48 protein-coding genes, 2 tRNA genes and 3 rRNA genes (2 of these 53 running past the window's edge) are annotated in these 55,831 nt (G+C 67.7%); 34 read left to right on the top strand and 19 right to left on the bottom strand.

The features are described 5' to 3' along the window. Window positions 1–8, top strand: the end of a protein-coding gene (gene glnE / locus R2APBS1_RS01680) for a bifunctional [glutamate--ammonia ligase]-adenylyl-L-tyrosine phosphorylase/[glutamate--ammonia-ligase] adenylyltransferase (RefSeq protein ID WP_041676651.1). The gene continues 2,836 nt to the left of window position 1, outside the view; 8 of the gene's 2,844 nt are visible here — the last part of the coding sequence; the start codon falls outside the window, past its left edge; the stop codon is at window positions 6–8. A gap of 83 nt (window positions 9–91) precedes the next feature. On the opposite strand, the gene R2APBS1_RS01685 is transcribed toward glnE, so the two are convergent. Further along, window positions 92–1,081, bottom strand: coding sequence for a mitochondrial fission ELM1 family protein (locus R2APBS1_RS01685; RefSeq protein WP_015446619.1), 990 nt, complete (start codon window positions 1,079–1,081; stop codon window positions 92–94). Window positions 1,082–1,215: 134 nt separating this feature from the next. On the opposite strand from R2APBS1_RS01685, the gene R2APBS1_RS01690 reads away from it, so the two are divergent. After that, window positions 1,216–1,809, top strand: coding sequence for a malonic semialdehyde reductase (locus R2APBS1_RS01690; protein ID WP_007514171.1), 594 nt, complete (start codon window positions 1,216–1,218; stop codon window positions 1,807–1,809). Between the two features lie 36 nt (window positions 1,810–1,845). After that, the gene (locus R2APBS1_RS01695) at window positions 1,846–2,439 is read left to right on the top strand and encodes a YceI family protein (RefSeq protein ID WP_007514173.1); all 594 of its coding nucleotides are present in this window, start codon (window positions 1,846–1,848) and stop codon (window positions 2,437–2,439) included. A 68-nt stretch (window positions 2,440–2,507) separates the two neighbouring features. On the opposite strand, the gene R2APBS1_RS01700 is transcribed toward R2APBS1_RS01695, so the two are convergent. Continuing rightward, a complete protein-coding gene (locus tag R2APBS1_RS01700) occupies window positions 2,508–3,773 on the bottom strand; it encodes a Yip1 family protein (protein WP_015446620.1) in 1,266 nt (421 codons plus the stop codon). Window positions 3,774–3,972: 199 nt separating this feature from the next. On the opposite strand from R2APBS1_RS01700, the gene R2APBS1_RS01705 reads away from it, so the two are divergent. The 4 genes from R2APBS1_RS01705 to R2APBS1_RS01720 all read left to right on the top strand — a co-directional run bounded on the left by R2APBS1_RS01705 (window position 3,973) and on the right by R2APBS1_RS01720 (window position 7,522). Next, complete coding sequence (locus tag R2APBS1_RS01705) at window positions 3,973–4,182, top strand: zinc-finger domain-containing protein (RefSeq protein WP_015446621.1); 210 nt, start codon at window positions 3,973–3,975, stop codon at window positions 4,180–4,182. A gap of 78 nt (window positions 4,183–4,260) precedes the next feature. Next, window positions 4,261–5,388, top strand: coding sequence for a glycosyltransferase (locus R2APBS1_RS01710; protein ID WP_041676652.1), 1,128 nt, complete (start codon window positions 4,261–4,263; stop codon window positions 5,386–5,388). A 60-nt stretch (window positions 5,389–5,448) separates the two neighbouring features. Further along, the gene (locus R2APBS1_RS01715) at window positions 5,449–6,780 is read left to right on the top strand and encodes an O-antigen ligase family protein (protein WP_015446623.1); all 1,332 of its coding nucleotides are present in this window, start codon (window positions 5,449–5,451) and stop codon (window positions 6,778–6,780) included. Continuing rightward, on the top strand, window positions 6,770–7,522 hold the full coding sequence (locus tag R2APBS1_RS01720) for a glycosyltransferase family 2 protein (RefSeq protein ID WP_007514183.1): 753 nt from the start codon (window positions 6,770–6,772) through the stop codon (window positions 7,520–7,522). Before R2APBS1_RS01715 ends, R2APBS1_RS01720 begins: the two co-directional genes overlap by 11 nt. A gap of 10 nt (window positions 7,523–7,532) precedes the next feature. On the opposite strand, the gene R2APBS1_RS01725 is transcribed toward R2APBS1_RS01720, so the two are convergent. The 3 genes from R2APBS1_RS01725 to lpxL form a co-directional block, all read right to left on the bottom strand. Continuing rightward, a complete protein-coding gene (locus R2APBS1_RS01725) occupies window positions 7,533–8,609 on the bottom strand; it encodes a glycosyltransferase family 4 protein (protein ID WP_007514185.1) in 1,077 nt (358 codons plus the stop codon). Then, complete coding sequence (locus R2APBS1_RS01730; protein WP_050980856.1) at window positions 8,606–9,307, bottom strand: polysaccharide deacetylase family protein; 702 nt, start codon at window positions 9,305–9,307, stop codon at window positions 8,606–8,608. The genes R2APBS1_RS01725 and R2APBS1_RS01730 overlap by 4 nt, the downstream gene beginning before the upstream one ends. Before the next feature lie 271 nt (window positions 9,308–9,578). Further along, a complete protein-coding gene (gene lpxL, locus R2APBS1_RS01735) occupies window positions 9,579–10,496 on the bottom strand; it encodes an LpxL/LpxP family Kdo(2)-lipid IV(A) lauroyl/palmitoleoyl acyltransferase (RefSeq protein WP_231378309.1) in 918 nt (305 codons plus the stop codon). 115 nt (window positions 10,497–10,611) lie between these two features. Between lpxL and waaA the strand changes: the two genes are divergently transcribed. Then, entirely contained in the window at window positions 10,612–11,877 is a 1,266-nt protein-coding gene (gene waaA / locus R2APBS1_RS01740) for a lipid IV(A) 3-deoxy-D-manno-octulosonic acid transferase (RefSeq protein WP_007514191.1), read from the top strand. Window positions 11,878–11,939: 62 nt separating this feature from the next. Here waaA and R2APBS1_RS01745 read toward each other — a convergent pair whose 3' ends face one another. Both R2APBS1_RS01745 and R2APBS1_RS01750 read right to left on the bottom strand, forming a co-directional pair. Next, a complete protein-coding gene (locus R2APBS1_RS01745; protein WP_007514192.1) occupies window positions 11,940–13,241 on the bottom strand; it encodes a TolC family outer membrane protein in 1,302 nt (433 codons plus the stop codon). A 34-nt stretch (window positions 13,242–13,275) separates the two neighbouring features. Next, window positions 13,276–13,935 carry a protein-L-isoaspartate O-methyltransferase family protein gene (locus R2APBS1_RS01750; protein ID WP_015446625.1) on the bottom strand — a complete coding sequence of 220 codons (660 nt, stop codon included), beginning with the start codon at window positions 13,933–13,935 and terminating at the stop codon, window positions 13,276–13,278. 272 nt (window positions 13,936–14,207) lie between these two features. On the opposite strand from R2APBS1_RS01750, the gene R2APBS1_RS01755 reads away from it, so the two are divergent. After that, complete coding sequence (locus R2APBS1_RS01755; protein WP_015446626.1) at window positions 14,208–14,855, top strand: TetR/AcrR family transcriptional regulator; 648 nt, start codon at window positions 14,208–14,210, stop codon at window positions 14,853–14,855. A gap of 128 nt (window positions 14,856–14,983) precedes the next feature. Further along, window positions 14,984–15,580 carry a ferritin-like domain-containing protein gene (locus tag R2APBS1_RS01760; RefSeq protein ID WP_007514198.1) on the top strand — a complete coding sequence of 199 codons (597 nt, stop codon included), beginning with the start codon at window positions 14,984–14,986 and terminating at the stop codon, window positions 15,578–15,580. 28 nt (window positions 15,581–15,608) lie between these two features. On the opposite strand, the gene R2APBS1_RS01765 is transcribed toward R2APBS1_RS01760, so the two are convergent. Further along, window positions 15,609–16,625, bottom strand: a complete 1,017-nt coding sequence (locus R2APBS1_RS01765; RefSeq protein ID WP_015446627.1) for a zinc-binding alcohol dehydrogenase family protein — start codon at window positions 16,623–16,625, stop codon at window positions 15,609–15,611. A 191-nt stretch (window positions 16,626–16,816) separates the two neighbouring features. Here R2APBS1_RS01765 and R2APBS1_RS01770 point away from each other — a divergent pair, with 191 nt between their 5' ends. Then, on the top strand, window positions 16,817–17,839 hold the full coding sequence (locus R2APBS1_RS01770; protein WP_015446628.1) for a DUF2333 family protein: 1,023 nt from the start codon (window positions 16,817–16,819) through the stop codon (window positions 17,837–17,839). Between the two features lie 62 nt (window positions 17,840–17,901). Here the strand turns inward: R2APBS1_RS01770 and ppa are convergent, their stop codons facing one another. From ppa to gcvA, 6 genes are all read right to left on the bottom strand, one after another. After that, entirely contained in the window at window positions 17,902–18,441 is a 540-nt protein-coding gene (gene ppa, locus R2APBS1_RS01775; protein WP_007514201.1) for an inorganic diphosphatase, read from the bottom strand. A gap of 94 nt (window positions 18,442–18,535) precedes the next feature. After that, window positions 18,536–19,390: a 2OG-Fe(II) oxygenase gene (locus R2APBS1_RS01780; protein ID WP_007514202.1), complete on the bottom strand. Its 855-nt coding sequence runs from the start codon at window positions 19,388–19,390 to the stop codon at window positions 18,536–18,538. A 102-nt stretch (window positions 19,391–19,492) separates the two neighbouring features. After that, a complete protein-coding gene (locus R2APBS1_RS01785) occupies window positions 19,493–21,577 on the bottom strand; it encodes a prolyl oligopeptidase family serine peptidase (RefSeq protein ID WP_236127033.1) in 2,085 nt (694 codons plus the stop codon). A 210-nt stretch (window positions 21,578–21,787) separates the two neighbouring features. Beyond that, window positions 21,788–23,860, bottom strand: coding sequence for a sodium-translocating pyrophosphatase (locus R2APBS1_RS01790; RefSeq protein WP_015446630.1), 2,073 nt, complete (start codon window positions 23,858–23,860; stop codon window positions 21,788–21,790). A gap of 162 nt (window positions 23,861–24,022) precedes the next feature. Beyond that, window positions 24,023–24,439 carry an RcnB family protein gene (locus R2APBS1_RS01795; protein WP_015446631.1) on the bottom strand — a complete coding sequence of 139 codons (417 nt, stop codon included), beginning with the start codon at window positions 24,437–24,439 and terminating at the stop codon, window positions 24,023–24,025. 193 nt (window positions 24,440–24,632) lie between these two features. Continuing rightward, on the bottom strand, window positions 24,633–25,535 hold the full coding sequence (gene gcvA / locus R2APBS1_RS01800; RefSeq protein ID WP_007514206.1) for a transcriptional regulator GcvA: 903 nt from the start codon (window positions 25,533–25,535) through the stop codon (window positions 24,633–24,635). 86 nt (window positions 25,536–25,621) lie between these two features. On the opposite strand from gcvA, the gene R2APBS1_RS01805 reads away from it, so the two are divergent. Then, window positions 25,622–26,326, top strand: a complete 705-nt coding sequence (locus tag R2APBS1_RS01805; RefSeq protein WP_015446632.1) for an FMN-dependent NADH-azoreductase — start codon at window positions 25,622–25,624, stop codon at window positions 26,324–26,326. Here the strand turns inward: R2APBS1_RS01805 and R2APBS1_RS01810 are convergent. Further along, the gene (locus R2APBS1_RS01810) at window positions 26,316–27,593 is read right to left on the bottom strand and encodes a 6-phosphofructokinase (RefSeq protein WP_007514208.1); all 1,278 of its coding nucleotides are present in this window, start codon (window positions 27,591–27,593) and stop codon (window positions 26,316–26,318) included. The genes R2APBS1_RS01805 and R2APBS1_RS01810 overlap by 11 nt on opposite strands. A 188-nt stretch (window positions 27,594–27,781) precedes the next feature. On the opposite strand from R2APBS1_RS01810, the gene R2APBS1_RS01815 reads away from it, so the two are divergent. The 7 genes from R2APBS1_RS01815 to R2APBS1_RS01845 all read left to right on the top strand — a co-directional run bounded on the left by R2APBS1_RS01815 (window position 27,782) and on the right by R2APBS1_RS01845 (window position 35,287). After that, window positions 27,782–28,366 (top strand): adenylate kinase, encoded by a 585-nt coding sequence (locus tag R2APBS1_RS01815; RefSeq protein WP_007514209.1) that lies wholly within the window; start codon window positions 27,782–27,784, stop codon window positions 28,364–28,366. A gap of 36 nt (window positions 28,367–28,402) precedes the next feature. Beyond that, window positions 28,403–29,875 carry a UDP-N-acetylmuramate:L-alanyl-gamma-D-glutamyl-meso-diaminopimelate ligase gene (gene mpl / locus R2APBS1_RS01820; protein ID WP_015446633.1) on the top strand — a complete coding sequence of 491 codons (1,473 nt, stop codon included), beginning with the start codon at window positions 28,403–28,405 and terminating at the stop codon, window positions 29,873–29,875. A gap of 40 nt (window positions 29,876–29,915) precedes the next feature. Then, the gene (locus R2APBS1_RS01825; protein ID WP_007514211.1) at window positions 29,916–30,524 is read left to right on the top strand and encodes an LON peptidase substrate-binding domain-containing protein; all 609 of its coding nucleotides are present in this window, start codon (window positions 29,916–29,918) and stop codon (window positions 30,522–30,524) included. 45 nt (window positions 30,525–30,569) lie between these two features. Beyond that, on the top strand, window positions 30,570–31,388 hold the full coding sequence (locus R2APBS1_RS01830; protein ID WP_015446634.1) for an SDR family oxidoreductase: 819 nt from the start codon (window positions 30,570–30,572) through the stop codon (window positions 31,386–31,388). A gap of 283 nt (window positions 31,389–31,671) precedes the next feature. Beyond that, complete coding sequence (locus tag R2APBS1_RS01835) at window positions 31,672–33,078, top strand: sigma-54 interaction domain-containing protein (protein ID WP_041676653.1); 1,407 nt, start codon at window positions 31,672–31,674, stop codon at window positions 33,076–33,078. A 538-nt stretch (window positions 33,079–33,616) separates the two neighbouring features. Further along, complete coding sequence (locus tag R2APBS1_RS01840) at window positions 33,617–34,843, top strand: acetylornithine/succinylornithine family transaminase (RefSeq protein ID WP_015446636.1); 1,227 nt, start codon at window positions 33,617–33,619, stop codon at window positions 34,841–34,843. Between the two features lie 24 nt (window positions 34,844–34,867). Beyond that, on the top strand, window positions 34,868–35,287 hold the full coding sequence (locus tag R2APBS1_RS01845; protein ID WP_007514215.1) for a VOC family protein: 420 nt from the start codon (window positions 34,868–34,870) through the stop codon (window positions 35,285–35,287). Here the strand turns inward: R2APBS1_RS01845 and hemL are convergent, their stop codons facing one another. Beyond that, window positions 35,288–36,568, bottom strand: a complete 1,281-nt coding sequence (hemL, locus tag R2APBS1_RS01850) for a glutamate-1-semialdehyde 2,1-aminomutase (protein ID WP_007514216.1) — start codon at window positions 36,566–36,568, stop codon at window positions 35,288–35,290. Then, a complete protein-coding gene (thiE, locus tag R2APBS1_RS01855; protein WP_007514217.1) occupies window positions 36,565–37,203 on the bottom strand; it encodes a thiamine phosphate synthase in 639 nt (212 codons plus the stop codon). Before thiE ends, hemL begins: the two co-directional genes overlap by 4 nt. 112 nt (window positions 37,204–37,315) lie before the next feature. Here thiE and R2APBS1_RS01860 point away from each other — a divergent pair, with 112 nt between their 5' ends. After that, on the top strand, window positions 37,316–37,510 hold the full coding sequence (locus R2APBS1_RS01860) for a rubredoxin (protein WP_015446637.1): 195 nt from the start codon (window positions 37,316–37,318) through the stop codon (window positions 37,508–37,510). Window positions 37,511–37,728: 218 nt separating this feature from the next. Here R2APBS1_RS01860 and R2APBS1_RS01865 read toward each other — a convergent pair whose 3' ends face one another. Then, window positions 37,729–38,160: a DUF192 domain-containing protein gene (locus R2APBS1_RS01865; protein WP_015446638.1), complete on the bottom strand. Its 432-nt coding sequence runs from the start codon at window positions 38,158–38,160 to the stop codon at window positions 37,729–37,731. Window positions 38,161–38,635: 475 nt separating this feature from the next. Between R2APBS1_RS01865 and R2APBS1_RS01870 the strand changes: the two genes are divergently transcribed. The 6 genes from R2APBS1_RS01870 (at window position 38,636) to glpK (ending at window position 45,740) form a co-directional block, all read left to right on the top strand. Continuing rightward, window positions 38,636–40,180 (top strand): 16S ribosomal RNA (locus R2APBS1_RS01870). A gap of 221 nt (window positions 40,181–40,401) precedes the next feature. After that, window positions 40,402–40,478 (top strand) — tRNA-Ile (locus R2APBS1_RS01875). Between the two features lies 1 nt (window position 40,479). Further along, a tRNA-Ala gene (locus tag R2APBS1_RS01880) sits at window positions 40,480–40,555 on the top strand. A gap of 203 nt (window positions 40,556–40,758) precedes the next feature. After that, a 23S ribosomal RNA gene (locus tag R2APBS1_RS01885) occupies window positions 40,759–43,638 on the top strand. A 250-nt stretch (window positions 43,639–43,888) separates the two neighbouring features. Further along, a 5S ribosomal RNA gene (gene rrf / locus R2APBS1_RS01890) occupies window positions 43,889–44,002 on the top strand. Together the 16S, 23S and 5S rRNA genes with 2 tRNA genes alongside form the textbook arrangement of a ribosomal RNA operon. A 238-nt stretch (window positions 44,003–44,240) precedes the next feature. After that, a complete protein-coding gene (gene glpK / locus R2APBS1_RS01895; RefSeq protein ID WP_027490027.1) occupies window positions 44,241–45,740 on the top strand; it encodes a glycerol kinase GlpK in 1,500 nt (499 codons plus the stop codon). A gap of 47 nt (window positions 45,741–45,787) precedes the next feature. On the opposite strand, the gene R2APBS1_RS01900 is transcribed toward glpK, so the two are convergent. Then, complete coding sequence (locus R2APBS1_RS01900; protein ID WP_015446640.1) at window positions 45,788–46,723, bottom strand: carbohydrate kinase family protein; 936 nt, start codon at window positions 46,721–46,723, stop codon at window positions 45,788–45,790. Between the two features lie 276 nt (window positions 46,724–46,999). Here R2APBS1_RS01900 and R2APBS1_RS01905 point away from each other — a divergent pair, with 276 nt between their 5' ends. From R2APBS1_RS01905 to R2APBS1_RS01940, 8 genes are all read left to right on the top strand, one after another. Further along, a complete protein-coding gene (locus tag R2APBS1_RS01905) occupies window positions 47,000–48,046 on the top strand; it encodes a rod shape-determining protein (protein ID WP_015446641.1) in 1,047 nt (348 codons plus the stop codon). Window positions 48,047–48,058: 12 nt separating this feature from the next. Next, window positions 48,059–49,009 (top strand): rod shape-determining protein MreC, encoded by a 951-nt coding sequence (mreC, locus tag R2APBS1_RS01910; RefSeq protein WP_015446642.1) that lies wholly within the window; start codon window positions 48,059–48,061, stop codon window positions 49,007–49,009. Further along, entirely contained in the window at window positions 49,006–49,491 is a 486-nt protein-coding gene (mreD, locus tag R2APBS1_RS01915; RefSeq protein ID WP_015446643.1) for a rod shape-determining protein MreD, read from the top strand. The genes mreC and mreD overlap by 4 nt, the downstream gene beginning before the upstream one ends. A gap of 16 nt (window positions 49,492–49,507) precedes the next feature. Beyond that, the gene (gene mrdA / locus R2APBS1_RS01920) at window positions 49,508–51,514 is read left to right on the top strand and encodes a penicillin-binding protein 2 (protein ID WP_015446644.1); all 2,007 of its coding nucleotides are present in this window, start codon (window positions 49,508–49,510) and stop codon (window positions 51,512–51,514) included. Then, window positions 51,511–52,626 carry a rod shape-determining protein RodA gene (rodA, locus tag R2APBS1_RS01925; protein WP_015446645.1) on the top strand — a complete coding sequence of 372 codons (1,116 nt, stop codon included), beginning with the start codon at window positions 51,511–51,513 and terminating at the stop codon, window positions 52,624–52,626. The genes mrdA and rodA overlap by 4 nt, the downstream gene beginning before the upstream one ends. Before the next feature lie 96 nt (window positions 52,627–52,722). Beyond that, window positions 52,723–53,733: a lytic murein transglycosylase B gene (mltB, locus tag R2APBS1_RS01930; RefSeq protein WP_015446646.1), complete on the top strand. Its 1,011-nt coding sequence runs from the start codon at window positions 52,723–52,725 to the stop codon at window positions 53,731–53,733. Beyond that, entirely contained in the window at window positions 53,730–54,635 is a 906-nt protein-coding gene (locus R2APBS1_RS01935) for a septal ring lytic transglycosylase RlpA family protein (RefSeq protein WP_015446647.1), read from the top strand. Before mltB ends, R2APBS1_RS01935 begins: the two co-directional genes overlap by 4 nt. Window positions 54,636–54,705: 70 nt before the next feature. Beyond that, on the top strand, window positions 54,706–55,831 hold the 5' portion of the coding sequence (locus tag R2APBS1_RS01940) for a D-alanyl-D-alanine carboxypeptidase family protein (RefSeq protein ID WP_015446648.1). It continues 125 nt past the right edge of the window; only the first 1,126 of its 1,251 coding nucleotides appear in the window; its start codon is at window positions 54,706–54,708; its stop codon lies beyond the right edge, outside the window.

The following is a 55,831-nucleotide window of genomic DNA, read 5'->3' on the forward strand; positions in this document are numbered from 1 at the left end:
TCGGCTGAATCGCGGACGCGCTTCAGGGATGCCCTGGTTTTGCTCGTCATTCCCGCGAAAGCGGGGATGACGACCGTTGTTCAGGCCGTTCTCAGTCCGCCAGTTGCGCCGCCTGTTGCCGTGCGATTCGCTCGCGCAGCGCGGCGGCGATCGCGGCCGTTTCGCGCAGCGGCGGCACCGGCGGCGCCGACGCGGCATCGCCGAGGTCATGCAGCCGGCCGGCTTCGCGCAGCGATTGGTGGAAGCGCGCGAGCTTCGCCGGCAGCGGTGCGGTGACCAGGGTTTCGACCGGGCAGCCGACGGCGCAGGCTTCGGAGAGCATGTTCACCGAATCGGGCGTGACCACCAGCCGGTCGGCCCAGCCGAGTACGCCGGGGTAGGGATTGCGGCCGTCGTCGGGGCCGGCCCAGAGCAGCCCGGGCACGCCGCGCAGGGCCTGGCGGAACACGTCGACCAGCGCCGGCGAGGTGCGCCGCGAACCCAGCACCAGCAGGCTGCCGCCCTCGCGGTGCTGGCGTTCGAGCAGGCGTGCGGCGAGCCGGTGGGCGTAGTCGGCGTTCAGTGCGATGCCCTGGCGCGGGCCGCCGAGCAGCACGCCCACGCGCGGCTGCGGCGGCTCGGCGAAGCGGGGGCAGGATTCGCGGCCGTCGGCCAGCCACTCGTCGTCCACCGAGTTCAGCGAGCCGAGCGGGCGCAGCACGTTCGGGCCGTCGAGTTGGTCGTGGCGGGGAGCGATCACCGTGTCCCAGCGCGCGGGGTCGATGCGCGGGTTCAGGATCTGCACGGTGTAGCACTGCCCGTCGGACAGCCGGCGCAGCATGCGGGTGAACAGCGCGGCGGCGCGACCGCAGCCGATCGCCACCGCCGGCCACGGCGGCGTGAACAAGCGGCGCTGCTGGATGGGCAGGGCGAGCCGGCCACCCAGTTCCAGCCGTGGCGCCAGCCACGACCACGGCGCCCGCGGCTGCAGCACCAGGTGGCGCAGCGGCAGCTGCAGGTGTTCGGCCAGCGCCAGTGCCTGGCGCTGGTTGCCGGCGGCGTGGTCGGTGATCACCCAGCATTCGCCTTGCAGTTTCAGCATGGGCGCAGGCGTCGCGGCATTGTTTCGCGAATGAACACTGTACGTTCCTCTTATGGGTCAACTGTTCGCATGCGACCACCTATAAACTGGTTGAATGGCGTCATTGACGACGCGTCTTTCCACAGAGGATACCGATGAGCGAGTTGCTTTCCGAGGCCAGTCTGGACCAGTTGTTCCGCCATGCCCGCACCTTCAATGCGTGGCTGCCGAAAGAAGTGAGCGACGAGCAGCTGCAGCAGATCTACGAGCTGGCCAAGTTCGGGCCGACCAGCGCGAACTCCTCGCCGGCGCGGGTGGTATTCGTGAAGTCGCGGGCGGCGAAGGCGAAGCTGGAGCCGTTCCTGTCCGACGGCAACCGCGCCAAGACCATGGAGGCGCCGGTGACCGCGATCGTGGCCACCGACCACGCGTTCTACGAAAAGCTGCCGAAGCTGTTCCCGCACGCCGACGCGAGGAGCTGGTTCGTCGGCAACCAGCCGCTGATCGACACCACTGCGTTCCGCAATGCCACCTTGCAGGGCGCGTACCTGCTGCTGGCGGCGCGGGCGGTCGGGCTGGACTGCGGCCCGATGTCCGGCTTCGACAATGCCGGCGTGGATGCGGCGTTCTTTGCCGGCACCTCGATCAAGTCGAACTTCCTGATCAGCATCGGCTACGGCGACGCCAGCCGCAACCTGTTCGCGCGCAGCCCGCGGCTGGGGTTCGACGAAGCCTGCACGATCGCCTGATTTCCATTTTCCCCATCATCTACAGGAGCCACGTTCATGCGCGCACTGAAGTATCTCGTTTTCGCCGGCCTGCTCGGCGCGGTCGTGGCGGCCCAGGCCGCTCCGGTCACCTACAAGCTCGACCCGGCCCACACCATGGTCCTGTTCAGCTGGAACCACTTCGGCTACTCCAATCCCACCGCCAACCTTGGCTTGGGCGAGGGCACGCTGGTGTTCGACGAGCAGCACCCGGCCAAGTCCAGCGTCGACGTGACCCTGCCGCTGGAGCTCCTCGACACCCACGTGCCGGCGCTGGACGAACACCTGAAGAAGCCGGACTTCCTCGATGCCGGGAAGTATCCGGTGGTGACCTTCAAGAGCACCGCCGTGCAGCCGCTGGGCGGCAACAAGTTCAAGGTCAGCGGCAACCTCACGGTGCACGGCGTGACCCGGCCGGTGGTGCTGGCCGCGACGCTGAACAAGATCGGCCCGCACCCGATGACCAAGGCGCCATCGATCGGCTTCGACGCCACCGCCAGCATCAAGCGCTCGGATTTCGGCGTCGGCGCCTACGTGCCGAACGTCAGCGACGAGCTGGCCATCCGCATCACCACCGAGGCCTCGGTGCCGAAGCAGGCCGCGGCCAAGTAGGTTGCGGTGACCCACAAAAAACCGCGCCATCGTCGGCGCGGTTTTTTTGTGGGCGCAGAAAACCTGCGTCAGTTCGATTTCACGCCGGCGTTCTTCAGCGATTCCAGCTTGGCCAGGTCGACGCTGGCCACCGCCTGCTTCAGCTGGTCGATGCTGTCGACGTTGCCGTTCGCCTTCACCGTGAAGCGCTTGCCGACCACCACGCTGTATTCGCCGTACTTCGACTGGGTGTCCCATTCTTCGTGGACCAGGTTGCCGTCGGCGCTGTAGGTCTTCTCGTAGCCGTGCTCGGTCTGCTTCTCCTCCTCCGGCGCCATCGCGGCGGCCAGCGACATGAAGCCCTTGGCGCCGCCGGTGTCGGAGACTTCCAGCGTGATGTGCTGGCCGTTGTCGGCGGCGTAGCCGGCGCTGGCCTGGGAGATCTGCATGCCCATCGCGCTGTTGCGCTCGGCCGACAGGCTGTTGCGCTTGAGGTTGCCCAGGCTGTCGGGCAGGAACGCCTTGATCTGGTCTGGCGCCAGTGCCTCGACCGTGCCGTCGGCGCCCGACATCGCGCCCATCATCTTGCCCATCGCGGCGGACTGTGCGGCGCTGTCGCCGGATTTCTGCGCCGCGTCCAGTTCCTTGCCGGCCTGCTCGGCGCGCTGGCCGATCGCGGCGAGCTTGCCCAGCGCGCTGTTGCTGTCGACGGTGACGCTGTCGCCGTTGCTGCCGGTGACGTGCATGCCACCCATCGAGGCGCCCGTCATCGCCGCGGTGCCGATCACGCCGACCACGATTGCGCCGACGATCCAGCTCAGCACGATCGCGATGATCACGCTGACCGCGGTGTAGCCGCCGGCCTTCTCCGGCGGGCACTTCATGGTGTGCGGCAGGCCCAGGTACAGCAGGTAGATGGCGTAGATCGCACCGGCGATCGCGATCAGCCAGCCCAGCCACGGCACGATCACCGCGATGCCGGCGATCCAGCTGGCGGTCCACGAGTAGGCCACGGTCTTCAGCGCCTGCACCATGTCCTTCTGGCCGCCGAAGGTGGGCGCCAGCGCGTTGATGACCAGCGCTACCACATAGACGATCGCCAGCACCAGCACGTAGTGCAACACCATGCCGACGATGCCCATGCCGATCGGTGTGCGCACGGTGATGCCGAACGCGCCCGCGCCGATCAGGCTGCCCTTGATGAAGCCGGCGATCACCGGCAGCGCGGCGACGATCGCGATGTAGCCGGCGTACAGGCCCTGCACGCTGGCCGGTTCCGCAGCGGCGACGGGCCACTCGGTCCTGGGCGTGGTCAGGATGGCCTTGATGCGCTCAATGATCTTTCCGAAATCCATGATCAGCTCCTAAACTCATGCGGTAGGCCCGGTGCTTGCGCCGGGTTGAGGTTGGTGTGCTCACTTCATGACGATCGTGGCGGCAACCCGATGGCGCTCTCGCCATGGCTGCTTTCCCGGTGTTCCCCTGCGCTGTCCCCCGGCAGAAGGCTGCAGCCTGCTACCATTTGCGGCCTGATGTCCAGTCCGGAGTCCGCTGATGTCGTCCCCCCTTTCCGCGACGGTGCCGCTGGTGCCGGCAAATGCCGAAAATCGTTACGAAGTGACGCGCGCCGACCTGCCGTTGTCCTGCCCGATGCCCGGCACGGCGTTGTGGAATTCGCATCCCAGGGTGTACCTGCCGATCGTCGATGACGGCGGCGAGACAGTCTGCGCCTACTGTGCCGCGCATTACGTGCTGCGCGACTGATCGTCCCGGCCCGTCCACGCCGCTGGCGGCATTGTTTTTGCTTGTCCCCAGAGGATGAAAGCCTCCAGCCCCGAGCTCATGTCCAGCATGGTCGTGCCCGTCAAGCTGCTGACCGTGGTCCAGTTGATCCCTGCGCTGCATTCCGGCGGCGCGGAGCGTTCGGCGCTGGAGATCGCACGGGCGCTGGTGCAGGCCGGCCACCGCTCGGTGGTGATCTCGGCCGGCGGGCGGTTGGTCGAACAGCTGCAGGCCGAGGGTAGCGAGCACATCACGCTGGACCTGGGCCGCAAGTCGCTGGCTACGCTGGCCCGGCTCGGCGCGTTGCGCCGGGTGCTGCGCGAGCTCAAGCCCGACATCGTGCATGCCCGGTCGCGGTTGCCGGCCTGGCTGGGCTGGTGGGCGCTGAGGGGAATGACGCCGCGGCCGCATTTCGTCACCACCGTGCACGGGCTCAATTCGCCCGGCCGCTACAGCGCGATCCTGCTGCGTGGCGAGCGCGTGATCGCGGTCTCGCAGACCCTGCGCGACTACGTGCTGAGCCATTACCGCTGGCTGGAGCCGGGCCGGGTGCGGGTGATCCCGCGCGGCATCGACCCGGAAGCGTTTCCCTATGGGCATCGTCCCGACGACGCCTGGCAGAAGGCCTTCTTCGCCGAGTTCCCGGCGCTGGCCGGCGCGCCGCTGCTGACCCTGCCCGGGCGCGGTACGCGGCTGAAGGGGCACCACGATGCGGTCGAGCTGCTGGCCGACCTGAAGCGCCGCGGCATCGAGGCCCGACTGCTGCTGCTGGGCGTGATCGAGCCCGGCCGCGAGGCCTACGTGGCCGAACTGCGCGAGCTGATCCGCGTGCGCGGGATGACCTCGCAGGTGGTGCTGACGCCGCCGCGCCACGACGTGCGCGACATCTACGCGATCTCGGCGCTGGTGCTGCAGCTGTCGAACCGGCCCGAATCGTTCGGGCGCACGGTGATCGAGGCGCTGTCGCTGTGTCGCCCGGTGCTGGGCTACGCGCACGGCGGCGTCGGCGAATTGCTGGCGGAGCTGTATCCGGCCGGCCGCGTGCCGCCGGGCGATCGCGAGCGGCTGGTCGAGCGCGCCGCGGAGCTGCTGCGGGTGGCGCCGCCGATCTCGCCGCTGCAAAGCTACCGCCTGGTCGACATGCAGCAGGCCACGCTGGCGCTGTACGACGAGGTGGCCGCCGGTTGAGGCGGCAGCGGGCGCATCCGCTCGCCTACAATGCGTGGTCGTCTTCGCCACGGTGCGCGCATGAACTCCTTCGCTACTTCGCTCAAGGCCGCGTTGCGTTCCCCGCTGCTGCCGTTCTGGCTGGTGATTGCGCTGCTGCCGTTCGGGCGCAGTGCCGAGCTGGGCACCGCGCTGTGCCTGCTCGGGGTGATCCTGCTGTTCGCGCGCGAACCGCAGGCGCTGCGCCAGCACCCCGGCGCACAATTGCTGCTGTGGCTGCTCGCCGCCTACGCGGCGGCGGCGCTGTGCTCCGCCGTCGACGCGATCCGCCCAGGCAAGAGCTGGAGCACGGCGGCCGCCCTGCTGCGCTACGCGCCGCTGGGCCTGTATGCCTGCTTCGCGATCCGCCGCGAGTCCAAGCTGCAGGCGCTGTACGTGGCGGTGGCCTGGGTGCTGGCGCTGTGGTGCGCCGATGCCTGGCTGCAGGCGCTGACCGGCTGGAGCCTGGGCGGGCACGCCGAGGCCGAGCGTATTTCCGGCATCTTCGGCGCGGACAATCTCAAGCTGGGGCCGACGCTCGCGGTGCTGTCGCCGTTCGCGCTGTGGGCGGCGCGACGGCGCTGGGGCCTGCCGGGCCTGCTGTTGGCGTTCGCGCTGGTGCTGGGTCCGGTGCTGCTGGCCGGCTCGCGCGCCGCCTGGCTCTGCTACGCGCTGGTGGCGCTGGGCTTCGCCTGGCGCGAGGCGCGTTCGCCGCTGCGCTTTGCCGGTCTCTGCGCGGTCGCGGCGGTGCTGCTGGTACTGGCCGGCGGCATCGCCTGGAAGGTCTCGACGCGGTTCCACGAGCGCATGGAGCGTACCTTGCTGGTGCTGCATGGCACCGACCAGTCGCTCGATACCGCGCTCAGCGGCCGGCTCGACATCTGGCACGCCAGCCTCGGCATGTTTGCGGCGCACCCGATCAACGGCGTCGGCGTGCGTGGCTTCCGCTACGCGTATCCGCAGTACGCGCCGGCGACCGACCACTTCGTGGCCACCGACGAAGCCTGCGGCGTGGGCGAGGGCGCCTGTCACGCGCACCAGCTGGTACTGGAGATCCTCACCGAGACCGGCACGCTTGGCCTGCTGCTGTGGCTGGCCGGCGTCGCGCTCGCGTGGCGCGCGTGGCGCCGGGTTGGCGCGGCGGCGCGGGCGCGGGCGTTCCCGGCCACGCTGGCACTGGGCGTGATGCTGTTTCCGTTGAACACCCACCTGGCGTTCTATTCGGCGTGGTGGGGCTTGCTGTTCGCCTGGCTGCTCGGGCTGTGGTGTGCCAGTTTATTCGTTGCCGGCATCCCTGCCGGCGAAGAAGAGCCCGGCATCCGTGCCGGACTCCTCAAAGAAGCACGCCCCGTGGAGGCGAGCGATGGGGCGTGAACAGTTGTCGGTGGTGGTGACCACGTTCAACAGCGCCGGCACGCTCGACGCCTGCCTGCGCGGGGTGAGCTGGGCCGACGAGATCGTGGTGCTGGACTCGGGCTCGAGCGACGCCACCACGGCGATCGCCGCGCACTACGGCGCGCGTATCCACGCGCAGCCGTTCGCCGGCTACAGCGCGCAGAAGCAGGCGGCGATCGACCTGGCCAGCCATCGCTGGGTGCTGCTGCTGGATTCGGATGAATCGCTGGATGCGGATGCCGCCGCGTGCCTGCAGCAGGCGCTGTGCGCGCCGGCCCACGCGGCTTACCGGTTGTGGCGGCGCGAGTGGCAGTTCTGGCGCTGGCAGTCGCGGCGCGGCCGGCTCAACCACTACGTGCGCCTGTTCGACCGGCAGCGTGCGCGCATGAGCGACCACGAAGTGCACGAGGAAGTGCAGGTGGACGGTCCGGTGGGCGTGCTCGACGCGGTCATCGATCATCATGGCGAGCCCGACATCGCCGGCCGCGTGGCCAAGGCGAACCGCTACTCCAGCCTGCAACAGGCCGACCTGGCCAAACGCAAGGTCAGCTGGCTGCGGCTGCGCATGGTGGCGTACCCGACGGTGGCGTTCCTGCGCTACTACCTGCTGCGCGGGCACTGGCGTTCCGGCTGGGCCGGCTTCATCGCGGCGCGCATCCACGCGTTCTACGCGTTCCTGAAATACGCCAAGCTGTACGAGCGGCAGCGGCCGCGGGACTGACCCGGCGGGGTCAACCGCCGGTCAGTATCTGCAGAAACCGGGAGGCGATCACCCGCATGCTGAAATGCTGCTCCACGTAGTCGTGCGCGGCCGCACCCATCGATGCCAGCAAGGCCGGATCGCACAGCTTCAGGATCGCCTCGCGCCACGCTGCCACGTCGCCCGGTGGCAGCAGCAGGCCGGTCACGCCCGTTTGCAGCGTCTCGGGAATCCCGCCGAGGTCGCTGCCCAGCACGGGGACGCCGGCGGCCTGCGCCTCGACCGAGACCCGGCCGAAGGTTTCCGTGGCAATCGACGGGAAGGCCAGCATGGAGAGTGCGCTGTAATAGGGATGGATGTCGTTGATCCAGCCCAGGAAGTGGTGCCGGCCCGCGGTTACATCCGCAGCGGCGAGCGCGCGCAGGGCCGGCGCATCCGGGCCGTCGCCCAGCCATAGGCAATGCAGCCGCGGCTGTTCCGCCATCGCCGCGCTGGCCGCTTCGAACAGCGGGAAGATGCCCTTGCCGCGGTGCATGCGGCCGCTGTAGCCGAGCACGATCGCATCCTCGTCCAGGCCGAGCGAGTGCAGAATCGCGCGGCGTTGGCGCGGATCGCGCCGGCACTGCGCGGTGTTGACCGGGTTGTAGAGCACCCGAACCAGGGAGCCCGGGACGCCTCGATCCAGGTAGGCCTGGCGGGCATGCTGCGAGACGGCGAGGAAACGTTGCGCGAGGCGCGGGATCAGCCACGCGGAAATGCGTTTCATCGGCGGCGTGCGGTGCCGGAACAGCGCCACCGGAATGCGCAGCAGCCGTCCGATCAGGATCAGCGGCCAGTATTCCTTGCCGAAATTGCCCACCAGCCAGTCCGGTTTGAGCTGGCGCGCGGCCTTGATGACGGCGACATAGCCACGCAGGTCGAACACGTTGCGGAATCTCGCCCCGTACCGGCGGACTTCGGACTGGGACAAGCCCTGCCAGATCAGGCCATCGGGATAGACCACCGCACCGACCTGGTGCCCGGCCGCGGCCATCGCCTGTGCCAGGGCGACGAAGTGACTGGCGGCCCCGGTGTTCTCGGGGTTGGTGCCGACGAAAAGCAGTTTCACGCGCGGCGGTCCTCGTAGCGCGACAGCACCCGCAGGGCGAACTGCGGCAGCAGGTGGTGGCGTGCCACCTGCACCCGCGGCAGTTGCCACAGGTCCATGCCGGCGCGGGCCCGGCCGCGCCGGGTCGTGGTGGCGGCGGTGAAGCCGGCCTCGCGCGCCACGCCGGCCACGCGATCGTCGGCGTCGCCGTACGGATAGCAGAACTGGGTGACCGCGGCGCCGAGGCGATCCTCCAGCGTGGCCTTGCTGCCGTGGATCTCCTCGCGCAACTGCGCGTCGTCGCATTGCGTCAGGCGCGGGTGGCTGCGGCTGTGCGCGCCGATTTCCATGCCGCCGCGGTGCCAGTCGCGCAGCTGCTCCGCCGACATCAGCGGCTTGCGCACGCCCAGCCGATCGGCGTCCCACTGGTTGTATCGTCCGATGCTGCCGCTGACGACGTAGCAGGTGGCGCTGAAGCCGTAGCGCTGCAGGATCGGCAGCGCGGCGTCCAGGTTGTCGGCGTAGCCGTCGTCCAGCGTGATGACGGCGACGCGGCCAGTACGTTCGCCCCGCAGGTAGGGCATCGCGGCCGACATGGACAGCCCGCTGTAACCGAGCCGGCGCAGCAGCCACATCTGCCGCGCGAACGCGGCCGGGCTGACGAACAGGCTGCGGTACACGCGCAGGTCGCGCGGCGCGCGCGCGATGTTGTGGTACATCAGGATGGGCAGGGCCGGTGTGCCCTGCGCAGCGGCATCGCTCACTCTTGCAACTCCTGTGCCGGTGCGGCGCAAGGGAGCGGCGAACCATCGCGCGGATCCGTGCCGGCCCGCTCGTGCCGCAGGCCCGGAGGGGCTGGCGGTCGCCACGGGTCGGAGCCGTTGCGCAAAAGTCGCCACTCGGCGGCGAGGCGGGTCGCCGGCGTCGACCCGGGTCTCGAAAGTGGCGCCATTTTTGGCGGGCCAGGCTTTCACCCGGCTGTCGGACGGGTCAGTAGATCGCGGCGGCGCCGGGTGGGCGGGTCTTGAAGCGCTTGTGCACCCACAGGTACTGCTCGGGCGCCTCGCGCACCATCTGTTCGATGCAGGCGTTGACGCGGGCGGTGTCGGTGGCCACGTCAGTGCCGGGGAAACCGTCCAGCGGCGCGCCCAGGCGCAGCGCGTAGCCCTCGCCGTCGGGCAGGCGGCGATGGAAGAACGGGATCACCAGCGCGCCGGACATCCGCGCCAGGTGATGGGTGGCGGTGATGGTGGCCGCCGGCACGCCGAAGAACGGCACGAACACGGTGTCCTTGCTGCGCATGTCCTGGTCCGGCGCGTACCACAGCGTGCCGCCGCCGCGCAGGTACTTCACGCTGCCGCGGAGGTCGTCCTTCTCGAACATCGCGTCGGCGTAGTCCAGCCGCGCGCGCAGCACCGCCCACTCGAACACGGCCGAGTCCATCCGGCGGTACATGCCGGCGATGCGGATGCGTTGCGAGACCAGCCGCGCGCACAGCTCCAGGTGCGAGAAGTGCCCGCCGACCAGCAGCACGCCCCTGCCCTGCGCGCGTGCCGCCGCGAGGTGCTGCAGTCCCTCGATGCGGGTCGGTATGGCGGCGATGCGGCGGTCGCTGCCCATCCAGCCCAGCGCGAACTCCACCAGCATCAGGCCGATGTCGCGCAGGTTCGCGTCGACCAGTGCAGCGCGCGCGGCGGCATCGAGTTCGGGAAAGCACAATGCGATGTTCGCCGCGGCGATGCGCCGCCGCTCGGAGGGAAGCCGCCGCACCAGCGCGCCGAGCTGCCGGCCCAGCCACATCAGCGCGCGCTGCGGCAGCCGCGCGATCAGCCAGATCACGCCCGCGCCCAGCCACGCCGGCCAGTGGCGCGGCGCGAGCAGCGAGCGGGTGAAGGTGGGACGGGGCATGCCGGGCATCGTGCCCATTGTAGTGGAGGCGGGGAAGCGGCAACGCACCGCGCCCCGGCCATGATGGCGCGCCTGCTCTCGTATACTGCCGCGCTGGACCGACGGATCCCTATCGTTGCGCTATCTCTATACCCTCGCGATGTACCTGGCGACGCCGCTGCTGGTGCTGCGGCTGCTGGCGCGAGGCGTGCGCTCGCGACCCTATCATTGGCGCTGGCCGGAACGCTTCGGCTTCTTCGACCCGCCCGGTTTCCACGGCAGCCTGTGGGTGCATGCGGTGTCGGTGGGCGAGGTGAATGCGGCCGAGCCGCTGATCAAGGCGCTGCGGCGCGACTATCCGAACGCGCCGCTGGTGATCACCACGGTCACGCCGACCGGCACCGCGCGCGTGCAGCAGCTGTTCGGCGACAGTGTGTTCCACGTCTACCTGCCGTACGACCTGCCGTACTCGGTGGGCCGCTTCCTGAAGAAGATCCGGCCGCGGCTGGCGTTGATCGTGGAAACCGAGATCTGGCCGAACCTGTACTTTGCCTGCCGCCGGCGCGGCATCCCGCTGATGATCGTCAACGCGCGGCTGTCGGAACGCTCGCTGCGCGGCTACAAGCCGCTGCGCGGGTTGCTGCGCTCGGCGCTGCGCTGCGTGCGCCTGATCGCCGCGCAGTCGCGCACCGATGCGGCGCGCTACCGCCTGCTCGGCGCCGACCCGGAGCAGGTGCTGGTCACCGGCAACATGAAGTTCGACATGCCGATCCCGGACGGCGCGGTGGCCGAAGGCGCGGCGATGCGCGGGCACTGGGGGCCGCGGCGGCCGGTGTGGATGGCGGCCAGTACCCACGAGGGCGAGGAGCTGGCGGTGCTGGAGGCCCACCTGCAGGTGTTGAAGCGGCTGCCCGACGCGCTGCTGCTGCTGGCGCCGCGCCATCCCGAGCGCTTCAAGCTGGTCGAGCACGCGGTGCGCAGCCTCGGCTTCACGGTCGCCACGCGCAGCCTCGAAAGCGTGCCGTCGGTCGCGCATCAGGTGTTCGTGATCGATGCGATGGGGCAGTTGATGCCGTTCTTCGCGGCCTCCGACCTGGCCTTCGTCGGCGGCAGCCTGGTCCCGATCGGCGGCCACAACGTGCTGGAGCCGGCCGCCTTGTCGGTGCCGGTGCTGGTCGGCCCGCACACCTTCAACTTCGAGGAGATCACCCGCAGCCTGATCGAGGAAGGCGGTGCCGAGCGCGTGGCCGATGCCGCGGGGCTGGGACCGGCCGCGCTGAAGCTGCTGCTCGATGCGGGCAGGCGCGCGCGCATGGGGCGGGCCGCGCAAGCCGTCTTCGAGCGCGAGCGCGGCGCGGTGCAGCGGGTGATGCGGCTGATCGACACCCTGCTGCAGGAGTGACGGCGCAAAAAAGAGACGGCCGGGCGCGGGCCCGGCCGTCTTCGCGTGCGATGCCTTGCGGCTTACTGCAGCAGCGCGTTGATGGTCTCGATGTCCTTCAGCTCGGCCGTGCCGGCGGTCTGCTTGAGCAGCAGCTTGTTCAGGATGAACTGGTGGCGGGCCTGCGAGTAGCTGCTTTCCGAGGAGGTCAAGGTCTGGATCGCCAGCAGCACGTTGGTCATCGTCTGGGTGCCTACCTCGAAACCGGCGCGGGTCGCTTCCAGCGCCTTGCGGCCCGACTCCACCGAGGCCTTGGCCGATTCCACCTGGGCGATGCCGGCGATCACCGAGCGATAGTAATTGAGCGTGTCGCGCACCACCTGGCGGCGCTGCGCTTCCAGCGCATCGGTGGCGGCGTCGCGCTGGTAGATCGACTGGCGCACGCGCGACTGGGTGAGGCCGCCGGAGAAGATCGGCACGTTCAGGGTCAGCCCGATCGTGGTCGAGGCCGGGTCGCGATAGCGTGCCCCCGCGTTGCTGTCCGACCAGCCGGCGCCCTTGCCGTAGCTGACGCCGGCGGTGATCGTCGGCAGGTGGCCGGCGCGCGCGGCGCTGATGTTGTGCTGCGCGGTCTCCACGTTGTACTTCTGGGTGAGCAGGTTGGGGTTGGTTTCCAGCGCCTGCTTGACCCAGCTGTCCTGGTCGGCCGGCGCCGGCGGCTGCATCGGCAGGTCGTCGCGCAGCTTCTTCAGGTCGCCGGTCGGCTTGCCGGTGATCTGGGTGAGCGCCTCGCGGGCATCGTTGAGCGCGTTCTGCGCGGCGATGGTCTGCGACTTGGCGGCTTCGTAGTAGGCCTTGGCCTGGTAGACGTCGGTGATCGCCGAGAGGCCGACCTTGAAGCGCTGGTCGGACTGCTCGTACTGCTGGCGGAAGGCGTCCTCGTTGGCCTTGGCGTAGGTCAGCTCGTCCTCGCTGGTCAGCACGCCGAAGTAGGCCGCGGCCACGCGCCCGTAGAGCTCCTGCGCGGCGGCCTGGTACAGCTCGTCCTGCGCGTCCGACGCCGAGTGGGCGGCCTTGAGGTTGGCGTACTTGCTGAAGTCGAGCACGGTCTGGCTGAGCGTGCCGTTGATCGAGCGCGAGCGGCTGTGGCCGATCTGGTTGCCGCCGTTGGTCTGGTTGAGGCTCATGCTGGCGCCGATCTGCGGCAGCAGCAGCGCGCGCGCCTGATCCACCCCTTCGGCGGTGGCCAGTCGGGTGGCGTCGGCCCGCGACAGCACCGGGTCGTTGGCGCGCGCATCGCGATAGGCATCGAGCAGATCCTCGCCGTGGCTGGGCAGCGAGATGGCGGCCAGGGCCAGGGCAAGAGTGAGCAGCTTCAAACGCATGGGGTGCCTCATGGGGATCGGTGCGGGGCCAAGGTCAGAACACGAACCGTTGCAGCGGTTCGGCATGGGTCAGGTAGGGCAGGTCGGTCTCGAACAGGGTTTCTTCGCGGTAGCGGCCGGCGCCTTCGTGGGTGAGCAAGGTGGCCTGCTGCACCGGCGACTGGCCGCGGATCACCAGCGCGCGCGCAGCGGGCTTGAGCCAGGTCAGCCAGCGGGGCGGGATCGCATGCACCGCACCGGTCACCACCAGTGCGTCGAACAGGCCGTCGGGCTGCCATTCGTTGACCGCCTCGCCGACGGCCAGGGTGGCATGGGCGATGCCGGCGGCCTGCAGACGCTGCGTGGCGGCCGCGATGAAATCGGCATGGATGTCGACGCTGGTCACCTGGGCGGACAGGCTGGCCAGGCAGGCGGTGAGGAAGCCCGAGCCGGTGCCGATCTCCAGCACGCGGTCGCTGGGCAGCAGTTCCAGCGCCTGCAGCACGCGGCCTTCCACCACCGGCTTCATCATCACCTCGCCGTGACCCAGCGGCAGGCACAGGTCGGCGAACGCCAACTGGCGGTGTTCGGCGGCGACGAAGTCCTCGCGGCGCACGCGGCCGAGCACGTCCAGCACGCGGCCGTCCAGTACTTCCCACGGGCGCACCTGGTTTTCCACCATGTTCAGCCGTGCCTGCTCGATATTCATCGCCATCTGCCGTATTCCGTGGGGATCGAAAAAGACCAAGAAGGATAAGCGCTGGTGCCCGCCTCCACAATGACGCGCCGGGATGCTGGCAAGCCTGACGGCTGCCCGCGGGGTCACGAAGTGCCGGAAGTCATCGCGATACGCTGACCTTCGTCATGGTGTCCGGGGTGCGAGCGACGGACACTGGCGGCGTTGCGGTACCGCTTCTGGAAAATAATTGAACCGTTGCGTATAATAAAGCTTGGCAATTTTTCTTGTGAAGGCGTGAAGGTGGTGGCATGAACAGCGCGCAGGTCAAATCCCAGGGCCCCGGCCGCCCGAAGGACATGGAGAAGCGTGCGGCGATCCTGGCGGCGGCGAAGGCCTTGTTCATCCGCAACGCGTTTGCCGGTACCAGCATGGATGCGATCGCGGCGGATGCGGGCGTGTCCAAGCTCACCGTGTACAGCCACTTCGGCGACAAGGACAACCTGTTCCGCGAAGTGATCCGTTCGCGCATCCAGGACCTGCTGCCGGAGGAGACCTACTTCTTCGACCCGGCCGCCGACGTCCGCGACACCCTGCTGCGGGTGGCGTTGACCCACGCCCACCTCGATTGCAACGCCGAGACCGTGGGCACCTTCCGCGCCATCCTCAGCGATTGCCGCCAGGGCAACCCGCGCTACGGCAAGCTGATCTGGGAAGAGGGCGCGGCGCGGACGCATGGCCTGATGGAACGCCTGCTGCAGCAGGCGGTTGACGCCGGCCAGCTCGACATCGACGACGTGGCGCGCGCCAGCGGGCAGTTCCTCAGCCTGATCAAGGGCAACCTGATGATGCGCCAGATGTTCGGCTGCACCGAATGCCCCGAGAGCTATGCCGAGGAAATCGAGAGCACCGCGCGGGCCGGCGTCGAGATGTTCCTGCGCGCCTACCAGTCGCGTTGACGCGGCACGCCGGAAACGAGCCAGGTGAAGTCCCCTTCACCTGGCTTTTTCATGGGCGTTCCTAGGCTGGCCGGACGTCCGACGATGCACCCGTCGACGCCCCTTCCCCACGCCCACAGGAGCCAGCCATGGCCAAGACCAAGCCGTTCGTCAGCGATATCGAGAACATCCGCAAGCGAGCGCGGCAGGATATCGACAAGGGCGCGATGACCGCCGGCTATCGCGCGGACCGGGCCACCGTGGTCAAGCTGCTCAACCATGCGCTGGCCACCGAGATCGTCTGCGTGCTGCGCTACAAGTACCACTACTACATGGCCTCGGGCATCCACTCGCAGGCGATCAAGGCCGAGTTCCTGCAGCACGCGAACGAGGAGCAGGGCCATGCTGACCTGATCGCCGAGCGCATCACCCAGCTCGACGGCAAGCCGAACCTGTCGCCGGAAGGCCTGCTCGGCCGCAGCCATGCCGACTACGTCGAGGGCGAGGACATCGTCGACATGATCAAGGAAGACCTGGTCGCCGAGCGCATCGCGATCGACAGCTATCGCGAGATGATCGCCTACCTGGGCGCCGACGATCCGACCACCCGCCGCGTGCTGGAAGGCATCCTGGCGATGGAGGAAGAGCACGCCGAGGACATGAACACCCTGCTGGAGCAGCTCGGCAAGCAGGGCGAGCCGGCCAGGTCGTCGCCGGCCAGGAAGGCCGCCGGCAAGCGCGGCTGAGCACGTCGGGGCAAGGCGCGCCGCCGCCTCACCAGCCGGCCAGCACCAGCTTGCCGATCGTGCGGCCCGATTCCAGCCGACGATGGGCCTCGCGCAGGTTCGCCGCATTGATCGGCACCAGCGTCGCGGTACGCGTGCCGCGCAACTCACCCGCATCGATCAAGCTGGCGATCCGTTCGAGGATGCGGCCCTGCTCGGCCATGTCGGGGGTGTTGGAACGCGCGCGGGCGAACATGAACTCCCAGTGGATGCCGATGCACTTGGCCTTGTACGGATCGCCGATCTTCAGCGCGCCGGCGGGTTCCACGATCAGGCCCACGTGGCCCTGCGGCGCCAGCAGCTGGCCGATCGCATCCCAGTAGCGGTCGGTGTCGGCGAGGTTGAGCACGGCGTCGAGCTGGCCGAAGCCCAGCGCCTCCAGCTGCGGCGCCAGCGTGTGGCGATGGTCGATCACGTGGTGGGCGCCCATCGTGCGGCACCAGTCGATGGTCTCGATGCGCGAGGCGGTGGCGATCACCGTGAAGCCAGCGCGTCGCGCCAGCTGGATCGCGATCGAGCCGACTCCGCCGGCGCCGCCGATGACCAGCAGCGACCTGCCGTCGCCGCCGCGCTCGCTGTCGAATGGCATGCGCTGGAACAGCAGCTCCCACGCGGTCAGCGCGGTCAGCGGCAACGCGGCCGCCTCGGCCAGGTCCAGCGACCGCGGCGCGTGGCCGGCCAGACGCGCATCGACCCGCTGGAACTGCGCGTTGCTGCCGGGGCGGGTGACGTCGCCGGCGTAGTACACGCGGTCGCCCGGCCGGAAACCATGGACCGAATCGCCGATCGCCTCGACCACGCCGGCGGCGTCGTAGCCGAGCACCTTCGGTTGCGCCTCGACCTGCGGCTTGGGCGAGCGCAGCTTGGTGTCGACCGGATTCACCGAGACCGCCTCCACACGCACCAGCAAGTCGTGCTCGCCGGGCACCGGCGTGGGGAGTTCGATATCGAGCAGCGCCTGCGGATCGTCGATCGGCAGGTGGCGGGTGAGGGCGACGGCTTTCATGGGCGACTCCATGGGTGGCTCGAAGGCCGGCTTTCCTTCCCTCCGGGAGGAGAGCGCAGCGGGCATGTGCGGTGCCGCCCGATCCTACCCGCACCGGCGTGACGAGGTGGTACTGGCGATGCGGCGAAGGGCGGTCACGCGGCGCCACACCGAGCCTGTAAGCTTCGCCCATTCCCCGCAGGAGCCGAGCGATGCAGACCCAGGACACCTCGAACCCGTCGCGCCACGGCATCCGCCGCGCCATCCTGGCCCTGCTTGCGTTGCTGCTGCTGGGCGTGGCGGCGCTGATGTGGTGGTGGGACACCGAGCCGGCGCTGTTCGATCCGGTGGCGGTGACCCAGGTGCGGATGCAGGAGCTGAAGCGGCCGGTCAGCACCGGCGCGGCCACCACGGTCACCCTGATCACCTCGGTACGGACGCTGCTGGACAAGCGCGGCGGCTACCTCAGCAACGACAAGCTGCCGCCGGGCGTGCTGATGGACAACATTCCCAACTGGGAATTCGGCTCGCTGACCGCCTCTCGCGACCTGGTGCGCGCGCTGCGCAACGACTTCAGCCGCTCGCAGACGCAGTCGACCGAGGACAAGGACCTGGCCGAGGCCGACCCGCTGCTGAACAGCCCGAACGACCGCTGGCTGCTGCCCAGTTCGGAAAGTCAGTACCGCAAGGCGATCAGGCATCTGGACGGCTATCTGGCCAGGCTGGGCGACGCCGACGACAGCAACGCGCACTTCTACGCGCGCGCCGACAACCTGGCCGACTACCTGCAGCTGGCCTCCTCGCGACTCGGTTCGCTGTCGCAGCGGCTGTCGGCCAGCGTGGGGCAGATCCGCGTCGGCGACGTGGCCAGTGCCGACGAGCCGGCCGCCGCCGGCACGGCGGCCGCACCCGGCGGCGGCCGCCTGGTGAAGACGCCATGGACGAAGATCGACGACAACTTCTACGAGGCGCGCGGCTACACCTGGACCTTGCTGGAACAGCTCAAGGCGTTCCAGCGCGACTTCGGCCCGATCCTGCGTTCCAAGCACGCCGACGTCAGCCTGGAGCAGGTGATCCGCGAGCTGGAGGAGGCGCAGCGCCCGCTGCACAGTCCGATGGTACTGAACGGCTCGCCGTTCGGCTTCTTCGCCAACCATTCGCTGGTGATGGCGAACTACGTGTCGCGCGCGAATGCGGCACTGATCGACCTGCGCGAACTGCTCAGGCGCGGCTGATCCGGGCAAACAAGAACCCCGCCGTGGCGGGGTCTGCTTTGCGACAGCCTGCGCTCGGCGATTCAGCCGCTGATGGCGTCCTGGTAGCGCTGGAAGCCGGCCAGGATCTCGGCCTTCGCCTCGTCGGCGCCGACCCAGCCCTCGACCTTCACCCACTTGCCCTTCTCCAGGTCCTTGTAGTGCTCGAAGAAGTGGCCGATGCGTTCCAGCCAGTGCGGCGAGACGCCCTTCATGTCGTTGATGTGCGCGTAGCCCGGGAACACCTTGGGCGACGGGATCACCACCAGCTTCTCGTCGCTGCCAGCCTCGTCGGTCATCCTCAGCATGCCGACCGGATGGCAGCGGATCACCGAGCCGACGGCCAGCGGCAGCGGCAGGATCACCACCGCATCCAACGGGTCACCGTCGCCGCCCAGAGTGCGCGGCACGTAGCCGTAGTTGCACGGGTAGCGCATCGGGGTGGACAGGATGCGGTCCACGAAGATCGCGCCCGACTCCTTCTCCACCTCGTACTTGACCGGCTCGGCGTCCTTGGGGATCTCGATGATGACGTTGATTTCTTCCGGCACGTTGCGGCCGGCGGAGACGAGGTGCAGACCCATGGACTGTCCTTGGCGATGAAGGGGAAAAGAAGGTCCGCAAGGATACGCCAAACGCTGCTGCGATGCAGCAGCGACAGGCTTGCCGCACCGGCGGTCAGGCCTTTTTCGGCCTCTTGTAAGGCCGCTCGCGCAGCCATTTGGTGGCGATCCACTTCTCGCCATCGAGCACCGGCAGGCCGGCGTGCAGCGAACTCGGGTCGCCGCCTTCGTAGGCGAAATAGACGGCCGAACCGCGCCGCGCGGTGACGGTGAGTCCGAGCTCGGGGAACGCCGTGCCGCCGCCTCGCGCGGGCGTGTTCAGATACATCACCACGCTGGCGATGCGCTGCCCGCCCACCGCGGTGATCGCGCCGTAGCCGGGCTGCTCCGGGTCGAACCAGTCGAAGTGCGGCTCGTATTCCTGGCCCGGCAGGTAGTGCAGGATCTGCAGCCCTTCGCCATGGCTCGCCGGCACGCGGAGCAGGGCGGCCAGGCGCTGCTCGATACGGCCGACCAGCGGCACCTCGTTCAGGGTGAAGAACATGCCCTCGCTGGTGCGTCGCCGGTCCACCTGCTGGCGGCCTTCGCTGTCGACGGTGAGCGCGCGCTGCAGGCGCGGCCGCGCCAGCGCGATCAGTTCCTCGCATTCCTGGGTGCTCAGGATGTTCTCCAGCACCCGCAGCGCCGGCGCCTCGACGCTGAGCGAGACGCCGATGGCGTGCCCGTCGACGCGGACTTCGGGCGCTTCGGGGTGTTTCGTACGCAGCCCCTGCGGCGACTCGCTGGCGGTACTGGCCAGCAGCGTCACCAGCGGCAGCTTCAGCACCTCGGCCACGATGCCGCGGCTCTGCCGCGGGTCGTAGCCGTGCTCCTTCATCAGCCGCAGCACCTCGGCCACGCCGTGGCCGGCCCGCGTGGTGGCGAGGATCCATTCGCGCAGTTCGGGGCTGATGGTGGTGCGTGGGTGCATGGCGATGGGCGAGTCGTGAAAGCTTGCTGCAGGCCATCTTTGCATACGCCGCGAGCCGGCAGGTACCGGCTCGCGGCGGTGGCATGACGGCGATGGATCGCCCTACTGCAGCTGGTCCCACAAAAAGTCGTAGGCCATCGCGTGCATGTGCGCGGACTGCCGGTTGTCCGCGCCGGCGCCGTGGCCGCCTTCGAGATTCTCGTAGAACCACACGTTGGGGTGGCCCTGCGCCTGCATCCGCGCGGCCATCTTGCGCGCCTGCACCGGGCCGACGCGGTCGTCGCTGGTGGCGGTGTAGAACAGCACCGGCGGGTAGCGGCCGTCCGTCCTCACGTTCTGGTACGGCGAGAAGGTCCGGATGAAGTTCCAGTCCGCCGTGTCCGGGTTGCCGTACTCGGCCATCCACGAGGCGCCGGCGGACAGGTGGATGTAGCGCTTCATGTCCAGCAGCGGCACCTCGCACGCAATCGCGCCGAACAGCTGCGGATACATCGTGAGCATGTTGCCCATCAGCAGGCCGCCGTTGCTGCCGCCTTCGGCGCCGAGGTGCTGCGCCGAGGTGACGCCGCGCTTCACCAGGTCCTCGGCCACCGCGGCGAAGTCCTCGTAGGCGCGCGGACGGTTCGCCTTCAGCGCGGCCTGGTGCCACTGCGGGCCGTACTCGCCGCCGCCGCGGATGTTGGCGATCACGTAGACGCCGCCGCGTTCCAGCCACGCGCGGCCGACGCCGCCGCTGTACTGCGGTTGCAGCGACACCTCGAAGCCGCCGTAGCCATACAGCAGGGTGCGGTTGGCGCCGTCCAGCTTGAGATCCTTCGGGGCGATCTCGAAGTACGGCACGCGGGTGCCATCCTTCGACTGCACGAAGTGCTGGCTGACCGCGAACTTCGCGGCATCGAAGAACGCCGGCGCCTGCTTGACCTTCTCGGCCGCCGCGCCGCCCAGTACGCCGTGGCGCAACGACGACGGCGCCAGGAAGCCGGTGACATCGAGCCAGTACTCGTCGCTGTGGTCGGGGTCGGTGTCGATCACGTTGATCGTGCTCATCGCCGGCGCGCCGGCCATCGCCGCGCGTTTCCAGTCGCCGCCGGGCGTCGCCACCTGCGGCGGGGTCAGCACCTCCAGCCGACTCTTGACGTCGTCCATCAGGTTGAGGATCAGGTGATTCTTGGTCCAGGCGTACGAGTCCAGCGAGGTATGCGCGTCGGGCTCGAACAGCATGGTGAAATGGCGTTTGCCGGCCATGAACGGATCGAACGGCGTGGCCAGCAGCGCACCGGCCGGGTAGGTGCTGCCGTCCACCGTCCACGGCGAGCGGGTGCGCACCAGCAGCCAGTCGCGATGGGCTTCGGCTTCCGCGTCGGCCGGCACCTCGACGCGGACCAGCTTGTCGCCGAGGCGCTGGTACAGGTCGCTGTGGTAGAAATCCCTGGCGATGGACACGAAGTCGCGCTCGTAGCCCGGCGTGCGGTCGTGGTGCGCGCTGACCGCCAGGTCGCTCGGCTTGCCCTCGTACACGGTGGCGGCCGCCGCCAGCGGCGTGCCGCGCTTCCACTCCTTGACGATGCGCGGATAGCTCGACTCGGTCATCGAGCCGGGGCCGAAGTCGGTGCCGACGTAGAGGGTGTCTTCGTCGATCCAGTCGACTTCGCTCTTCGCCACCGGCAAGACGAAGCCATCCTTCACGAACGCCTTGTGCGGGATGCTGAACTCGCGCACGGCCACGGCGTCGCCACCGTCCGGCGACAGCGAGATCAGGCAGCGCTCGTAGGCCGGCTTCAGGCATTGCACGCCCTTGAACACCCAGCGCTTGCCCTCGGCCTGGTTCAAGGCGTCGACGTCCAGCAGCAGCTCCCACGCCGGCTCGGCCTTGCGGTACTCGGCCAGCGTGGTGCGCCGCCAGATGCCGCGCGGGTGCGCCTTGTCGCGCCAGAAGTTGTACAGGTGGTCGCCCATGCGATTGACGTAGGGGATGCGTGCTTCCGAGTCGAGCACCTCGAGGATGCGGTCGCGGGTGCGCGCGAACTCGGCGTTGTCGACGAACTGCTTGGCGGTCGTCGCGTTCTGCTGCTTCACCCAGTCCAGCGCGCGCGCGCCGTGGATGTCCTCCAGCCACAGGAACGGGTCGTCGCCGGTCGGAGTGGCGGCGGGAGCGGGGGTGGTGTCGCGGGCATGGCTGTCGTTCATGCCCGTCAGTGTGACGCCGAGTGCCAGCATCAGCCAGACCGATTTCATCGTGTGCCCCCAGGTGCGAGTGAACGTAATGCGGGCGCGGCCCGCAGTTGGTCGAGCGTAACCGCCCGGGCGTGTGGCCGCCCGTGACCAAAGTCGGGAGCGCGGGCCGGGAACAGAAATCCCGCCACGCGGGCGGGATTCCTGTCGTTGCGCGGGCGTGGCTTACAGCAGCGGAATCAGCAGCAGCGCCACGATGTTGATGATCTTGATCAGGGGGTTCACCGCCGGGCCGGCGGTGTCCTTGTACGGGTCGCCCACGGTGTCGCCGGTGACCGCGGCCTTGTGCGCCTCCGAACCCTTGCCGCCATGGTGGCCGTCCTCGATGTACTTCTTCGCGTTGTCCCACGCACCGCCGCCGGTGGTCATCGAGATCGCCACGAACAGGCCGGTGACGATGGTGCCGATCAGCACGCCGCCGAGCGCCTTCGGCCCCAGCAGCAGGCCGACCACGATCGGCACGGCGACCGGCAGCAGCGAGGGCACGATCATCTCGCGGATCGCCGACTTGGTCAGCATGTCCACCGCGCGCGAGTATTCCGGCTTGGCGGTGCCCTGCATGATGCCGGGGATGTCGCGGAACTGGCGGCGCACTTCCTCCACCACCGCGCCGGCGGCGCGACCCACCGCCTCCATCGCCATCGCGCCGAACAGGTACGGGATCAGGCCGCCGATCAGCAGGCCGATGATCACCATGTGGTCGGACAGGTCGAAGGTCATCGGATGATAGTCGACGCCCGCGGCCAGCGCCTTGGCCCGGGCCGCGACGTCGAGGTTGTGCGTGTAGTCGGCGAACAGCACCAGCGCGGCCAGTGCGGCCGAGCCGATCGCGTAGCCCTTGGTCACCGCCTTGGTGGTGTTGCCCACCGCATCCAGCGGGTCGGTGACGCCGCGCACTTCCGGCGGCAGGTCGGCCATCTCGGCGATGCCGCCGGCGTTGTCGGTGATCGGGCCGTAGGCGTCCAGCGCCACGATCATGCCGGCCATCGACAGCATGGCGGTGGCGGCGATCGCGATGCCGTACAGGCCACCCTGGCTGTAGGCGCCCCAGATCGCCGCGCAGATCACGATCACCGGCATCGCGGTCGATTTCATCGACACGCCGAGGCCGGCGATGATGTTGGTGCCGTGACCGGTGGTGGAGGCCGCTGCGATGTGCTGCACCGGGCGGAACTGCGTGCCGGTGTAGTACTCGGTGATCCACACGATCAGGCCGGTCAGCACCAGCCCGATCAGCGCGCAGTGGAACAGCGCGTGGCTGGAAACCACGCTGCCGTCGCCGGCGGTCAGGCCCTGCGGCAGCAGGTTGCCGGTGACGAACCAGAACGCGACGGCCGAGAGCACCGCCGAGACGATCACGCCCTTGTACAGCGCGCCCATGATCGAGCCGCCGGCCTTCACCCGGACGAAGAAGGTGGCGATGATCGAGGCGATGATCGACACGCCGCCGAGCACCAGCGGGTACAGCACCGCATTGAGGTTGTCGGCGAAGGTGAGGCCGGCCAGCAGCATGGTGGCGATCACCGTCACCGCGTAGGTCTCGAACAGGTCGGCCGCCATGCCGGCGCAGTCGCCCACGTTGTCGCCCACGTTGTCGGCGATCACCGCCGGGTTGCGCGGGTCGTCCTCCGGGATACCGGCCTCGACCTTGCCGACCAGGTCGGCGCCGACGTCCGCGCCCTTGGTGAAGATGCCGCCACCCAGGCGCGCGAAGATCGAGATCAGCGAGCTGCCGAAGGCCAGCCCGACCAGCGCGTGCAGTGCGGTCTCGCCGGTGACGCCGAAGTGGCCGAGCGCCAGCCAGTAGCCGGCCACGCCGAGCAGGGCCAGGCCGACCACCAGCATGCCGGTGATCGCGCCGCCGCGGAACGCCACGTCCATCGCGGCGCCGAGGCCGCTGCGCGCCGCCTCGGCGGTGCGCACGTTGGCGCGCACCGAGACGTTCATGCCGATGTAGCCGGCCGCACCGGACAGGATCGCGCCGAGCAGGAAGCCGATCGCGGTCGGCCAGTTGAGGAAGAAGCCGATCAGCAGCAGCAACACCACGCCGACCAGGCCGATGGTGGTGTACTGGCGGTTGAGGTAGGCGCGTGCGCCTTCCTGGATGGCCGCGGCGATCTCCTGCATCCGTTCGTTGCCTGGCGATTTCGCCAGGATCCAGCGCGCGGACAGCGCGCCATACAGAACCGCCACCACCGCACACGCAACGACGATCCACCAGCCATACTGCTGCAGCATCGGAGCCTCCCCATGGGTTGTAAGTGGCCGTCCGGAACGGGCGGTCGCGGGGAGTATAGGCAGACGCGGCGGCGCAGGCCGTTGTGCGGCGCAGCGCCATCCGCCAAAGAACAAGGGCCATGCACGGATGCATGGCCCCGGATCGTTCTCCTGGGTGCGGGCCTATCGCAGGGCGTAGTCCAGGATGATGCCGGTGGCGATCGCGACCAGCAGGTAGTCGTGGTCCGCGCGCACCCAGTGGTAGCCGCGCGGCGGCGGGCGCAGGCGGTAATGGCCGTAGTCGCGCACCACGTAGGTCGGGCCGTAGTAGCGGTGGCCGCGTTCCCAGCGATGGTGGCGCACCGGGTAGTAGTGCGGACCGGCGTGGCGATAGTCGCGATGGTCGTAGCCGTAGCGGCGATCGTCATGGCGGCGGTAATCGCGGCGCCAGTCGCCATGACGGCGGTCGTCGTGCCCGAGGCGGTCGTAGCCATGGTCATGGCCGCGGCGGTCGTGGTCACCGGGGCCGGGGGCGGCCAGCGCGAAGCTGCCGGTGGTGAGCAGGGCGAGGGCGATGAGCAGGCGGCGGATGAGTTTCATCTCGGGTCTCCCGTGGAGGGTCGTGGCCGCAACGGCGCGGCGATCGACCCGGGCAGGATGGAGCGTAAGAAATTGCGGCTGAACGCAGACCGTGCGCGACGCGCGGGTTCAGGTCCCACTCGGCTAGGTGAGCGGGCACGCGGAATGGATGGACGTCCGTGCTGGAGCGGGCTGCCCGGATCGCGCGCAGCTTTCAGGCGAGCTTGCGCAGCCACTCGCGCAGGGCGGCCACGGCCGGATCGCCGCCGGCCGCGGCAGGGTGCACGAGCAGGTAGTCCAGTCCGTCCAGCGTCGGGCCGAACGGTGCCACCAGAGTGCCATGCGCCAGTTCGTCGACTATCAGCGCGGTGTCGAGCAGGGCCACGCCCTGGCCGGCGATGGCGGCCTCGATGGCATGGGTTTCGTCGCTGAAGGTAGTGCCGCGGGCAGTATCGAGCCGGCGCAGACCGGCCGCGCGAGCCCAGGCGGCCCAGTCGACCGGGTCGCGGAAGGTGGGTTGCCACTGGTAGTGCAGCAGCGGATGGCGGCCGAGCTCGTCCGGCGCGCGCAGCTTGAGTGCGGGGCTGCACACGGGGGCGAAGCGCGCATGCAGCAGCGCTTCGTGGTGCAGGCCGCGGTACGGGCCCTTGCCGTAGCGGATCGCGGCGTCGATCTGCTGCGCCGCGAAATCCACCGGGCGGGTCGAGGCGTGCAGGCGCAGGTCGAACTGCGGGTGGGTCGCCTGGAAGCCGGCCAGCCGCGGCACCAGCAGACGCGCCATGAACGCCGGTGTGGCCGAGACGGTGACGATGCGACGCCGCTGCGGCCGCAGCAGCGGCGCCAGCGCGTCGGCCATCAGGTCGAAGCCTTCGCGCAGTGCCGGAAACAGCCGGCGACCTTCCTTGGTCAGCACGACCCCGCGTGCCTGCCGCTCGAACAGGGCGACGCCCAGCCGCTGCTCCAGTTGCCGGATCTGATGGCTGACCGCGGTGGCGGTCACCGCCAGCTCGTCCGCAGCCACGCGGAAGCTCTGGTGCCGGGCAGCCGCCTCGAACGCGCGCAGCGCCGCCAGCGGCGGCAGGCGGCGGGGTCCGATAGGTGATCTGAATTCATCCATAGGCTGAGAAAGTATCGTTTTCCAGGCAGGTTGGTACTTCATAGCATGGGCAATACCTGAGTGAAACTCTCCCGAGGGGCTTGCCCATGATCACCTTGTTGCACATCGACGCCAGTGCCCGCGGCGGGCGTTCCGACCTGCATGCGCACGGCTCCCATACCCGCCGGCTGGGCGAGCGCTTCGTGGCGCGCTGGCATGCCGTGCGCGCCGCCGATCCGGTGTTCTATCGCGACGTGGGGCAGGCCCCGCCCGCGCCGGTGGACAGCGCCTGGATCCACGCGGCGTTCACGCCGGAGTCGACGCGCTTGCCGTGGATGCAGGGGCGGCTGGCCGAGAGCGACCGGTTGGTGGACGAGCTGGCTGCCGCCGACCTGATCGTGGCCGGCGTGCCGATGTACAACTTCGGCGTGCCGGCCGGCTTCAAGGCCTACATCGACAACATCGTGCGCGTGGGGCGCACCTTCGGCTTCGACCGCGCACGGCGAGGCGAGCCCTACTGGCCGCTGCTGACCGACCGGCCGCGCACCCTGGTGCTGCTAGGGTCGCGCGGCGACTACGGCTATGGCGGGCGCATCGCCGCGATGAACCATGTGGAGCCGGCGGTGCGTACGGCCTTCGGCTACATCGGCATCCGCGACGTGCGCACGGCGGCGGTGGAGTACGACGAGTTCGGCGGCGAGTGCCTGGCCGCATCGCTGCGCAAGGCGGAAGCGGCGGTCGATGCGCTGGTGGACGAATTGCTGGCCGGCTTGCCGGGCGCACGCATCAAGCCGCCTGCGCTCATGGCGTGAACGGGGGCAGCCTGCCCGCCACCGCTGCGTTCTTCAGACGGACATAGCGCGGCAGGCCATCCTTGCCGTAGGGGGGCGGCGCTTCGCCGCGGATCAGCGGGGCGAGGTAGCGGCGGGCGGCGGCGGTGATGCCGAAGCCGTCGCGGCTGATGAAGTTCTTCGGCATCTTCTTTTCGCGGTTGGCGATCTTCGCCAGCGGCGCCGGTTCGATCTTCCAGCGGTACGGCGCGTCGGACGTGCGCACGATCACCGGCATCACCGCGTTCATGCCGGCCAGCGCGTAGTCGACCGCGGCCTTGCCGACCGCGTAAGCCTGTTCGGCGTCGACCTGCGAGGCGGCATGCCGCGCTGAGCGCTGCAGGTAGTCGGGCAGCGCCCAGTGGTACTTGTAGCCGAGCTTTTCTTTCACCAGTGCCGCCAGCACCGGCGCCACGCCGCCGAGCTGGCTGTGCCCGAACGCGTCGCGCGTGCCCGCTTCGGCGAGGAACTGGCCGGCCGCGTTGCGCACGCCTTCGGAGGCGACCACGGTGCACCAGCCCACCCGTTCGACGGTGGCCTTCACTTTGGCCAGGAACGCGGCCTCATCGAACGCGTTCTCGGGGAACAGGATGATGTGCGGCGGCGCGTCCGCGCCTTCGCCGGCCAGCCCGGCGGCCGCGGCGATCCAGCCGGCGTGGCGGCCCATCACTTCGAGGATGAACACCTTGGTCGAGGTGTCGGCCATCGAGGCCACGTCGAGGCTGGCCTCCAGCGTGGAGATCGCGGTGTACTTCGCCACCGAGCCGAAGCCCGGGCAGCAGTCGGTGACGGCGAGGTCGTTGTCCACCGTCTTCGGCACGCCGATGCAGCGGATGTCGTAGCCCATCGCCTTGCCCAGCTGCGAGATCTTCAGCGCGGTGTCGGCCGAGTCGTTGCCGCCGTTGTAGAGGAACCAGCGGATGTCGTGGGCGCGGAACACCTCGATCAGCCGCTCATACTCGGCGCGGTTCTCCTCCAGCGACTTCAGCTTGTAGCGGCACGAGCCGAACGCGCCGCCGGGGGTGTGGCGCAGCGCGGCGATCGCGGTGGCCGATTCCTTCGAGGTGTCGATCAGTTCCTCGCGCAGCGCGCCGAGGATGCCGTTGCGCGCGGCATACACCTTCACGCCCTTGCCGCGAGCGGCCTCGATCACGCCGGCGGCGGTGGCGTTGATCACGGCGGTGACGCCGCCGGACTGGGCGTACAGCAGGTTGCCGGTGACGGCGGGAGAACGGCGGCTCGGGCTCATGGGATCCTCGATCGGGCAGTGGAAGCGTGGCGGCGGTGTCGGCAAATCTTTTCCGCAACAATCACTTGGCTGGGTGCGACGAAGGTCGCTGTTTGACGGCACCCGGTGCAGCGGCTAATTTGACGGCAATTTCGTGCATCGGGCGGGCTGCTGCAGTGTGCGGCGGCCCGCCGAACTCGTGGAGCATTATGCGACTCGTCCTACTTGGTGCGCCCGGTTCGGGCAAAGGTACGCAGGCGGCCCGGCTGAAGACGGCGCTGGGCGTTCCGCATATCTCGACCGGCGACATGCTGCGCGCCGCGGTCGCCGCCGGCACCGCGATGGGGCTCAAGGCCAAGGCGGTGATGGACGCCGGCCAGCTGGTTTCCGACGACATCCTGCTCGGCATGCTGGAAGAGCGCCTGGCCCAGGCCGACGCGAAGGCCGGCTTCATCCTCGACGGCTACCCGCGCAACCTGGCCCAGGCCGACGCGCTCGACCACCTACTGGCCAGGCTCGGCCAGCCGCTGGACGCGGTGGTGAAGCTGGAGGTGCCGAACGCAACGATCATCGGTCGCTGCGAGATCCGCTTCAAGGCCGAAGGCCGTGCCGACGACAACCCGGATACCGTGCGCAAGCGGCTGGGCGTCTACGCCGAGCAGACCGCGCCGGTGGCGGATTTCTACGCCAGCCGCGGCAAGCTGCAGGTGGTGGACGGCGTCGGCGAGCTGGCCGAAGTCACCGCGCGGATCGAGCGCGCGCTGCAGAACGAAGCCGCCGCCGCGAACGGCTGAGCCCGCTTCCCGCGCCCGGCAAGGGAATCGCTCACCATGCGTCTGCACATTCTCGGCATCTGCGGCACCTTCATGGGCGGCGTGGCCGCGCTCGCACGCGAGCTGGGCCATGCGGTCGAAGGTTCCGACGCCAACGTCTACCCGCCGATGAGCACCCAGCTGGAGGCGCTCGGCATCGGTCTGATGAGCGGCTACGCCGCCGAACACCTGCAGCCGGCCCCCGATCTGGCCGTGGTCGGCAACGCGATGAGCCGCGGCAATCCGGCCGTCGAGTACATGCTCGACGCGCGCCTGCGCTACATCTCCGGCCCGCAGTGGCTGGGCGAGACGGTGCTGGCCGAGCGCGACGTGCTGGCCGTGGCCGGCACCCACGGCAAGACCACCACCACCAGCCTGCTGGCGCATTTGCTGGAGAGTGCGGGGATGGCGCCGGGGTTTCTGGTCGGCGGTGTGCCGGGCAATTTTGGTGTCTCCGCGCGGCTGGGGGGCAAGCAGGCCTACGCGAGCCCCGGACCCTCATCCGGCGCTGCGCGCCACCTTCTCATCCGCAAGGGGACTCCCCAAGGGTCGCCGGCGGCAGAACGGAGTGTCGTGCCGCCGGTGGCGGCGCCATTTGTGATTGAAGCGGACGAGTACGACACCGCGTTCTTCGACAAGCGCTCGAAGTTCGTGCACTACCGCCCGCGCATCGCGATCCTCAACAACCTCGAGTACGACCACGCGGACATCTTCCCCGACGTGGCCGCGATCCAGCGCCAGTTCCACCACTTGGTGCGCACCGTGCCGGGCAACGGCCGGCTGATCGTCAACGCGCATGACGAGCGCCTCGCCGAGGTGCTGGCGATGGGCTGCTGGACGCCGGTGGAGACTTTCGGTATCGGCCGCGGCGACTGGCAGGCCACGCTGATCGAGGCGGACGGCTCGGCCTTCGCGGTGCACCGCGAAGGCGAGCGGCTCGGCGAGGTGCGCTGGTCGCTGCTGGGCCACCACAGCGTGATGAACGCGCTGGCCGCGCTCGCCGCGGCGACGGCCGCGGGCGCCGATCCGCGTGCGCTGCTGCCGGCGTTCGCCAGCTTCGAGAGCGTGAAGCGACGGATGGAACTGGTCGGCGAAGTGAATGGCGTGCGCGTGTACGACGACTTTGCCCATCACCCCACCGCGATCGCCACCACTCTGGCCGGGCTGCGCGCGAAGGTCGGCGACGCGCGCATCCTGGTGGCGCTGGAGCCGCGTTCCAACTCGATGCGGCAGGGCGCGCATGCGGAGGCGCTGGCGCCGTCGCTGGCCGACGCCGATGCGGTGGTGTTCCTGCATCGCCCCGAATTGCCGTGGGATGCCGGTCGCATCACCGCTGCACTCGGCGGGCGCGGCGGCACGGCACCGACCGTCGATGCATTGATCGCCGCGCTGCGCGCACAGGTCCGGGCAGGCGACCAGGTGATCTTCATGTCCAACGGCGGTTTCGAGGCGGCGCCGCGCCGCTTCGTGGAGAGCCTGCGGCAGGCTTGATCGGGTCGTGGCCGCCGCGGCTTCTGGGTACACTCGCCGCATGGTCGTCCACGCGCAGCCGCCACTCGTCGAGATACCGCTGTTTCCGCTGGGTTCCGTGCTGTTTCCCGGGGGCCAGCTGCAGTTGCGCATCTTCGAGCCGCGCTATCTCGACCTGGTGCGCGAATGCACGCGCCATGGCACCGGCTTTGGCGTGTGCCTGATCCTCGAGGGACGGGAAACCGGCGAGCCGGCGGTGCCGGCGGCGATCGGCACGATCGCGCGGATCAGCGATTTCCATCGCGACGACGACGGCCTGCTCGGCATCGTCGCCGAAGGCGGTTCGCGTTTCCAGGTGGTGCGCAGCCGAGTGCGTTCCGACGGCCTGCTGCGCGGCGACGTGGAGCTCTGGCCGGGCGAGCCGGCACAACCGGTGCCGGTGGAGTTTGCCCTGCTGCAGACCATCCTGGAACGGTTGATCGAGACCATGGCGCCGCACTGGCGCGATGCGCCGCGCAGCGCCTATGACGACGCCAGCTGGCTGGGTTTCCGGCTGGCCGAACTGCTGCCGCTGGATACCGGCGAGCAGCAGCGCATGCTCGAACTGCACGACCCGGCGCAGCGGCTGGCCGAGCTGCGCGACATCCTGCCGCGCTTCCAGAAGCCCTGACCGGGCGGGTTCTACACTGGGAACCTTCCTGACGGAGTGACGCACATGGCCGACCTTGCCGGCAAAACCTTGTTCATCAGCGGCGCTTCGCGCGGCATCGGCCTGGCGATCGCGCTGCGCGCGGCGCGAGACGGCGCCAACATCGTGATCGCGGCCAAGAGCGGCGTGCCGAATCCGAAGCTGCCCGGCACCATCCATACTGCCGCGGCGGCGGTCGAGGCGGCCGGCGGCAGGGCGCTGGCGCTGCAGGTGGACATCCGCGAGGAGTCCCAGGTGGTGGCTGCCGCGGCGCAGGCGGCCGAACGTTTCGGCGGCATCGACATCGTGGTCAACAACGCCAGCGCGATCTGGCTGGCCGGCACCGAAGGCACGCCGATGAAGCGCTTCGACCTGATGCACCAGGTCAATACCCGCGGCACCTTCCTGGTCACCCAGGCCTGCCTGCCGTACCTGAAGAAGGCGGTCAACCCGCACGTGCTGATGCTGTCGCCGCCGCCCAGCCTCGACCCGAAATGGTTCGCGCCGCATACCGCCTACACCATCGCCAAGATGGGCATGAGCCTGTGCGTGCTGGGCATGAGCCCGGAGTTTGCCCCGCTGGGCATCGCGGTGAACGCGCTGTGGCCGCGTACGGTGATCGCCACCGCGGCGATCGGCATGATCGACGGCGTGAAGGCGGAGCATTGCCGCAAGCCGGAGATCGTGGCCGACGCCGCCCACGCCATCATGACCCGCCCGGCGCGCAGCTACACCGGCCATTTCGCGATCGACGAGGAGATCCTGCGCGAAGGCGGGGTCGCCGATTTCGACTGCTACGCCGTGCAGCCGGGCGCCCGCTTGCTGCCGGACCTGTTCCTGGGTTGAGGATCGACGGGCGCAGGTCCCTGCGATCGCGCCGGTGCCTTGCCGGCACGCCGTGAGGCATGGCTGATGCACGGACTGCAAGGCAGCGGCGAGCAGTGCCCGCTTCTTCACAATCCGCGCGTTTTCCTGCGCGTATATTCCGTGACTTGCATCATGTTTTCGGGGTGTCGGGGACGCAGGATGCGGCGACCGTAGTCGCGGGATCGGCCAACTACCCGCGACGTGCCGCGTCCCGGACGTACGTCGGCGTGGGGCAAGGGGCCACAAGATGAACGATAGACAGATGCCCAGGCGTTGCGTGGTCTGGTTCGGCAGCCCGACCGACGGTGAGTGCGCCGCGCTGGTCGAGGAAGGCTGGCTGGTGCGGATCGGCGACGCGCAGTTGCAGGAGGGCGTCGGCACGCGCCGCGACGACATCGTGGTGGCGCTGGCCGACCTGCGCTGTGGTGGTGCGCAGACGGTGCAGGCGATGGATCGGCTGATGGCCGACTATCCGTGGCTGCCGTGGCTTGCCCTGGTTCCCCGCGACCCCGCGGCGGACGCGCCCGGGGCGGAACGCATCCTGCGGGCCAGTACGGCCTTCCTCACCGTGCCGTTCGATTGCGGCTGTCTGCTCGACGTGCTGGCGAGGATTGCCGATGGCCAGGCGCAGCCGGCGGAAGGTACGGACGTGCCCGGCATCCCGGGGGCGCACAGTGCGGCGATGCGCGTCATCGCGACCAGCCTGTGCAAGTACGCGCCGGTGGATCTTCCGGTGCTGATCACTGGCGAAACCGGCAGCGGCAAGGAGGTGGCGGCCCGCGCGCTGCACGGCCTGTCCGCGCGCCGCGAACGGCCGTTCGTGGCGATCAACTGTGGCGCGCTGCCATCGAACCTGGTGCAGTCCGAGCTGTTCGGTCACGAGCGCGGCGCGTTCACCGGAGCGATCGCGCGGCGCATCGGTCACTTTGAGGCGGCCGCCGGCGGCATCGTGTTCCTGGACGAGGTGGGCGACCTGCCGCCGGACGCCCAGACCAGCCTGTTGCGGCTGCTGCAGGAGGGCACGCTGGTGCGCGTGGGCTCGACCCAGCCGATACGACTGGACGTGCGCGTGCTGGCTGCTACCCACGTCGACCTGGAGGCCGCTGTCGCGCAGGGACGCTTCCGCGAGGATCTGTACTACCGGCTCAACGTGCTGCGCCTGCGCATGCCGGCGTTGCGCGAGCGCGGCGGCGACGTCGAGTGGCTCGCGCAGCATTTCCTCGACGCGTTCTGCGCGCGGCACCCCTGCCGTGCCCACGCGTTCGGCCGCGATGCGCGGCGGGCGATGCGCGCGTTCGCCTGGCCCGGCAACGTGCGCGAGTTGCTCAACCGCGTGCAGCGGGCGGCGGTGGTCGCCGAAGGCAGCCTGATCGGTGCCGCCGACCTGGACCTGGAGGTGGCGCCGGCGGCGTTCGGCGCCCACGGCAGCCTCGACCTTACCCGCGTGTCGGCCGAGCGCGAGGCGGTGCTGAACTGTCTGCGCGAGAGCGGGTACAACATCAGCGAATGCGCGCGCCGGCTCGACGTCTCGCGGGTCACCGTGTATCGCCTGTGCCGGAAGCTCGGGCTGGAGCTGGAGCACCTGCGCAAGCTCGCGTCGCCGCACGGTGGCCGGCCGGCAGCCGGCATGCAGCGGCGCGGCCCGCCGGCGGCAGCCCAGAACGTGTAGGGCGCCGGGTGCGCAACGCGGGTTCCGTCGGTTGCGGGTTGGGCGAAGGAAATCCCCCCGACCCGCAGGGGACGGGCCGGGGGGTTCCTTTGCTGCCCGGCTACAGGGTCGCCGGGTTACCGCCCTCGTTCGCCGCTTGCGCGGCTATTCGCGTCACGGGATCGTCGCAGCCAGGGCCAGTAACCGGTCGTCGATGATGCCGGCGGCTCGGAGGCCAAGGCGTTCCCCATCGTATTCTCACGAATCGCGAGCAATCCCCGTGCCATGCCGAAGAAGGGCCGTGGCGACGCGTTTTGTGCCTTGCGATCCAGGACCAGCAGCGGAGCGACGTGTCACTTCGGATACAGCGTGGTGCGATGGCTGCCCTCGGTTGCGCGCGGGAGCGCGGACTGGTGCTGCGCGGCGGCGGGTGTAACGGCGGCGATACAGTTCGTGCAGCAGTGTTACAGCGTTCTTTGCGATTGTGTGCAGTGCAGCGTGGTTCTACGATGCGCGCCTGCGCTTTCACCTGCGCCACGCGGCGCTCCCGAGAATCACCATGTACAAACACCCTCCCGGCCTGGTTGAACTCGGCAAGCGTTACTGGCTGCCGGTGTACAAGCCGCGCGAGCTGGTGCTCGACCACGGCAAGGGTGCGCGGGTGTGGGATACCGAAGGGCGCGACTACGTGGATTTCGGCGCCGGCATCGCGGTCAACGCGCTTGGCCACCAGGATCCGGACCTGCTCGCTGCGCTGACCGCGCAGGCGCACAAGCTGTGGCACAGCAGCAACGTGTTCTACACCGAGCCCCCGCTACGGCTGGCCGAGGAACTGGTGCACGCCTCGGGGTTCGCCGAGCGCGTGTTCCTGTGCAACTCCGGCGCCGAGGCGAACGAGGCGGCAATCAAGCTGGTGCGCAAGTGGGCGGCGACGCAGGGCCGGGCGCCGGAGCGGCGCGTCATCGTCACCTTCAATGGCTCGTTCCACGGCCGCACATTGGCCACCGTCACTGCCACCGCGCAGGCGAAGTACCAGCAGGGCTACGAGCCGCTGCCGGCGGGTTTCCGCCACCTCGATTTCAACGACGCGCAGGCGCTGGAGGCGACCTTCGCCGCAGGCGACGTCGCGGCGGTGATGCTGGAGCCGGTGCAGGGCGAAGGCGGCGTGCTGCCCGCCGCGCCGGGTTTCCTGAAGCGCGTGCGCGAGCTGTGCGACCAGCATGACGCGCTGCTGGTGCTGGACGAGATCCAGTGTGGCATGGGCCGCACCGGCACGCTGTTCGCGCATGCCCACGAGAACGTCAGGCCGGACATCGTGACCTTGGCCAAGGCGCTCGGCGGCGGCTTCCCGATCGGCGCGATGCTGGCCGGGCCGAAGGTGGCCGAGGTGATGCAGTACGGCGCCCACGGCACCACCTTCGGCGGCAACCCGATGGCCGCCGCGGTGGCGCGTGTCGCGCTGGCCAAGCTGTCTTCGCCGGCGGTGCTGATGAACGTGGAACGGCAGGCGAACGACCTGCGCGCGGGGTTGGCGCGGATCAATCACGAGCTGCAGTTGTTTGCCGAAGTGCGCGGCCGCGGGCTGATGATCGGCGCGGTGCTGGCCGATGCGTACAAGGGCAAGGCCGGCGCGGTCCTCGATCACGCCGCCACCCGCGGCTTGCTGCTGCTGCAGGCCGGGCCGGACGTGCTGCGCTTCGTGCCGCCGCTGACCATCACCGACGAGGAACTGGCCGACGGCCTCGCGCGCCTGCACGCGGCGTTGAGCGATTTTGCGGCAGGCTGAGCCCGCCCATCAGGAGCATCCTGGATGAAATACCTGCACAGCATGGTGCGCGTGCGCGACCTTGACGCCTCGCTGCGTTTCTACTGCGAAGGCCTCGGCCTGCGCGAGGTGCGCCGCCAGGAAAACCCCGCGGGCAAGTACACGCTGGTGTTCCTCGCCGCGCCGGACAGCCCCGAGGCCGAGATCGAGCTCACCTGGAACTGGGGCTCGACCGAGGACTACGGCAGCGCGCGCAACTTCGGCCACCTGGCCTTCCGCGTGGAGGACATCTACGCCACCTGTGCGCGTCTGCAGGCGATGGGCTGCACCATCCACCGCCCGCCGCGTGATGGCCACATGGCCTTCGTGCGTTCGCCCGACCTGATCTCGATCGAGCTGCTGCAGGAAGGCCACCTGCCGCCGTGCGAGCCGTGGGCGTCGATGCCCAATACCGGCAGCTGGTAATCAGCCCCTTGCGTCGCGCAGGGCGCCGCGCGCGGCTTCCAGCGTGTCGGCGATGTGCTGGTCGGTGTGCGCGCTGGACAGGAAGCCGGCTTCGAACGCCGAAGGCGCCAGGTACACCCCGCGCTTCAGCATGCCGTGGAAGAAGCGGTTGAACAGCGCCGTGTCCGCCGCGGTGGCCTGCGCGTAGCTGCGCACTTCTTCGGCGCTGAAGAACAGGCCGAACATGCCACCGACGCGGTTGGTGCTGAATGCCACGCCTTCGCCGTCGGCCACCGACTGCAGGCCGTCGCAGAGTAGGCGGGTGCGGGCGGCCAGCCGCTCGTGGAAGCCGGGCGCCTGGATCAGCTCCAGCATCGCCAGGCCCGCCGCCATCGCTACCGGATTGCCGGAGAGCGTGCCGGCCTGGTAGATGGGGCCGGCAGGCGCGATCTGTTCCATCAGCTCGCGGCGGCCGCCGTAGGCGCCCACCGGCATGCCGCCGCCGATGATCTTGCCGAACGTGGTGAGGTCCGGCGCCACGCCGTAATGCGCCTGCGCGCCGCCGAGTGCCACGCGAAAACCGGTCATCACCTCGTCGAAGATCAGCAGCGCGCCGTGGCGCGTGCACAGTTCGCGCAGGCCTTGCAGGTAGCCGTCGACTGGCGGGATGCAGTTCATGTTGCCGGCGACCGGCTCGATGATCAGGCCTGCGATTTCGTTGCCCTGTTCGGCGAACAATGCCTTCGCGGCGTCGAGGTCGTTGTACGGCAGGGTCAGGGTGAGGTCGGCATTCGCCTTCGGCACGCCCGGCGAGGTCGGCACGCCGAAGGTCAGCGCGCCGGAGCCGGCCTTGACCAGGAAGCTGTCGCCGTGGCCGTGGTAGCAGCCCTCGAACTTCACGATCTTGCTGCGGCCGGTGGCGCCGCGCGCGAGGCGGATCGCCGACATCGTGGCCTCGGTGCCGGAGTTGACCATGCGCACCATCTCGACCGACGGAATCAGCCGGGTGATGGTCTCGGCCATCGTCACTTCGGCCGGACAGGGCGTGCCGAACGACAGGCCGTCCTTCACCGCGCGCTCGACCGCTTCGCACACCGCCGGGTGGTTGTGGCCCACGATCATCGGACCCCACGAGCCGACGTAGTCGATGTAGCGCGTGCCTTCCACATCCCATAGGCAGGCGCCGTCTGCCCGCGCGGTGAAGAACGGCTCGCCGCCCACCGACTTGAACGCGCGCACCGGTGAGTTCACGCCGCCAGGCATCAGCTTCTGGGCGCGCTGGAAGAGTTCGTGGTTGCTCATCGTGCGGATTCTCGATCGGAGGGGTACAGGTCGGCGAAACGCTGTGCGGCGGCGCGCACGTCGGGGGCGGCGAACAGGGCAGTGATGGCCGCCAAGTACTCGGCGCCGGCCTCGACCAGCGAGGCGCCATTGTCCGGCGTGATCCCGCCGATCGCCACCCGCGGCACGCCCAGCGCGGCGCTTTGCCTCAGCAGGTCAATCGGGACGCGTGGCGCCAGCGGCTTGGTCGGCGAAGGAAAGAACGCACCGAACGACACGTAGCTGGCGCCGGCACGCGCAGCGGCCTGTGCGCGCGGCAGCGAGCCGTAACACGACATGCCGATGATCGCCTGCGCGCCCAGCATCGCGCGCACGGCAGCGGGGTCGTCGTCGTCCCGGCCCAGGTGCACGCCATCGGCGCCGACCGCCTGGGCCAGCGCGATGTCGTGGTCGATGATCAGCGGCACGCGGTGGGCGCGGCACAGCTGCGCGAGCGCCGTCGCCTCGGCGCGGCGGCGCGCCGTGTCGTCGCTCAGGTCGCGGTACTGCAGCAGCTTCACGCCACCGGCCAGCGCCTGTGCGACGACGTCAAGCAGGTCGGCGCGCGGCCCGTCGGTGATGGCGTACAGGCCGCGGCCCGGTAGGAGTGTCGGCATCTTCGTTGCCTCGGGGGTCGGGACAGAGGTGCGGCGGTATCGCCGCGCTTTCGTATTGTCGGTCGAGTTGCGAGAATGCTCCATTCCCCAGGCGACCCGAAGAAACCCGATCATGAGCCAGAGTTCCACCGAAACCGCCTTGCGCAAATGGATGTGCGTCGTCTGCGGCTACATTTACGACGAAGCCGCGGGCGTGCCGGAGGAAGGCATTCCCGCCGGTACCCGCTGGGAGGACGTGCCCGACACCTGGACCTGCCCGGACTGCGGTACCACCAAGGATGATTTCGAGATGATCGAGATCGACTGAACGCCGATTCCTGCCTGCAAACGGCCCGATCCCGTCAGTGCATTGGCCGGGCCGCCTGTTCTGATGTTCCTGCGCCTGACTACGCAGCGCGCCATACGGGAACATCCCATGCAACAGTTCATTCCGTTCGAAGACGACTGGGACGCACTGGAAAACCTGCGTCCCGAAAACCTGATTCCCTATCGTGTCGGCATGCTCGACGCGCCGCGCGAAGCCGTTCAGCGCACGGGTCCGATCTCGCCGTCGATCTTCAACACGTCGCCCGGCTTCGCCCCGATGCGCTGCGCCGTGCCGGCAGACAGCTCCAGCACGTAGATCGCCGGCGCGTCGCTGGGATAGGTCGGGCAGGGATCGGCCTTGCATGGCGGCACATCCAGCTGCATCGAGACCAGTCGGCGCTCCGTATCGAAATACAGGATGTCCAGCGGTATCAGCGTGTTCTTCATCCAGAACGCCTGTGGCCCGGTGTGGGGAAACACGAACAGCATGCCGTGATCGGGCGCCAGCGTGGTGCGCATCGTCAGGCCGCGCTGGCGACCGGCATCGTCGGTGGCGCGCTCCACCAAAAAACGCTGCCCATGCAGCTCGACCGCCGGTATCCCGGGCTGCGCCGGAGCGGAGCCGGAACAGCCGGCCAGCAGGAACAGCATCGGAGCGATCCATCGTGTCATCGTGGCGGTTCGTTGCAGAGGGGAAGACGTGGCGGGCAGTCTAGCGCTCCAGTCGGCAGCGTTTCGCGAGAAAAGTACACGCGCCCCCTTCCCAGACGTGCGGCTCGGCGCTATGATTCTCGCCCCTTCGACGAGGCGCCCTTTCGCGAAGGCTTCCGCACTACCCCACGCTGAAAAATTTGTTGGCTGAGGGTGTTGACGGTCGTAAAAAGCGATGTAGAATGGGCGGCTCACCCGGGACGAAAGGTCACGGGGCGATCACCGAAACGGTGGTCGGCAAGGTAAAGATCTTTGACAGTGTGCGCAGGTGAATTGTGTGGACGTCTTGTGCTGGAGGGTTGCGACCTGTCCAAGCAATGCAAGCGTCCCACCAAGTAAAAAGTCAGTAATGAGTTTTGATTGGTTGGGAACATACGCTTCAGAAAGATAGATCGACTTCGGTTGATCGAAAACTTAAGTGAAGAGTTTGATCCTGGCTCAGATTGAACGCTGGCGGCATGCCTAACACATGCAAGTCGAACGGCAGCACAGCAGTAGCAATACTGTGGGTGGCGAGTGGCGGACGGGTGAGTAATGCATCGGGATCTACCCTGACGTGGGGGATAACCTCGGGAAACCGGGACTAATACCGCATACGTCCTACGGGAGAAAGCGGGGGACCTTCGGGCCTCGCGCGGCAGGACGAACCGATGTGCGATTAGCTAGTTGGCGGGGTAATGGCCCACCAAGGCGACGATCGCTAGCTGGTCTGAGAGGATGATCAGCCACACTGGGACTGAGACACGGCCCAGACTCCTACGGGAGGCAGCAGTGGGGAATATTGGACAATGGGCGCAAGCCTGATCCAGCAATGCCGCGTGTGTGAAGAAGGCCTTCGGGTTGTAAAGCACTTTTATCAGGAGCGAAATACCACGGGTTAATACCCTATGGGGCTGACGGTACCTGAGGAATAAGCACCGGCTAACTTCGTGCCAGCAGCCGCGGTAATACGAAGGGTGCAAGCGTTAATCGGAATTACTGGGCGTAAAGGGTGCGTAGGCGGTTACTTAAGTCTGTCGTGAAATCCCCGGGCTCAACCTGGGAATGGCGATGGATACTGGGTGGCTAGAGTGTGTCAGAGGATGGTGGAATTCCCGGTGTAGCGGTGAAATGCGTAGAGATCGGGAGGAACATCAGTGGCGAAGGCGGCCATCTGGGACAACACTGACGCTGAAGCACGAAAGCGTGGGGAGCAAACAGGATTAGATACCCTGGTAGTCCACGCCCTAAACGATGCGAACTGGATGTTGGTCTCAACTCGGAGATCAGTGTCGAAGCTAACGCGTTAAGTTCGCCGCCTGGGGAGTACGGTCGCAAGACTGAAACTCAAAGGAATTGACGGGGGCCCGCACAAGCGGTGGAGTATGTGGTTTAATTCGATGCAACGCGAAGAACCTTACCTGGCCTTGACATGTCCGGAATCCTGCAGAGATGCGGGAGTGCCTTCGGGAATCGGAACACAGGTGCTGCATGGCTGTCGTCAGCTCGTGTCGTGAGATGTTGGGTTAAGTCCCGCAACGAGCGCAACCCTTGTCCTTAGTTGCCAGCACGTAATGGTGGGAACTCTAAGGAGACTGCCGGTGACAAACCGGAGGAAGGTGGGGATGACGTCAAGTCATCATGGCCCTTACGGCCAGGGCTACACACGTACTACAATGGTCGGTACAGAGGGTTGCAATACCGCGAGGTGGAGCCAATCCCAGAAAGCCGATCCCAGTCCGGATTGGAGTCTGCAACTCGACTCCATGAAGTCGGAATCGCTAGTAATCGCGGATCAGCTATGCCGCGGTGAATACGTTCCCGGGCCTTGTACACACCGCCCGTCACACCATGGGAGTGGGTTGCTCCAGAAGGCGTTAGTCTAACCGCAAGGGGGACGACGCCCACGGAGTGGTCCATGACTGGGGTGAAGTCGTAACAAGGTAGCCGTATCGGAAGGTGCGGCTGGATCACCTCCTTTCAAGAAACGACGGCGTGAGTCTTCACGCAAGACGTCCACACAAGACACCTGTACTTCACGCGAAGGGTTTGCTTTACGCAACGTCCCTGTTGCGAAGAGCAGACATCAAGACCGGCCATCCATGGCCGGACTCTTCACAACAGCCGCTTCGAACGAGGCTTACGGCCACGTCAAGCGGGACCAGGTAGCTTGGCTCGCGGGTTCTGGGGTTCACCTTTCATGGGTCTGTAGCTCAGGTGGTTAGAGCGCACCCCTGATAAGGGTGAGGCCGGTGGTTCGAGTCCACCCAGACCCACCATGGGGCCATAGCTCAGCTGGGAGAGCACCTGCTTTGCAAGCAGGGGGTCGTCGGTTCGATCCCGACTGGCTCCACCACTCAAGCGCCGCGTGAAGTATCAGCACACACAAGATTTGAAGTCATCCGGCATTGAGGCCGGTGTGACGTTCTTTGAAAACAGGTAAACGAGTGACAAGCGTCTTGGTTCGAACCGAACCGAGGCAAGTGTTAAGGCACGAAAACGAAGTAACTTGGCTGCACCTGAGGAGGGTGCATGCCCCGAGGCGACTTGGGGTTATATGGTCAAGCGACTAAGCGTATACGGTGGATGCCTTGGCAGTCAGAGGCGATGAAGGACGTGGCAGCCTGCGAAAAGTGTCGGGGAGCTGGCAACAAGCTTTGATCCGGCAATGTCCGAATGGGGAAACCCACTCCGCAAGGAGTACTGCATGGTGAATACATAGCCATGCAGGGCGAACCCGGGGAACTGAAATATCTAAGTACCCGGAGGAAAAGAAATCAACCGAGATTCCCTGAGTAGCGACGAGCGAACGGGGACTAGCCCAAAAGCACATTGTGTTCTAGTCAAACGGCATGGAAAGGCCGGCCATAGATGGTGATAGCCCAGTCGACGAAAGGGCACTTTGTGTGAAATTGAGTAAGGCGGGGCACGTGAAACCTTGTCTGAACATGGGGGGACCATCCTCCAAGGCTAAATACTCCTGACTGACCGATAGCGAACTAGTACCGTGAGGGAAAGGCGAAAAGAACCCCGGAGAGGGGAGTGAAATAGACCCTGAAACCGTATACGTACAAGCAGTGGAAGCCCGCAAGGGTGACTGCGTACCTTTTGTATAATGGGTCAGCGACTTACTGTCAGTGGCAAGCTTAACCGTATAGGGGAGGCGAAGAGAAATCGAGTCTGAATAGGGCGCATAGTCTCTGGCAGTAGACCCGAAACCGAGTGATCTATCCTTGGCCAGGTTGAAGGTGCGGTAACACGCACTGGAGGACCGAACCCACATCTGTTGCAATAGATGGGGATGAGCTGAGGATAGGAGTGAAAGGCTAAACAAACTCGGAGATAGCTGGTTCTCCTCGAAAGCTATTTAGGTAGCGCCTCGGACGAATCTTCCTGGGGGTAGAGCACTGTTATGGCTAGGGGGTCATCGCGACTTACCAAACCATGGCAAACTCCGAATACCAGGACAGACTATCCGGGAGACACACGGCGGGTGCTAACGTCCGTCGTGAAAAGGGAAACAACCCAGACCCGCAGCTAAGGTCCCAAAGTCATAGCTAAGTGGAAAACGATGTGGAAAGGCATAGACAGCCAGGAGGTTGGCTTAGAAGCAGCCATCCTTTAAAGAAAGCGTAATAGCTCACTGGTCGAGTCGGTCTGCGCGGAAGATTTAACGGGGCTAAGCTATGCACCGAAGCTCGGGGTGTGCACGCAAGTGCACGCGGTAGAGGAGCGTTCCGTAAGCCTGTGAAGGTGGATTGTAAAGTCTGCTGGAGGTATCGGAAGTGCGAATGCTGACATGAGTAACGATAATGGGGGTGAAAAGCCCCCACGCCGAAAGCCCAAGGTTTCCTCGCGCAACGTTCATCGGCGCAGGGTGAGTCGGCCCCTAAGGCGAGGCAGAAATGCGTAGTCGATGGGAAGCTGGTTAATATTCCAGCACTTTTCTACAGTGCGATGTGGGGACGGAGAAAGTTAGGTCTACCGGGCGTTGGTTGTCCCGGGGAAAGGCGGTAGGCATGGATCTTAGGCAAATCCGGGATCCTTTATGCCGAGCACCGAGACGAGCCCTTTTGGGCGAAGTGACCGATACTACGCTTCCAGGAAAAGCCACTAAGCTTCAGCTGTAGAAAAACCGTACCGTAAACCGACACTGGTAGGCAGGGTGAGAATCCCAAGGCGCTTGAGAGAACTCGGGTGAAGGAACTAGGCAAAATGGCACCGTAACTTCGGGAGAAGGTGCGCCCTTCGATGTGGTCACGTGCGTGACTGAGCATTGAAGGGTCGCAGTAACCTGGCCGCTGCGACTGTTTATCAAAAACACAGCACTCTGCAAACACGAAAGTGGACGTATAGGGTGTGACGCCTGCCCGGTGCTGGAAGGTTAATTGATGGGGTCAGCCGCAAGGCGAAGCTCTTGATCGAAGCCCCAGTAAACGGCGGCCGTAACTATAACGGTCCTAAGGTAGCGAAATTCCTTGTCGGGTAAGTTCCGACCTGCACGAATGGCGTAACGACAGCGGCGCTGTCTCCACCCGAGACTCAGTGAAATTGAATTCGCTGTGAAGATGCAGCGTTCCCGCGGCAAGACGGAAAGACCCCGTGAACCTTTACTATAGCTTTACACTGAACGTTGAGTTCTTCTGTGTAGGATAGGTGGGAGGCTTTGAAGTGCAGACGCCAGTTTGCATGGAGCCATCCTTGAAATACCACCCTGAAGTGCTTGACGTTCTAACCTCGGCCCGTAATCCGGGTCAGGGACCGTGTATGGTGGGTAGTTTGACTGGGGCGGTCTCCTCCCAAAGAGTAACGGAGGAGCACGAAGGTACGCTCAGCGCGGTCGGACATCGCGCACTGTGTGCAAAGGCATAAGCGTGCTTGACTGCGAGATCGACGGATCAAGCAGGTACGAAAGTAGGTCTTAGTGATCCGGTGGTTCTGTATGGAAGGGCCATCGCTCAACGGATAAAAGGTACTCCGGGGATAACAGGCTGATACCGCCCAAGAGTTCATATCGACGGCGGTGTTTGGCACCTCGATGTCGGCTCATCACATCCTGGGGCTGTAGCCGGTCCCAAGGGTATGGCTGTTCGCCATTTAAAGTGGTACGCGAGCTGGGTTCAGAACGTCGTGAGACAGTTCGGTCCCTATCTGTCGTGGGCGTTGGAGATTTGAGGGGGGCTGCTCCTAGTACGAGAGGACCGGAGTGGACGTTCCGCTGGTGTTCGGGTTGTCTCGCCAGAGGCATTGCCCGGTAGCTATGAACGGAAGTGATAACCGCTGAAAGCATCTAAGCGGGAAGCACGCCCCAAGATGAGATCTCCCGAGAGCTTGACTCTCCTTAAGGCACCATCAAGACCAGGTGGTTGATAGGTCAGGTGTGGAAGCGCAGCAATGCGTTCAGCTAACTGATACTAATGAGCCGTGCGGCTTGACCATATAACCCCAAGTGGCTTTGTTTTACGCAGGTCCCTCTGCGAAGCTACCGGCCATCCATGGCCGGAGCCTTCGAAAGAGCGATCGTTCCAAGGCACTTGCCAAATATCGAATTCACCTCGACGCTTGTCACTCGTTTACGATTTATCTCACGTGAGATCCCTCTCACGAAAAGAAGAGTCAAAACCCCGCCATCCGTGGCGGACTCTTCAAAAATGCGGAGCCGGCGCGTCAGCGCTGCTCCCACCCCTTCCCTGGCGGCCATAGCGGCGTGGTCCCACCTGATCCCATCCCGAACTCAGAAGTGAAACGCGCATGCGCCGATGGTAGTGTGGCTTTGCCATGCAAGAGTAGGTCACCGCCAGGGGCTTTATCCTTAGAAGGCCTCCCCATCCGGGGAGGCCTTCGTCTTTATCAGCCTCACTCCCCCAACGGCAACGCTCGGGGGGCTTTGGTGTGACCGGCGCTTCACCCCGGGTCTCGACCACAGCGTGTTGCCGCCCGTGCGCCAACACCTTCGGCGCCGCTCCGGAGCACCCCGGGATCCGCCGCGCGCACGCTCTCTTGCTAATCTTTGCCGGCAGGTTCGCGTGGAAGGAATGGCTGTGGCGCAACGTTATGTACTGGCGATAGATCAGGGCACCACCAGTTCGCGCGCCATATTGTTCGACCGGGCCGGTGGCGTGGTCGGCTCGGCGCAGCGCGAGTTTCGTCAGATATTCCCCCGGCCAGGCTGGGTCGAGCACGATCCTCAGGAGATTCTGGCCAGCGTGCTGGCGACGGTTGGCGAGGTGCTGGGCGCGGCACGGGTTGGCGCGCGCGAGCTGGCCGGCATCGGTATCGCCAACCAGCGCGAGACCACCGTGGTGTGGGATCGCCATACCGGTCGACCCGTCCGCAACGCGATCGTCTGGCAATCGCGACAGAGCCTGGCGATCTGCGAGGGGCTGGAGGCGGAGGGTTATGCCGCGCTGGTGCGCCAGAAGACCGGACTGCTGATCGACGCGTACTTTTCCGGCAGCAAGATCCGCTGGATCCTCGATCATGTCGCTGGCGCACGTGCCCGCGCGGAACGCGGCGACCTGCTGTTCGGCACGATCGACAGCTGGCTGCTCTGGAACCTGACGGGGGGCGGGCTGCACGCCACCGACGTCAGCAACGCCGCGCGCACGCTGTTGTTCGACATCCACATGCGGCAGTGGGACGACGAACTGCTGCGCATGCTGGATATTCCGCGCAGCATGTTGCCGGAGGTGCGCTCGTGCAGCGAGGTCTACGGCCGCACCGTGGCACTGCCCGGCGTGCCGGCCGGCGTGCCGATCAGCGGCGTGGCCGGCGACCAGCAGGCGGCACTGTTCGGCCAGGCCTGTTTCGAGCCCGGCATGGCCAAGAACACCTACGGTACGGGCTGCTTCATGCTGATGCATACCGGGGTCCGGGCCGTACCGTCGCGCCACGGGCTGCTGACCACGATTGCGTGGGAACTGGATGGGGCCGTCGAGTACGCGCTGGAAGGCAGCATCTTCGTCGCCGGCTCGGTGGTGCAGTGGTTGCGCGATGGCCTGCAGATCCTGGCACGGACCAGCGATTCACAGGCGTGCGCGGAGAGCGTGGAATCCAGCGAAGGCGTGTATGTGGTACCGGCCTTCGTCGGGCTGGGCGCACCGTACTGGCGCAGTGACGTGCGCGGCGCGATGTTCGGCTTGTCGCGAGGCACGCGCAAGGAGCATGTCGTGCGCGCGGCGCTGGAGTCGATGGCCTATCAGTCGCGCGACGTGTTGGCCGCGATGGAGGCCGACGCCAGCATTCCGTTGAAGGAACTCCGCGCGGATGGCGGCGCGATCGCCAACGACTTCATGGCGCAATTCCAGAGTGACATGCTCGGCGTACCGGTGCTGCGGCCGAAGGTCGCCGAGACCACGGCGCTGGGCGCGGCTTACCTGGCCGGTCTCGCCGTGGGCTTCTGGGAAAGCCGCGAGCAGATTGCGGCGTTGTGGCAGGTTGACCGGCGCTTCCTGCCTGCGATGGAGGCGTCGCGCCGTGAGCGGCTGTATCGCGGCTGGCTGGATGCGGTGAACGCCACCATCGGCTTTCGCGTCGATTGAAGGCCGGCGCGCTGGCCGCCGCGACCGCGCCCGCCTTCGAGCCGCGATCAGTCCAGGCCGTAACCGAACTGGTCCAGGAATGCTGCGGCGAACTCGCCGTAGCTGAAGCGCTGATTCTGCGTGCCGGGGTGCTCCACTTTCAGCGCGCCCATCAGCGAGGCCATGCGGCCGGTCGTCGGCCAGTCCTTGCCGCGCATGATGCCGAAGATCAGCCCGGCGCGATAAGCGTCACCGCAGCCGGTCGGGTCCACGATCTGGCGCTCGCGCGCCGGCGGGATGTGGTGGGTGTCGCTGCCGGCGTGGATGACTGAGCCGCGCGGGCCCTGGGTCACGATGTACGCCGTCACCTGCTCGGCGATCTCGGCGGCACTCCAGCCGGTGCGCGCCTGCAGCAGCTGCGACTCGTAGTCGTTGACGATCACGTAGGTCGACTTGCCGATCATCGAGCGGAACTCGTCGCCGCTGAACAGCGGCATTGCCTGGCCCGGGTCGAAGATGAACGGTACGCCGCGCAGGGCGAACTCGTCGACGTGCTGCAGCATCGCCTCGCGGCCGTCGGGAGCAACGATCGCGAAGTCGATCTGCGGAATGTCCCGCACGTGGTTTTCCTGCGCACTGGACATTGCGCCGGGATGGAAGGCGGTGATCTGGTTGTTGTCCAGGTCGGTGGTGATGAAGCACTGCGGGGTGAACTGGTCGTCGAATTCGCGCACGCCGTCGAGCCGGATGCCGCATTGCTCCATATGCTTGCGGTACGGCCCGAAATCCTGGCCCACGGCCGCCACCGGCAGCGGGTCGCCGCCGAGCAGCTTGAGGTTGTAGGCGATGTTGCCGGCGCAGCCGCCGAACTCGCGGCGCATCCGCGGCACCAGGAACGACACATTCAGGATGTGCATCTGGTCGGGCAGGATGTGGTTCTTGAACTGGTCCTGGAACACCATGATGGTGTCGTAGGCCAGCGATCCGCAGATGACGGCAGACATGTGTGCGGGAGCCCCCGGAGCAAGGTATGGAAAGAGCGGCAGCCGTGTCCGGCATGAGGCCGGGCCGGACGGCTCCGGTCAAAGCGGTGAATCGTACCGCCATCCGCCCGGATTGGCGACTTCCGGCGGCGGCCCCCAGTTCATTTCGAGGCGCAGAAAGTGTGCTTATGGTCGTGTTGTACAAGGGTTTCTTAACGTTATTGTCCTTGCGCATGCCGGTCACGCTGACTAGACTGGCGAGCTTACTTTTTAGCCAGGCCGAACCACGGCGGACCCATGTTCAAGAAGTTTCGCGGGATCTTCTCCAACGACATCTCCATCGACCTCGGCACGGCCAACACGCTGATCTATGTGCGCGGCCAGGGCATCGTGTTGAACGAGCCCTCGGTGGTGGCGATCCGCCAGGATCGCGGCCCCGGCGGCCCGCGCACGATCGCTGCGGTCGGCAGCGACGCCAAGCGCATGCTCGGCCGCACGCCGGGCAACATCGCCACCGTGCGGCCGATGAAGGATGGCGTGATCGCCGACTTCACCATGACCGAGGCGATGCTGCAGCACTTCATCAAGCAGGTGCACAAGTCGCGCTTCCTGCGCCCGAGTCCGCGCGTGCTGGTCTGCGTGCCGTGCGGTTCGACCCAGGTCGAGCGCCGCGCGATCAAGGAATCGGCCGAAGGCGCCGGCGCCCGTGACGTGTTCCTGATCGAGGAGCCGATGGCTGCCGCGATCGGCGCCGGCATCCCGGTGCACGAGGCGCGCGGCGCGATGGTGCTGGACATCGGCGGCGGCACCTCGGAAGTGGCGGTGATCTCGCTCAACGGCATTGTCTACTCGCAGTCGGTGCGCGTGGGCGGCGACCGCTTCGACGAGGCCATCATCAACTACGTGCGGCGCAACCATGGCACCCTGATCGGCGAATCCACCGCCGAGCGGATCAAGCTGCAGATCGGTTGTGCGTTCCCGCAGGGCGAGGTCAAGGAAATCGAGATCTCCGGCCGCAACCTGGCCGAGGGCGTGCCGCGCATGTTCACGATCAACTCCAACGAGATCCTGGAGGCGCTGCATGAGCCGCTCGCTGGCATCGTGGCGGCGGTCAAGTCGGCGCTGGAGCAGACTCCGCCGGAACTGTGCTCCGACGTCGCCGAGCGCGGCATCGTGCTCACCGGCGGCGGCGCGCTGCTGCGCGATCTGGACCGGCTGATCTCCGAGGAGACCGGCCTGCACGTGCAAGTGGCGGACGATCCACTGACCTGCGTGGCGCGTGGCGGCGGCAAGGCGCTGGAGCTGATCGATCAGCACGGCAGCGATTTCTTCGCGCCCGAATAAGCCGCGTCCACGATGGCGCGCACCCGTGACGAGTCCTCGCCGCTGTTCGCCGGCAATGCCGCCGGCACGCTGCGGCTGATCGTCTATCTCGCACTGGCCGTGGTGCTGATGGTGCTCGACCATCGCAACGGCTGGCTGTGGCGCCTGCGCTATGCCGCCTCGGCCGTGGTCGAGCCGGTATACCGGCTGGCCGGCCTGCCGGCGGTCGGGATTCGCACCGTGAGCGTGGCGTTCGCCGATCGCCAGCGGCTGACCGAGCAGAACCAGCGCCTGCGCGAAGACCTGCTGCTGGCGAACGCCAAGTTGAACCGGATGGCCGCGGTGGCCGAACAGAACCAGCGGTTGAAGGAACTGCTCGACACCCAGCACAGCCTGGAGCTGAACGTGCAGCTGGCACGGGTGATCGGCGTGGATCTCGGCGCCTACCGCTATCGGCTCACGCTGAACATGGGCGCCCGCGACGGCGTCAGGCCGGGTCAGCCGGTGATCGACGCGCACGGCGTGATGGGCCAGGTGAAGGAAGTGCTGCCGACCACCTCGGTGGTGATGCTGATCACCGATCCGGCGCATGCGATCCCGGTGGTGATCGAACGCACCGGCCTGCGCACGGTGGCCTACGGCTCGCGCGACGGCGACCAGCTCAGCTTGCCGACCATTCCGCTGGCGGCCGACGTGCGCGCGGGCGACAAGCTGCTCACTTCGGGGATCGGCGGGCGCTTCCCGCCGGGCTTCCCGGTCGGCGAGGTGCGCTCGGTGGCGCCCTCGGCGACCGGCATGTTCCTGGTGGCGATGGCGCAGCCGGCAGCGGATCTCGACCGCAGCGAGGACGTGCTGCTGCTGCACGACCTGGCCGAGCCGGACGGCCCGCCGGCGCCGGTGACGCCGATGGGGCCGCCGACTGATCTGGCGCCGACCGGCGCCACCTCGGCCGCCCCGCCGGCAGCCGTCGGAGTGCCGCGATGAACCGGCAACGCCTGAGCCTGTGGTGGTTCGTCGGCACGCTGGTGTTCGCGCTGGTGTCGATGCTGGTGCCGCTGCCCGGCGTGCTGGAGCCGTTCAAGCCGTACTGGCCGGCCCTGGTCCTGTTGTACTGGTCGCTGGAATCGGAAGACCGGGTCACCCTGGGGCTGGCCTTCAGCGTGGGTCTGGCGGCGGACCTGATTAACGGCGTGGTGCTGGGTGAGCAGGCGCTGCGCCTGTGCGCACTGGCGTTCATCGCGTTGCGTTTCCGTTCGCGGCTGCGCTTCTTCCCGATGTGGCAACAGGCGCTGGCGGTGCTGGCGCTGCTACTGAACGACCGCATCCTGCTGCTGATCGTGCGCGTGCTGGCTGGCGCCTCGCTGCCGCCGGCCAGTTGGTGGATCTCGCCGTTCGTCGGCGCTGCACTATGGCCGTTCCTGTTCTTGCTGCTCGACGACCTGCGCGCGCGGCTGCGGATCCAATGAGCCGTGAACCCGTGACATGAAACCCCGGCGTTCGATCAAGGACCCCCGCGGCGAAAGCCTGCTGTTCCGGCGTCGCGCGCTGGCCGGCTTCGTGCTGATCGTACTGTGCCTGTGCCTGCTCGTCGGCCGCTTCGTGTTCCTGCAGGTGCTGCATCACGACGAGTTCGTCACCCGTTCGCAGGCCAACCGGGTCAAGCCACGCGCGATCCCGCCGGCACGCGGGCTGATCTACGACCGCAACGGCGTGCTGCTGGCCGACAACGTGCCGGCGTTCCGGCTGGAAGTGGTGCCCGAACAGGTCAAGGACATGCCGGCGCTGCTGGAGCGGCTGGGCCAGGTGGTGCCGCTGGACCAGGACGACCTGGACGCGTTCCGCAAGCAGCTCAGGCAGAGCCGGCGCTTCGAGAGCGTGCCGCTGAAGCTGCGCCTGAGCGAAGACGAGATCGCCCGCTTCGCGGTGAACCGCTGGCGCTTTCCCGGCGTGGACGTGGTGCCCTACCTGACCCGGCGCTATCCCTTCGGCGGGCTGTTCGCGCACGTGGTGGGCTATGTCGGGCGCATCGATGCGGACGACCTGGAACGGCTCGATCCGCAGCGCTACCAGGGCACCAGCCACGTCGGCCGCAGCGGCATCGAGCGCTCCTACGAGAACATCCTGCACGGCACGCCGGGCTACGAGCTGCTGGAAGTGAATGCCGACGGGCGCACCCAGCGCGTGCTGGAAACACACGCGCCCACGCCCGGCAGGAACCTCTACCTGAGCCTCGACGTGCGCCTGCAGAAGGCCGCCGAGGCGGCGTTCGACGGCCGCCCCGGTGCGGCGGTGGCGATCGATCCGCGCAACGGCCAGGTGCTGGCGATGGTCAGCGTGCCCAGCTTCGATCCCAACCTGTTCGTCAACGGCATCAGCCAGGCCGACTACGCCGCGCTGACCAACGACCCCGACAAGCCGCTGTACAACCGCGCCCTGCGCGGCGTGTACCCGCCCGGCTCCACGGTGAAGCCGCTGATCGGCCTGGCCGGGCTGGAGACCGGCATGCGCACGCCGCAGGACAGCGTGGTCTCCACCGGCGTGTTCTACATTCCCGGCCAGCAGCGCGGCTACCGCGACGACCAGCGCGGCGGCGTGGGGCGGGTCGATCTGGTCGGCGCCATCGAGCAGTCGGTGAACACGTATTTCTACAAGCTCGCGCTGGACATGGGCATCGACCGGCTCAGCGAATACATGGGCAAGTTCGGCTTCGGCCGGCCGACCGGGATCGACCTGATCGGCGAGTCGTCCGGCGTGCTGCCCTCGCGCGAGTGGAAGGCGGCGAACCTCAGGCAGCCGTGGTATCCCGGCGAGACGGTGATCGCCGGCATCGGCCAGGGTTTCTGGGCGGTCACCCCGCTGCAGCTGAGCCATGCGATCGCCACCTTCGCCGGCCACGGCATCCCGTACGCGCCGCGCGTGGTGATGGCCACCCAGGACGGCGTCAACGCGAAGCCGCAGGCACTGGCCAATCCGCCCAGCGGACCGTCGCTGATCCGCAAGCCGTCCGACTGGGACGTGGTGAACCAGGGCATGCAGCAGGTGATCTACGGCGCCCGGGGCACCGGCCGCAAGCTGGGCGTCGGCTTCCCGTACCTGATGGCCGGCAAGAGCGGCACTGCCGAGCGATTCTCGCGTACCTCCGAGGCCTATGACACCAATCGCAACACGGCCTATCTGGCCACCCGCCACCGCGCCTGGTTCGTTGCCTACGCGCCGGCCGACAACCCGCAGGTCGCGGTGGCGGCGATCCTCGAATCCGGTGCCTGGGGCGCGGAGGCAGCCGGACCGATCGTGCGCGCGATTCTCGATACCTGGCTGGCCGGGCGCGGTGGCGTGATTGCCGACGCGAAACGCCTGCCGGTGTCGGTCGCGCCGTTGGCGCCGGCTGCCGTGCCGGCCGGGAACGTTTCGCCCGACGCCGGCGTGGAAGACAGCGAGCCGCTCGAGGATCTGCCGGCGCAGGCGACGAGCAGCGGGGGCACGCCATGATCGAGGCGCTGTACGCACGGGCGCGCCGTTTCGCGCGCCGCCTCCTCAGCCGGCCGCGGATCGACCTGCCGCTGGCGCTTGGTCTGTTCGTGCTGGCGCTGACCGGGCTGGTCACGCTGTACAGCGCCGGCGACGGCAATCTGGCGCTGGTCGGCGGCCAGGCCGCCCGTTTCGTGCTGGGCGGCGCGCTGCTGCTGGTAGTGTCGCGCATCCCGCCGGCGGTGCTGCGCGGCTGGACGCCGTGGCTGTACGCCGGCAGCACCGCACTGCTGGTGGTGGTGGCGATCCTGGGCGAGGGCCGCGGCTCGATCCGCTGGCTGGACCTCGGCTTCATGCGCTTCCAGCCGTCCGAACTGCTCAAGCTGACCATGCCGATGATGGTGGCCTGGTACCTGCACCCGCGCCAGCTGCCGCCCGGCTGGAAGGACATCGTGATGGTCGGCCTGCTGATCGCGATTCCGGCGGGGTTGATCGCCGAGCAGCCGGACCTGGGCACCGCCGTGCTGGTGACCGCGGCCGGCGCGTTCGCGCTGTTCCTGTCCGGCATGGCATGGTGGCGCATCGGCCTGCTGCTCGGCGCGGTCGCCGGCATGATCCCGGTCGGCTGGCACTTCATGCACCAGTACCAGCGCGAGCGCGTGCTGACCCTGCTCAACCCCGAGTCCGACCCGCTCGGCAACGGCTGGCACATCATCCAGTCGCAGATCGCGGTGGGCTCCGGCGGCGTCTTCGGCAAGGGCTGGCTGCACAGCACGCAATCACGGCTGGATTTCCTGCCCGAGCACACCACCGACTTCATCTTCGCGGTGTTCTCCGAGGAGTTCGGCCTGGTCGGCGTGGCCGCCTTGCTCGCGCTGTACGCGTTCATCATCGGCCGCTGCCTGTGGATCGCGATGGAGGCGCGCGACACCTATTCGCGCCTGCTCGCCGGCGCGATCGGCATGAGCTTCTTCGTCTACGTGTTCGTCAACGGCGGCATGGTCGCCGGCATGCTGCCGGTGGTCGGCGTGCCGCTGCCGCTGATCAGCTACGGCGGCACCTCGGCGGTGTCGCTGCTGACCGGCTTCGGCGTGCTGATGTCGATCCACGCGAACCGCAAGATGCACCTCTGAACGTTGCCGGTTTTCCGCCCGCCCTTCACCCGGAGTTGCGCCCGCGTGCGTGTTAGGCTTTCGACGACATCGTTGTTCTGTGAGCGAAGCCACGACATGACAGTTGCACCCATGCCGTTCCCGGTCCGTTTCCTCGCCATCCTCGCCTTGCTGTGGATGGGCGCGCCGACCCCGGCCACGGCGACGACGCATCCCGGCCAGGCCGAGCTGGTGCGCGAGGTGGCGCGCGAGACCGGCAAGAGTCCGCAGGCGCTGAATGCGCTGCTCGACGGCGCGACGAGGCAGCAGGCCATCCTCGATGCGATCAGCCGCCCGGCCGAGGCCAAGCCGTGGAAGGACTACCGGCCGATCTTCCTGACCGAGCAGCGCATCGCCGATGGCGTCGCGTTCTACCGCGCGCATCGGGCATTGCTGGAGCAGATCGGCAGGCAGTACGGCGTGGCGCCCGAGTACATCGTGGCGATCGTCGGCGTGGAGACCAGCTATGGCCGCAACACCGGCAAGTACAAGGTGCTCGACGCGCTGGTCACGCTGGGCCTGTACTACCCGCCGCGGGCGACGTTCTTCCGCGAGCAGCTGAAGGAACTGCTGGAGATGCCGGACAACCGCCTGGCCGGGCCGATCGACACCCTTACCGGCTCCTACGCCGGCGCGCAGGGCTGGGGCCAGTTCATGCCCACCAGCATCCGCGATTTCGCGGTGGACGCGGATCAGGATGGCCATATCGAGCTGTCGAATTCACTGCCGGACATCTTTGCCAGCGTGGCGAATTACTTCGTGAAGCACGGCTGGATCGCCGGAGGCCCGGTGGCGGCGCGGGCGCAGCCGGACGGCGCGGCCAGGCCGATCGCGGTGAAGGACGCCAAGCCGCAGTGGCCGCTGGAGCAACTGGAGGCCTGGGGCTACGCGCCGCTGCAGCCGCTGTCGCCGGCCGAACCCAGCAGCCTGCAGACACTGGAAGGCGCGCGCGGGCCGGAGTACTGGTTCACCTTCCAGAACTTCTACGTGATCACCCGCTACAACCGCAGCCCGCTGTACGCGATGGCGGTCGACCAGCTGGCGCAGGCGATTGCCGCCGGCGTGGGCCAGGCGGAAGTGGCGCGATGAGGGCGCTGCGCGCGGCGGCCGCGCTGGCGGCGATCCTGCTGCTGGCCGGTTGCGGCAGCCACCGGACCAAGCCGTCCCATGGTGGCAGCCGGCAGGATGGCGCCCGGGATCAGTCACGCTCCCGCGGTGGCGACGCTTTCCATGACGACCTCAGCAAGCCGCAGGGCAGCCGCTATCGCGACGGCGAAGACAGCGTACCGCCGCCGCTCGACGTCAGCCAGCTGGTCGAGCCGGTGCCGAAGGCGGAGCCGCGCTCGCTGTACGGCAACAAGTCGCCCTACACCGTGCGCGGGCAGACCTATCGCGTGCTGCCCAGCGCGCGCGGCTACGACGAGCGCGGCATCGCCTCGTTCTACGGCAACAAGTTCCACGGCTACAAGACCTCCAGCCTGGAGACCTACGACATGTATGCGTTCAGCGCGGCCAGCACCACGCTGCCGCTGCCCAGCTACGCGCGCGTCACCAACCTGGAGACCGGCAAGAGCGTGATCGTGCGGGTCAACGACCGCGGTCCGTTCCACGACAACCGGCTGATCGACCTGTCCTACGCCGCCGCGGTGAAGATCGGCATCTGGCCCAAGGGCACCGGCCTGGTCGAGGTGCGCGGGATCGACCCCGGCCAGCCGCTGCAGGAACTGCCGCCGCCGACCGTGGTCACAAGCGGACATCCCGGGATCTACCTGCAGGTGGGTGCGTTCGCCGACGCGGACAACGCCGATCGGCTGGCCCAGCGCCTGCGCCGGGCCAATCTCGGCGCGGTGCAGGTGAGCGAGGCGGTGATCAACGGTCAGCGCGTGCGCCGGGTGCGGGTCGGGCCGCTGGCCAGCGTGGATCGGGCCGACCAAGTCACCACGCGGATCGAGGGCATGGGTCTGCCGCGACCCCAGGTCGCGGTAGACTGAGCAGGATTTGCGCAGCTTTTTTCCATCATGTCGGCGATGCCGGCATCCAGCTACCGGACTGAACCACACGATGAATTTTTTCCGCCGTACCCTGACCCCGTTCGCCGCCGTCCTGCTGGTCGGTGTTGCCGTTGCCCAGACGCCGCCGCGCCCGTCGCCGGTGCCGCGTCCGGTGGTACCGGACGCGCCGGTGCCGCCGCCGCCGGACGTCGACGGCAAGAGCTGGGTGCTGATGGATTACGCCACCGGCCAGATGCTCGCCAGCAAGGAACCCGACCAGCGCGTGGAGCCGGCCTCGATCACCAAGGTGATGACCGACTACGTGGTCTCGGCCGAGATCGCCAACGGCAAGATCCACATGACCGACCCGGTCACCATCAGCGAGAACGCCTGGCGCGGCGGCGGCGCCGGCACCGACGGCTCCACCAGTTTCCTCAAGCTCAACAGCCAGGTGCCGCTGAAGGACCTGCTGTACGGCATGATCATCCAGTCCGGCAATGACGCGGCGATCGCGCTGGCCGAGCACACCGCCGGCTCCGAGCCGGCGTTTGCCGGGCTGATGAACGCATACGCCAAGCAGCTGGGCATGGTCAATTCGAACTTCGAGAACGCCTCCGGCTACCCGATCGCGAACCACTACACCACCGCGCACGACATCGCGATCCTGTCGCGCGCGCTGATCCACGACTTCCCCGAGGACTACGCGATCTCCGCGGTCAAGGAGTTCGAGTGGAACGGGATCAAGCAGCACAACCGCAACACGCTGCTGTGGCGCGACCCCAGCGTGGACGGCATCAAGACCGGCCACACCGCGGCCGCCGGCTACTGCCTGGCCGCCTCGGCGAAGCAGGGCGATGCACGCATGATCGCGATCGTGATGGGTGCCAGCAGCGAGAAGGCACGCGCCGATTCGGCGATGGCCCTGCTCAACTACGGCTTCCGCTTCTACGAGACGCACAAGCTGTACGGTGCCGGCAAGCCGCTGGCCACGCCGCGGTTGTGGAAGGGCGCGGCCAACCAGCTGCCGCTGGGCGTGGCCGACGACGTGCTGGTCACCGTCAAGCGCGGCCAGTACGACCAGCTCAAGGCGACCATGGACATTCCCGCCACGCTGATCGCGCCGTTCAGCAAGGGCCAGCAGATCGGCACGCTGCGCATCACGCTGGACGGCCAGCCGGTGCAGAGCGTGCCGCTGG

The organism is Rhodanobacter denitrificans (assembly GCF_000230695.2).
GTDB classification, from domain to species: domain Bacteria; phylum Pseudomonadota; class Gammaproteobacteria; order Xanthomonadales; family Rhodanobacteraceae; genus Rhodanobacter; species Rhodanobacter denitrificans.

Excerpts from the sequence above, each read along its gene's own strand:
- R2APBS1_RS01935 (WP_015446647.1), top strand. The coding sequence starts at position 53,730 with ATGAGGGCGCTGCGCGCGGCGGCCGCGCTGGCGGCGATCCTGCTGCTG.
- R2APBS1_RS01845 (WP_007514215.1), top strand. The coding sequence starts at position 34,868 with ATGAAATACCTGCACAGCATGGTGCGCGTGCGCGACCTTGACGCCTCG.
- R2APBS1_RS01785 (WP_236127033.1), bottom strand. The coding sequence starts at position 21,577 with ATGAACGACAGCCATGCCCGCGACACCACCCCCGCTCCCGCCGCCACT.
- ppa (WP_007514201.1), bottom strand. The coding sequence starts at position 18,441 with ATGGGTCTGCACCTCGTCTCCGCCGGCCGCAACGTGCCGGAAGAAATC.
- R2APBS1_RS01835 (WP_041676653.1), top strand. The coding sequence starts at position 31,672 with ATGCCCAGGCGTTGCGTGGTCTGGTTCGGCAGCCCGACCGACGGTGAG.
- R2APBS1_RS01810 (WP_007514208.1), bottom strand. The coding sequence starts at position 27,593 with ATGAGCCCGAGCCGCCGTTCTCCCGCCGTCACCGGCAACCTGCTGTAC.
- R2APBS1_RS01710 (WP_041676652.1), top strand. The coding sequence starts at position 4,261 with ATGTCCAGCATGGTCGTGCCCGTCAAGCTGCTGACCGTGGTCCAGTTG.
- mltB (WP_015446646.1), top strand. The coding sequence starts at position 52,723 with ATGACAGTTGCACCCATGCCGTTCCCGGTCCGTTTCCTCGCCATCCTC.
- R2APBS1_RS01840 (WP_015446636.1), top strand. The coding sequence starts at position 33,617 with ATGTACAAACACCCTCCCGGCCTGGTTGAACTCGGCAAGCGTTACTGG.
- R2APBS1_RS01695 (WP_007514173.1), top strand. The coding sequence starts at position 1,846 with ATGCGCGCACTGAAGTATCTCGTTTTCGCCGGCCTGCTCGGCGCGGTC.
- R2APBS1_RS01805 (WP_015446632.1), top strand. The coding sequence starts at position 25,622 with ATGATCACCTTGTTGCACATCGACGCCAGTGCCCGCGGCGGGCGTTCC.
- R2APBS1_RS01830 (WP_015446634.1), top strand. The coding sequence starts at position 30,570 with ATGGCCGACCTTGCCGGCAAAACCTTGTTCATCAGCGGCGCTTCGCGC.
- R2APBS1_RS01730 (WP_050980856.1), bottom strand. The coding sequence starts at position 9,307 with ATGTACCACAACATCGCGCGCGCGCCGCGCGACCTGCGCGTGTACCGC.
- R2APBS1_RS01780 (WP_007514202.1), bottom strand. The coding sequence starts at position 19,390 with ATGCACCCACGCACCACCATCAGCCCCGAACTGCGCGAATGGATCCTC.
- R2APBS1_RS01900 (WP_015446640.1), bottom strand. The coding sequence starts at position 46,723 with ATGTCTGCCGTCATCTGCGGATCGCTGGCCTACGACACCATCATGGTG.
- gcvA (WP_007514206.1), bottom strand. The coding sequence starts at position 25,535 with ATGGATGAATTCAGATCACCTATCGGACCCCGCCGCCTGCCGCCGCTG.
- lpxL (WP_231378309.1), bottom strand. The coding sequence starts at position 10,496 with ATGCCCCGTCCCACCTTCACCCGCTCGCTGCTCGCGCCGCGCCACTGG.
- hemL (WP_007514216.1), bottom strand. The coding sequence starts at position 36,568 with ATGAGCAACCACGAACTCTTCCAGCGCGCCCAGAAGCTGATGCCTGGC.
- R2APBS1_RS01745 (WP_007514192.1), bottom strand. The coding sequence starts at position 13,241 with ATGCGTTTGAAGCTGCTCACTCTTGCCCTGGCCCTGGCCGCCATCTCG.
- R2APBS1_RS01790 (WP_015446630.1), bottom strand. The coding sequence starts at position 23,860 with ATGCTGCAGCAGTATGGCTGGTGGATCGTCGTTGCGTGTGCGGTGGTG.
- R2APBS1_RS01705 (WP_015446621.1), top strand. The coding sequence starts at position 3,973 with ATGTCGTCCCCCCTTTCCGCGACGGTGCCGCTGGTGCCGGCAAATGCC.
- thiE (WP_007514217.1), bottom strand. The coding sequence starts at position 37,203 with ATGCCGACACTCCTACCGGGCCGCGGCCTGTACGCCATCACCGACGGG.
- R2APBS1_RS01700 (WP_015446620.1), bottom strand. The coding sequence starts at position 3,773 with ATGGATTTCGGAAAGATCATTGAGCGCATCAAGGCCATCCTGACCACG.
- R2APBS1_RS01905 (WP_015446641.1), top strand. The coding sequence starts at position 47,000 with ATGTTCAAGAAGTTTCGCGGGATCTTCTCCAACGACATCTCCATCGAC.
- rodA (WP_015446645.1), top strand. The coding sequence starts at position 51,511 with ATGATCGAGGCGCTGTACGCACGGGCGCGCCGTTTCGCGCGCCGCCTC.
- mpl (WP_015446633.1), top strand. The coding sequence starts at position 28,403 with ATGCGTCTGCACATTCTCGGCATCTGCGGCACCTTCATGGGCGGCGTG.
- R2APBS1_RS01770 (WP_015446628.1), top strand. The coding sequence starts at position 16,817 with ATGCAGACCCAGGACACCTCGAACCCGTCGCGCCACGGCATCCGCCGC.
- R2APBS1_RS01715 (WP_015446623.1), top strand. The coding sequence starts at position 5,449 with ATGAACTCCTTCGCTACTTCGCTCAAGGCCGCGTTGCGTTCCCCGCTG.
- R2APBS1_RS01815 (WP_007514209.1), top strand. The coding sequence starts at position 27,782 with ATGCGACTCGTCCTACTTGGTGCGCCCGGTTCGGGCAAAGGTACGCAG.
- R2APBS1_RS01720 (WP_007514183.1), top strand. The coding sequence starts at position 6,770 with ATGGGGCGTGAACAGTTGTCGGTGGTGGTGACCACGTTCAACAGCGCC.
- mrdA (WP_015446644.1), top strand. The coding sequence starts at position 49,508 with ATGAAACCCCGGCGTTCGATCAAGGACCCCCGCGGCGAAAGCCTGCTG.
- R2APBS1_RS01690 (WP_007514171.1), top strand. The coding sequence starts at position 1,216 with ATGAGCGAGTTGCTTTCCGAGGCCAGTCTGGACCAGTTGTTCCGCCAT.
- R2APBS1_RS01760 (WP_007514198.1), top strand. The coding sequence starts at position 14,984 with ATGGCCAAGACCAAGCCGTTCGTCAGCGATATCGAGAACATCCGCAAG.
- R2APBS1_RS01750 (WP_015446625.1), bottom strand. The coding sequence starts at position 13,935 with ATGGCGATGAATATCGAGCAGGCACGGCTGAACATGGTGGAAAACCAG.
- mreD (WP_015446643.1), top strand. The coding sequence starts at position 49,006 with ATGAACCGGCAACGCCTGAGCCTGTGGTGGTTCGTCGGCACGCTGGTG.
- R2APBS1_RS01685 (WP_015446619.1), bottom strand. The coding sequence starts at position 1,081 with ATGCTGAAACTGCAAGGCGAATGCTGGGTGATCACCGACCACGCCGCC.
- R2APBS1_RS01865 (WP_015446638.1), bottom strand. The coding sequence starts at position 38,160 with ATGCTGTTCCTGCTGGCCGGCTGTTCCGGCTCCGCTCCGGCGCAGCCC.
- R2APBS1_RS01755 (WP_015446626.1), top strand. The coding sequence starts at position 14,208 with ATGAACAGCGCGCAGGTCAAATCCCAGGGCCCCGGCCGCCCGAAGGAC.
- R2APBS1_RS01825 (WP_007514211.1), top strand. The coding sequence starts at position 29,916 with ATGGTCGTCCACGCGCAGCCGCCACTCGTCGAGATACCGCTGTTTCCG.
- R2APBS1_RS01765 (WP_015446627.1), bottom strand. The coding sequence starts at position 16,625 with ATGAAAGCCGTCGCCCTCACCCGCCACCTGCCGATCGACGATCCGCAG.
- mreC (WP_015446642.1), top strand. The coding sequence starts at position 48,059 with ATGGCGCGCACCCGTGACGAGTCCTCGCCGCTGTTCGCCGGCAATGCC.
- R2APBS1_RS01860 (WP_015446637.1), top strand. The coding sequence starts at position 37,316 with ATGAGCCAGAGTTCCACCGAAACCGCCTTGCGCAAATGGATGTGCGTC.
- R2APBS1_RS01795 (WP_015446631.1), bottom strand. The coding sequence starts at position 24,439 with ATGAAACTCATCCGCCGCCTGCTCATCGCCCTCGCCCTGCTCACCACC.